The 56,422-nt window shown below is 48.3% G+C and carries 57 protein-coding genes, 1 tRNA gene and 1 CRISPR repeat array (2 of these 59 cut by a window edge); of the genes, 40 read left to right on the forward strand and 18 right to left on the reverse strand.

Translation table 11 applies throughout. The features are described 5' to 3' along the window. Positions 1-806, forward strand: partial view of a GGDEF domain-containing phosphodiesterase gene (locus tag J0X00_RS04105; RefSeq protein WP_282476401.1) — the final stretch only. The gene continues 1,117 nt to the left of window position 1, outside the view; the window shows 806 of its 1,923 coding nt (coding positions 1,118-1,923); its start codon lies off the left edge, out of view; it ends in the stop codon at positions 804-806. 360 nt (positions 807-1,166) lie between these two features. Here J0X00_RS04105 and J0X00_RS04110 read toward each other — a convergent pair whose 3' ends face one another. The 3 genes from J0X00_RS04110 to J0X00_RS04120 form a co-directional block, all read right to left on the reverse strand. Beyond that, the gene (locus J0X00_RS04110; protein WP_136486690.1) at positions 1,167-2,195 is read right to left on the reverse strand and encodes a methionine synthase; all 1,029 of its coding nucleotides are present in this window, start codon (positions 2,193-2,195) and stop codon (positions 1,167-1,169) included. 31 nt (positions 2,196-2,226) lie between these two features. Next, complete coding sequence (locus J0X00_RS04115) at positions 2,227-3,207, reverse strand: DUF1852 domain-containing protein (protein ID WP_136486688.1); 981 nt, start codon at positions 3,205-3,207, stop codon at positions 2,227-2,229. 386 nt (positions 3,208-3,593) lie between these two features. Then, the gene (locus J0X00_RS04120; protein ID WP_218561882.1) at positions 3,594-3,866 is read right to left on the reverse strand and encodes a hypothetical protein; all 273 of its coding nucleotides are present in this window, start codon (positions 3,864-3,866) and stop codon (positions 3,594-3,596) included. A gap of 270 nt (positions 3,867-4,136) precedes the next feature. Here J0X00_RS04120 and J0X00_RS04125 point away from each other — a divergent pair, with 270 nt between their 5' ends. The 4 genes from J0X00_RS04125 (at position 4,137) to J0X00_RS04140 (ending at position 9,088) form a co-directional block, all read left to right on the forward strand. Next, on the forward strand, positions 4,137-4,475 hold the full coding sequence (locus tag J0X00_RS04125; protein ID WP_218561883.1) for a cytosolic protein: 339 nt from the start codon (positions 4,137-4,139) through the stop codon (positions 4,473-4,475). Positions 4,476-4,608: 133 nt separating this feature from the next. Then, positions 4,609-6,138 carry a nitric oxide reductase transcriptional regulator NorR gene (norR, locus tag J0X00_RS04130; RefSeq protein ID WP_282476402.1) on the forward strand — a complete coding sequence of 510 codons (1,530 nt, stop codon included), beginning with the start codon at positions 4,609-4,611 and terminating at the stop codon, positions 6,136-6,138. Between the two features lie 174 nt (positions 6,139-6,312). Next, positions 6,313-7,974: a hydroxylamine reductase gene (hcp, locus tag J0X00_RS04135; protein ID WP_282477001.1), complete on the forward strand. Its 1,662-nt coding sequence runs from the start codon at positions 6,313-6,315 to the stop codon at positions 7,972-7,974. Positions 7,975-8,041: 67 nt separating this feature from the next. After that, positions 8,042-9,088 (forward strand): hybrid-cluster NAD(P)-dependent oxidoreductase, encoded by a 1,047-nt coding sequence (locus tag J0X00_RS04140; protein ID WP_282476403.1) that lies wholly within the window; start codon positions 8,042-8,044, stop codon positions 9,086-9,088. A gap of 25 nt (positions 9,089-9,113) precedes the next feature. Here the strand turns inward: J0X00_RS04140 and J0X00_RS04145 are convergent, their stop codons facing one another. Further along, positions 9,114-9,446: a YnfA family protein gene (locus J0X00_RS04145; protein WP_282476404.1), complete on the reverse strand. Its 333-nt coding sequence runs from the start codon at positions 9,444-9,446 to the stop codon at positions 9,114-9,116. Between the two features lie 269 nt (positions 9,447-9,715). On the opposite strand from J0X00_RS04145, the gene cas1f reads away from it, so the two are divergent. The 6 genes from cas1f (at position 9,716) to cas6f (ending at position 18,451) form a co-directional block, all read left to right on the forward strand. Beyond that, complete coding sequence (cas1f, locus tag J0X00_RS04150; protein WP_282476405.1) at positions 9,716-10,702, forward strand: type I-F CRISPR-associated endonuclease Cas1f; 987 nt, start codon at positions 9,716-9,718, stop codon at positions 10,700-10,702. Positions 10,703-11,025: 323 nt separating this feature from the next. Beyond that, a complete protein-coding gene (gene cas3f, locus J0X00_RS04155) occupies positions 11,026-14,439 on the forward strand; it encodes a type I-F CRISPR-associated helicase Cas3f (RefSeq protein ID WP_282476406.1) in 3,414 nt (1,137 codons plus the stop codon). A gap of 9 nt (positions 14,440-14,448) precedes the next feature. Then, positions 14,449-15,798 carry a type I-F CRISPR-associated protein Csy1 gene (gene csy1, locus J0X00_RS04160; RefSeq protein ID WP_282476407.1) on the forward strand — a complete coding sequence of 450 codons (1,350 nt, stop codon included), beginning with the start codon at positions 14,449-14,451 and terminating at the stop codon, positions 15,796-15,798. Next, positions 15,795-16,796, forward strand: coding sequence for a type I-F CRISPR-associated protein Csy2 (gene csy2 / locus J0X00_RS04165; protein ID WP_282476408.1), 1,002 nt, complete (start codon positions 15,795-15,797; stop codon positions 16,794-16,796). Before csy1 ends, csy2 begins: the two co-directional genes overlap by 4 nt. 20 nt (positions 16,797-16,816) lie before the next feature. Further along, positions 16,817-17,800: a type I-F CRISPR-associated protein Csy3 gene (gene csy3 / locus J0X00_RS04170; RefSeq protein ID WP_282476409.1), complete on the forward strand. Its 984-nt coding sequence runs from the start codon at positions 16,817-16,819 to the stop codon at positions 17,798-17,800. Between the two features lie 9 nt (positions 17,801-17,809). Continuing rightward, positions 17,810-18,451 carry a type I-F CRISPR-associated endoribonuclease Cas6/Csy4 gene (cas6f, locus tag J0X00_RS04175; protein WP_282476410.1) on the forward strand — a complete coding sequence of 214 codons (642 nt, stop codon included), beginning with the start codon at positions 17,810-17,812 and terminating at the stop codon, positions 18,449-18,451. A gap of 151 nt (positions 18,452-18,602) precedes the next feature. After that, positions 18,603-20,071: direct repeats of the CRISPR family, unit length 28 nt; unit sequence GTTCACTGCCGCACAGGCAGCTTAGAAA. Positions 20,072-20,123: 52 nt separating this feature from the next. Here cas6f and J0X00_RS04180 read toward each other — a convergent pair. Both J0X00_RS04180 and J0X00_RS04185 read right to left on the reverse strand, forming a co-directional pair. Beyond that, positions 20,124-20,214, reverse strand: a tRNA-Ser gene (locus tag J0X00_RS04180). Between the two features lie 218 nt (positions 20,215-20,432). Continuing rightward, positions 20,433-21,689: an adenylosuccinate synthetase gene (locus J0X00_RS04185; RefSeq protein WP_282476411.1), complete on the reverse strand. Its 1,257-nt coding sequence runs from the start codon at positions 21,687-21,689 to the stop codon at positions 20,433-20,435. Between the two features lie 168 nt (positions 21,690-21,857). Here J0X00_RS04185 and J0X00_RS04190 point away from each other — a divergent pair, with 168 nt between their 5' ends. Next, positions 21,858-22,748, forward strand: a complete 891-nt coding sequence (locus J0X00_RS04190; RefSeq protein WP_136485939.1) for a LysR family transcriptional regulator — start codon at positions 21,858-21,860, stop codon at positions 22,746-22,748. Positions 22,749-23,063: 315 nt separating this feature from the next. After that, positions 23,064-23,732 (forward strand): MaoC family dehydratase, encoded by a 669-nt coding sequence (locus tag J0X00_RS04195; RefSeq protein WP_136485937.1) that lies wholly within the window; start codon positions 23,064-23,066, stop codon positions 23,730-23,732. A 49-nt stretch (positions 23,733-23,781) separates the two neighbouring features. On the opposite strand, the gene J0X00_RS04200 is transcribed toward J0X00_RS04195, so the two are convergent. Then, a complete protein-coding gene (locus J0X00_RS04200) occupies positions 23,782-24,600 on the reverse strand; it encodes a phosphate ABC transporter substrate-binding protein (protein ID WP_136485935.1) in 819 nt (272 codons plus the stop codon). 260 nt (positions 24,601-24,860) lie between these two features. On the opposite strand from J0X00_RS04200, the gene J0X00_RS04205 reads away from it, so the two are divergent. Then, the gene (locus J0X00_RS04205; protein WP_136485933.1) at positions 24,861-25,214 is read left to right on the forward strand and encodes a DUF3024 domain-containing protein; all 354 of its coding nucleotides are present in this window, start codon (positions 24,861-24,863) and stop codon (positions 25,212-25,214) included. 81 nt (positions 25,215-25,295) lie between these two features. Here J0X00_RS04205 and rnb read toward each other — a convergent pair whose 3' ends face one another. Next, positions 25,296-27,323, reverse strand: a complete 2,028-nt coding sequence (gene rnb / locus J0X00_RS04210) for an exoribonuclease II (RefSeq protein ID WP_282476412.1) — start codon at positions 27,321-27,323, stop codon at positions 25,296-25,298. Positions 27,324-27,714: 391 nt separating this feature from the next. On the opposite strand from rnb, the gene J0X00_RS04215 reads away from it, so the two are divergent. Then, positions 27,715-29,613: a DEAD/DEAH box helicase gene (locus J0X00_RS04215; protein WP_136485929.1), complete on the forward strand. Its 1,899-nt coding sequence runs from the start codon at positions 27,715-27,717 to the stop codon at positions 29,611-29,613. A gap of 296 nt (positions 29,614-29,909) precedes the next feature. Here J0X00_RS04215 and J0X00_RS04220 read toward each other — a convergent pair whose 3' ends face one another. Next, positions 29,910-32,294, reverse strand: coding sequence for a bifunctional diguanylate cyclase/phosphodiesterase (locus J0X00_RS04220; protein ID WP_282476413.1), 2,385 nt, complete (start codon positions 32,292-32,294; stop codon positions 29,910-29,912). A 459-nt stretch (positions 32,295-32,753) separates the two neighbouring features. On the opposite strand from J0X00_RS04220, the gene thrS reads away from it, so the two are divergent. The 7 genes from thrS (at position 32,754) to J0X00_RS04255 (ending at position 37,716) form a co-directional block, all read left to right on the forward strand. Then, positions 32,754-34,682, forward strand: a complete 1,929-nt coding sequence (gene thrS, locus J0X00_RS04225; protein WP_218561893.1) for a threonine--tRNA ligase — start codon at positions 32,754-32,756, stop codon at positions 34,680-34,682. 3 nt (positions 34,683-34,685) lie between these two features. Next, positions 34,686-35,237 carry a translation initiation factor IF-3 gene (gene infC / locus J0X00_RS04230; RefSeq protein WP_136485922.1) on the forward strand — a complete coding sequence of 184 codons (552 nt, stop codon included), beginning with the start codon at positions 34,686-34,688 and terminating at the stop codon, positions 35,235-35,237. Between the two features lie 114 nt (positions 35,238-35,351). Further along, positions 35,352-35,546, forward strand: a complete 195-nt coding sequence (gene rpmI / locus J0X00_RS04235; RefSeq protein ID WP_005377932.1) for a 50S ribosomal protein L35 — start codon at positions 35,352-35,354, stop codon at positions 35,544-35,546. Positions 35,547-35,587: 41 nt separating this feature from the next. After that, entirely contained in the window at positions 35,588-35,941 is a 354-nt protein-coding gene (gene rplT / locus J0X00_RS04240) for a 50S ribosomal protein L20 (RefSeq protein ID WP_004401084.1), read from the forward strand. Positions 35,942-36,055: 114 nt separating this feature from the next. Then, positions 36,056-36,280: a VF530 family protein gene (locus J0X00_RS04245; RefSeq protein ID WP_136485920.1), complete on the forward strand. Its 225-nt coding sequence runs from the start codon at positions 36,056-36,058 to the stop codon at positions 36,278-36,280. Positions 36,281-36,354: 74 nt separating this feature from the next. Continuing rightward, the gene (locus tag J0X00_RS04250; RefSeq protein ID WP_168797024.1) at positions 36,355-37,074 is read left to right on the forward strand and encodes a 2'-5' RNA ligase family protein; all 720 of its coding nucleotides are present in this window, start codon (positions 36,355-36,357) and stop codon (positions 37,072-37,074) included. Positions 37,075-37,377: 303 nt separating this feature from the next. Next, positions 37,378-37,716: a hypothetical protein gene (locus J0X00_RS04255; RefSeq protein ID WP_282477018.1), complete on the forward strand. Its 339-nt coding sequence runs from the start codon at positions 37,378-37,380 to the stop codon at positions 37,714-37,716. 87 nt (positions 37,717-37,803) lie between these two features. Here J0X00_RS04255 and J0X00_RS04260 read toward each other — a convergent pair whose 3' ends face one another. After that, entirely contained in the window at positions 37,804-37,986 is a 183-nt protein-coding gene (locus tag J0X00_RS04260) for a hypothetical protein (protein ID WP_136485917.1), read from the reverse strand. A 237-nt stretch (positions 37,987-38,223) separates the two neighbouring features. Between J0X00_RS04260 and J0X00_RS04265 the strand changes: the two genes are divergently transcribed. Together J0X00_RS04265 and J0X00_RS04270 are read left to right on the forward strand one after the other, a co-directional pair. Further along, positions 38,224-38,637 carry a GFA family protein gene (locus tag J0X00_RS04265; RefSeq protein WP_218561894.1) on the forward strand — a complete coding sequence of 138 codons (414 nt, stop codon included), beginning with the start codon at positions 38,224-38,226 and terminating at the stop codon, positions 38,635-38,637. 75 nt (positions 38,638-38,712) lie between these two features. Next, positions 38,713-39,108: a GFA family protein gene (locus tag J0X00_RS04270; protein WP_136485913.1), complete on the forward strand. Its 396-nt coding sequence runs from the start codon at positions 38,713-38,715 to the stop codon at positions 39,106-39,108. A 102-nt stretch (positions 39,109-39,210) separates the two neighbouring features. On the opposite strand, the gene J0X00_RS04275 is transcribed toward J0X00_RS04270, so the two are convergent. Next, positions 39,211-39,684, reverse strand: coding sequence for a peroxiredoxin (locus J0X00_RS04275; protein ID WP_282476414.1), 474 nt, complete (start codon positions 39,682-39,684; stop codon positions 39,211-39,213). A gap of 514 nt (positions 39,685-40,198) precedes the next feature. Between J0X00_RS04275 and J0X00_RS04280 the strand changes: the two genes are divergently transcribed. The 5 genes from J0X00_RS04280 (at position 40,199) to J0X00_RS04300 (ending at position 43,073) form a co-directional block, all read left to right on the forward strand. Next, a complete protein-coding gene (locus J0X00_RS04280; protein WP_136485909.1) occupies positions 40,199-40,684 on the forward strand; it encodes a GNAT family protein in 486 nt (161 codons plus the stop codon). Between the two features lie 61 nt (positions 40,685-40,745). Continuing rightward, positions 40,746-41,282: a DUF924 family protein gene (locus J0X00_RS04285; protein WP_136485907.1), complete on the forward strand. Its 537-nt coding sequence runs from the start codon at positions 40,746-40,748 to the stop codon at positions 41,280-41,282. 106 nt (positions 41,283-41,388) lie between these two features. Continuing rightward, the gene (locus tag J0X00_RS04290; RefSeq protein WP_282476415.1) at positions 41,389-41,865 is read left to right on the forward strand and encodes an HAD family hydrolase; all 477 of its coding nucleotides are present in this window, start codon (positions 41,389-41,391) and stop codon (positions 41,863-41,865) included. Positions 41,866-41,918: 53 nt separating this feature from the next. Beyond that, positions 41,919-42,461 carry a hydrolase gene (locus J0X00_RS04295; protein WP_282476416.1) on the forward strand — a complete coding sequence of 181 codons (543 nt, stop codon included), beginning with the start codon at positions 41,919-41,921 and terminating at the stop codon, positions 42,459-42,461. Positions 42,462-42,611: 150 nt separating this feature from the next. Next, positions 42,612-43,073 carry a GNAT family N-acetyltransferase gene (locus J0X00_RS04300; RefSeq protein ID WP_136485901.1) on the forward strand — a complete coding sequence of 154 codons (462 nt, stop codon included), beginning with the start codon at positions 42,612-42,614 and terminating at the stop codon, positions 43,071-43,073. Between the two features lie 30 nt (positions 43,074-43,103). On the opposite strand, the gene J0X00_RS04305 is transcribed toward J0X00_RS04300, so the two are convergent. Next, on the reverse strand, positions 43,104-43,790 hold the full coding sequence (locus tag J0X00_RS04305; RefSeq protein WP_136485899.1) for a tRNA (adenine(22)-N(1))-methyltransferase TrmK: 687 nt from the start codon (positions 43,788-43,790) through the stop codon (positions 43,104-43,106). A 268-nt stretch (positions 43,791-44,058) separates the two neighbouring features. Between J0X00_RS04305 and J0X00_RS04310 the strand changes: the two genes are divergently transcribed. From J0X00_RS04310 to J0X00_RS04350, 9 genes are all read left to right on the forward strand, one after another. Then, positions 44,059-44,466 (forward strand): VOC family protein, encoded by a 408-nt coding sequence (locus tag J0X00_RS04310; RefSeq protein ID WP_136485896.1) that lies wholly within the window; start codon positions 44,059-44,061, stop codon positions 44,464-44,466. A 173-nt stretch (positions 44,467-44,639) separates the two neighbouring features. Next, positions 44,640-45,122, forward strand: coding sequence for a YbaK/EbsC family protein (locus J0X00_RS04315; RefSeq protein WP_136485894.1), 483 nt, complete (start codon positions 44,640-44,642; stop codon positions 45,120-45,122). 29 nt (positions 45,123-45,151) lie between these two features. Continuing rightward, the gene (locus J0X00_RS04320) at positions 45,152-45,529 is read left to right on the forward strand and encodes an STAS/SEC14 domain-containing protein (protein WP_218561899.1); all 378 of its coding nucleotides are present in this window, start codon (positions 45,152-45,154) and stop codon (positions 45,527-45,529) included. A 58-nt stretch (positions 45,530-45,587) separates the two neighbouring features. Beyond that, positions 45,588-45,962: a hypothetical protein gene (locus J0X00_RS04325; protein WP_240798187.1), complete on the forward strand. Its 375-nt coding sequence runs from the start codon at positions 45,588-45,590 to the stop codon at positions 45,960-45,962. A 126-nt stretch (positions 45,963-46,088) separates the two neighbouring features. Next, complete coding sequence (locus J0X00_RS04330; RefSeq protein ID WP_136485890.1) at positions 46,089-46,439, forward strand: GlpM family protein; 351 nt, start codon at positions 46,089-46,091, stop codon at positions 46,437-46,439. Positions 46,440-46,483: 44 nt separating this feature from the next. Beyond that, positions 46,484-46,888, forward strand: coding sequence for an NUDIX domain-containing protein (locus J0X00_RS04335; protein WP_282476417.1), 405 nt, complete (start codon positions 46,484-46,486; stop codon positions 46,886-46,888). Between the two features lie 88 nt (positions 46,889-46,976). Further along, complete coding sequence (locus J0X00_RS04340; RefSeq protein WP_136485886.1) at positions 46,977-47,444, forward strand: OsmC family protein; 468 nt, start codon at positions 46,977-46,979, stop codon at positions 47,442-47,444. A gap of 13 nt (positions 47,445-47,457) precedes the next feature. After that, positions 47,458-48,042, forward strand: a complete 585-nt coding sequence (locus J0X00_RS04345; protein WP_218561902.1) for a DJ-1/PfpI family protein — start codon at positions 47,458-47,460, stop codon at positions 48,040-48,042. Between the two features lie 92 nt (positions 48,043-48,134). Further along, positions 48,135-48,674, forward strand: coding sequence for a cysteine hydrolase family protein (locus J0X00_RS04350; protein ID WP_136485881.1), 540 nt, complete (start codon positions 48,135-48,137; stop codon positions 48,672-48,674). 52 nt (positions 48,675-48,726) lie between these two features. Here the strand turns inward: J0X00_RS04350 and J0X00_RS04355 are convergent, their stop codons facing one another. Then, positions 48,727-49,290, reverse strand: a complete 564-nt coding sequence (locus J0X00_RS04355; protein ID WP_136485879.1) for a TetR/AcrR family transcriptional regulator — start codon at positions 49,288-49,290, stop codon at positions 48,727-48,729. A 127-nt stretch (positions 49,291-49,417) separates the two neighbouring features. Between J0X00_RS04355 and J0X00_RS04360 the strand changes: the two genes are divergently transcribed. After that, complete coding sequence (locus J0X00_RS04360; protein WP_136485877.1) at positions 49,418-49,879, forward strand: HPP family protein; 462 nt, start codon at positions 49,418-49,420, stop codon at positions 49,877-49,879. Between the two features lie 195 nt (positions 49,880-50,074). Here the strand turns inward: J0X00_RS04360 and glpD are convergent, their stop codons facing one another. Together glpD and J0X00_RS04370 are read right to left on the reverse strand one after the other, a co-directional pair. Continuing rightward, complete coding sequence (glpD, locus tag J0X00_RS04365; RefSeq protein WP_282477002.1) at positions 50,075-51,622, reverse strand: glycerol-3-phosphate dehydrogenase; 1,548 nt, start codon at positions 51,620-51,622, stop codon at positions 50,075-50,077. A gap of 272 nt (positions 51,623-51,894) precedes the next feature. Next, the gene (locus J0X00_RS04370; RefSeq protein ID WP_136485875.1) at positions 51,895-52,332 is read right to left on the reverse strand and encodes a DUF3069 domain-containing protein; all 438 of its coding nucleotides are present in this window, start codon (positions 52,330-52,332) and stop codon (positions 51,895-51,897) included. A 138-nt stretch (positions 52,333-52,470) separates the two neighbouring features. On the opposite strand from J0X00_RS04370, the gene J0X00_RS04375 reads away from it, so the two are divergent. Then, a complete protein-coding gene (locus tag J0X00_RS04375; RefSeq protein ID WP_282476418.1) occupies positions 52,471-53,439 on the forward strand; it encodes a diguanylate cyclase in 969 nt (322 codons plus the stop codon). Positions 53,440-53,681: 242 nt separating this feature from the next. Here J0X00_RS04375 and J0X00_RS04380 read toward each other — a convergent pair whose 3' ends face one another. From J0X00_RS04380 to J0X00_RS04390, 3 genes are all read right to left on the reverse strand, one after another. Beyond that, positions 53,682-53,870, reverse strand: coding sequence for a hypothetical protein (locus J0X00_RS04380; RefSeq protein ID WP_136485871.1), 189 nt, complete (start codon positions 53,868-53,870; stop codon positions 53,682-53,684). Positions 53,871-53,908: 38 nt separating this feature from the next. Next, positions 53,909-56,272 (reverse strand): fatty acid cis/trans isomerase, encoded by a 2,364-nt coding sequence (locus tag J0X00_RS04385; RefSeq protein ID WP_282476419.1) that lies wholly within the window; start codon positions 56,270-56,272, stop codon positions 53,909-53,911. Positions 56,273-56,344: 72 nt separating this feature from the next. Next, positions 56,345-56,422, reverse strand: the final stretch of a protein-coding gene (locus tag J0X00_RS04390) for a VRR-NUC domain-containing protein (RefSeq protein WP_282476420.1). Its footprint extends 1,533 nt past the window's final position; only the last 78 of its 1,611 coding nucleotides appear in the window; its start codon lies off the right edge, out of view; the stop codon is at positions 56,345-56,347.

Consider the following 56,422-nt stretch of genomic DNA (forward strand, 5'->3'; position numbering starts at 1 on the left):
AACTCCAGTGGCAGGAAGAGCTGCATGCAAAAATGACCACCGCCATCAATACGGACGACTTCTACATGGTCTATCAACCGATTGTCGATTTGACCACCAACAACGTTTCTGGCTTTGAGGCCTTGATTCGATGGGAACTGGATGGCAAGTTTGTGTCGCCTGACGATTTCATTCCTATCGCAGAACAACATGGTTTGATTTTTAGTATCGGTAAGTTGGTGCTGCGCTCATCGCTGCAAACCTTGCATGAGATCAACCAGCATCTGCCCCATATTTCTATGTCTATCAACGTCTCGGTGATACAGTTCGAGAATGAGCATTTCCTCGATCATCTGCGCAAACTGCTCAGCGAGTTTGATGTCCGGGTTGAAAACATCCATCTGGAAGTGACTGAAACGGCCATGATCCGCGATCTCGAGAAACTGTCCTATGTCATGTCTGAAATCAAAAAGATGGGCGTGAAAATTGCCATTGACGATTTCGGCACCGGCTTCTCTTCGATTGCAGTCTTGAAAAGTCTTAACGTTGATTACATCAAAATTGATAAGACCTATATCGATGATATTTGTCACGACGAAAAAGATCGCAGTATCGTTTCGGCATTGACGAAGATGAGCCATGCGATCGATGTCAAAGTGATTGCCGAAGGGGTAGAAGAACAGTCGCAAAAAGCATTGCTCAGTGGCTATGACGTTGATTTCTATCAGGGGTACCTGTTCAGCAAGCCCGTACAAAAAGACGATGCTTTTACTTTACTGGGTATTAAACCAGATGATGCCAGCGCTGTTGTGAACAGCGGATGGTAATGCATGGACTTACGCGCTGTTTTTAATAGAGTTTCACCCGCGATTGCGGCGTTATTGAGCGTCACTGCGTTTTTCACCGCCATGGTTACCTTTGCTGATCATGATGAGCATCGCCGGAGCGAACGGAACCTGGGTGGGTCTTAAATTGGTTAAACGGATGAGCGACGATGATAAGGTCGCCTGAGTCGGTCACTTTACCTTTGGCTTTATCGCCTCGTTTAATAATAAATCGTGTGGTAATCAGGTGGGGAGGTGATGGCTAAACAGAAGCCGTGACGAAAAGTTGCCCGTTCGCTTTGCATTGGTTAATGCGTTGCAGCGAACAGGCAATTCAGAGAATCTATCTCAACAGATTAAGCATCAGGCCGACAGCTCTTTACGGATAATTTCCGCACCGGCATGCAGCGCATCCAGTTTTGCTCGTGCCACGCCACGCGGCAGAGGTGCCATGCCACAGTTGGTGCATGGGTACAGTTTGTCTGCATCAACAAACTGCAGCGCTTTACGCAATGTCTCTGCCACTTCTTCCGGCGTTTCAATCTCGTTGGTCGCCACGTCAATTGCGCCAACCATAACCTTTTTACCGCGGATCAGTTCAAGCAATTCGATAGGCACACGGGAGTTGTGGCACTCAAGTGAGATAATATCGATATTAGACTTTTGCAATTTCGGGAAAATCTCTTCGTACTGACGCCATTCAGAGCCCAGTGTCTTTTTCCAGTCAGTATTGGCTTTGATGCCGTAGCCATAACAAATATGGACTGCGGTTTCACACTTCAGGCCTTCAATCGCGCGCTCCAGAGCGGCGATACCCCAATCGTTCACGTCGTCAAAAAACACGTTAAACGCAGGTTCATCAAACTGGATAATATCCACACCAGCGGCTTCGAGCTCTTTCGCTTCCTGGTTAAGAATCTTGGCAAATTCCCACGCCAGTTTCTCGCGGCTGTGGTAATGATCATCGTAAAGGGTATCGATCATGGTCATAGGACCCGGCAGAGCCCATTTGATCGGTTGCTTGGTTTGCTGACGCAGAAACTTCGCATCTTCCACAAACACCGGCTTTTGACGACTCACTTCGCCGACCACTACCGGCACGCTTGCTTCATAACGATTACGAATGGTAACGGTTTTACGGTTTTCGAAATCAACGCCGTTCAGGTGTTCAATAAAAGTGGTGACGAAATGCTGACGTGTCTGCTCACCATCGCTGACAATATCAATGCCTGCTTGTTGCTGATCTTGCAGCGCTAAACGCAGTGCATCTTGTTTGCCGGTAATCAGTTCTGCATCCTGCAGTTTCCACGGTGACCACAGAGTCTCTGGCTGAGCAAGCCAGGATGGTTTAGGTAAACTGCCTGAAGATGAAGTCGGTAATAGTTTTTTCATAATAAATTCTGTCTTGTGTTGTCGTTAATTATCAAGCGTAAGCAGCAGACCATTGCTCAAGCAGCGTCTGGTATGGTTTGATGAAGGTTTCTTCAGTGAACTTGCCTTGTTCAATCGCTAATTTGCTGCGTTCTTCGCGGTCATAAACAATATGCGTGATTGAATGGTCCGGATTTTTCAGATTAGGCTGGTAACATTTTCCAGCGGCTGAGTTCGCGTTATAAATTTCAGGACGGTAAATTTTCTGGAATGTTTCCATGGTGCTGATGGTGCTGATCAGTTCCAGATTGGTGTAATCATTAAGCAGATCGCCAAAGAAGTAGAAGGCGAAAGGAGCCGCACTGCCTTTCGGCATGAAATAACGCACTTGCAGACCCATTTTTTTGAAGTATTGCTCGGTCAGCGATGACTCATTCGGTTCGTATTCGTAGCCCAGAACCGGGTGCTGGTTACCTGTACGATGATAGACTTTAGCATCCGACACACTCAGACAGATCACCGGTTTTTTGGCAAAGTTATTTTGGTATACCTCTGAATTTACGAAACATTTGAAGATGTTGCCATGCAGGTCACCAAAGTTTTGCGGAATGCTGAACTTTGGTTGATCCCTGTTGTGGTCAAGCAGCAATACGCTGAAGTCGTAGTCGCGAACGTAAGAGGAGAAGTTGTTGCCGACAATGCCTTCGATGCGCTGATTGGTTTTATGGTCAACAATGTTGGTTTTCAGCACTTCGATAGTGGGAAAAGTTTCTTCACTGGTCGCGTTGCCAATATTCAGATCAACCGAGATGATCTCCAGCTCTACCGAATAACGATCGCCGTTCGGGTTATCCCAGGTCGCTAACGTGTTAAAGCGATTATTAATCATCTGTAACGTATTGCGCAGGTTTGACTGACGACTCTCGCCGCGGGCCAGATTGGCAAAGTTCGTTGTGAGACGAGTATTGTTTGATGGTTGGTAATTTTCATCAAAACACAGGCTTTTAATCGTAAATGTAAAATCGTTATTCATGTTCTGGTATCCCGTTGCTGCGATAAATCGAAAACTCGTTCCTTGCTTGGTGTGGTATTTCTGACTATTCCGGTCTTTACTTCCACAGCCTTGAGTAATTGGTGCCAAGTGACGTAATGAAAACTCAACTGTTTTCGCTTTGAGTGAATGGCTTGGGTATGTTGTACCCTTGAATGGGCATAGGAATACAATGGTATTATTTAATGTGCTACATGAGATTTCTTCATGTTTTGTTTTACTAATAGAGTTTTATTAATGAAGATCATGAAAAAGTTTCATGTTAAGCGCTGATATGCACCTGAGTGTGAATGACGATTTCTGATTTTTATCTGATGAGCAAGAGCAGAGCGGGGCATTGAGCCCCGCTTTTTTATAACTAAATAGGCTTATTTAGCTTTAACTCGTTCTTCTTTTTGGCCTCCGGAGTAAATACAAAATGCCGAGTTATAATCGTTGTAAGCGACGGCGTAATTAAAGTCGCAGAAATAAGCCGGATGTTTAGTGGCGATCGCATCACCTGCCTGACACTGGTCACCGAGTGACTCAACTAAGGAATCATTATTCGCCCCTAAACACGCTTGACCGGTTTGTTTATCTTCTGACATGCAGCCAGACAATGCCAAAGCGGAAAGGACAACTAACCCAATGGATTTTTTCATTCTGAATCTCGATTTTATTGTGATAATACGATTGGAATGATATGCGTGAGTTGCATATCTGGCTGAATGCTAGCACTGATTTATCATTTGGGGCAATGAGTTAGGGGCTATGGTTTAGATTCTGATCTGCTGTTAGACGAATCCGTATTTCAGCTTGGCCTGGTGTATGCCCGGCCACGGTAGCGTATTCGCGTCGCTGGCAGCTAAATCTCTACTGCGTTCTGCCCTGATAGTGATAAAATCGCGGTATCAGAATTACCGAGAATTGTTATGTTTATCCATCATGTTAACGGCATCGACTGGCTGGTGATTACCGCTTTTGAAGAGCTGAAACCTCTATTTATCGAAGACGCCGGTGCGATCCCAAGTTACTTCTCTGCCACCAGCGAATTGAACCTGATTGATCAAGCCAGGCGTGCTTATGGATATTTGCCAGCACTCAGCGGTGTAATCACCGATACCGGCACCTTTCAGAGCCAAGATAACCAAGAAGATTTGAATCCACAACTTGCCTGCTTAGTTGAGGGGCGTGGCCGGGTGTTTATCTACCACGGCGGCGTTGTGGCTTTTGTCAATGACGATCAAACCTTTATTACCCGGATGGGCTGAATATTATTCAGTTATCTGAAAACGGCTTGTCAGTTGATCGTGGTCAATGGAACATCAATCTCCTGACATTGCTGATGTTCAAATGACATCAACTTGCCTAGCATGAGCGTTTTGTGGCTATTTCTGGTGTGTTATGTCTCCGACCGTCGATCATGTTCTGCTGAATCTCGCGCTCAATCTCAGTTCCAACCGCTCTCATACTCAGCAGTACCAAAGCTTGATCGATGGTGTTGCGCAGGTGTTCCCGTGCGATGCGAGTTGTCTGTTTATTCTGGATGAGGAGCGGTTTCTTACTCCGGTTGCGGTGCGCGGGTTGCAGACTTCGGTGCTTGGTCGTCGTTATTTTCCCAAGGCGCATCCGCGCCTGGAGGCGATCATCGAAAGTCGTGAAGCGGTGCGTTTTGACGCCGACTGCCTGCTGCCTGATCCGTTTGACGGTGCTTTGCTGAGCGACGATCTGTGTATTGATGTTCATGACTGCATGGGGTTTAGCTTGTATGTGGAAGGGCAGTTGGTCGGCGCGCTGACCATGGACGCAATGGCGGTGGGGGCGTTTGACGATATCGACCCGGTGACGATCGAAACCTTTGCGGCTTTAGCCGCGGCAACACTGCGTAACATTGGCCAGATTAAAGCGCTCAAAGCGCAGAACCAAAAACAGAAAAGCGTTACCCAGACACTGATCCAACAGGCGCGATCCCAGCATGGGGAAATGGTCGGGTTAAGCCCGCAGATAGCCCAACTGAGAAACAATATCGAGACGGTGGCGAAATCGGATTACGCGGTTCTGATTAGCGGTGAGACCGGCACCGGCAAAGAACTGGTGGCGCACTCCGTACACGCGCAATCCCTGCGCAGCGACAAGCCGATGATTTACGTTAACTGCGCTGCACTGCCGGAAGGGCTGGCGGAAAGTGAGCTGTTTGGTCATGTCAAAGGCGCATTTACCGGCGCCAGCAGTCAACGGGCCGGAAAATTTGAACTGGCTGACGGCGGCACGTTATTCCTTGATGAAGTGGGAGAGCTGCCCTTGGTACTGCAGGCCAAATTGCTGCGGGTTATTCAGCAGGGCGAGCTGCAACGTGTTGGTAGCGATCAACATCTGCTGGTTAATGTACGCATCGTTGCGGCGACCAACCGACAATTGGAGAAGGAAGTCGAGGCCGGCACGTTCCGTGCGGACTTATTCCACCGTCTTAACGTGTTTCCTATCCAAGTACCGCCGCTGCGCTCCCGCGAGGGCGATATTCCTGTACTGGCCGGTTACTTGCTGGAAAAAGTGCGCCAACAGTTTAACGCGCCAAACTTGCACGCTCACCCTAAAGTACTGACGCAGATGGAAAAGCGCCCCTGGTACGGTAATGTGCGCGAACTGGAGCACACCTTGACCCGCGCCGCGCTGCATGCGATTCAGCAGGGTGCGGTGACGATTCTCTCCACTCACTTCGATGCTTCTCTCAATCTGGATGATGTAAAAAACACATCGCAGTTTTTACCTCAGCAAAGTCAGCCGATGCGAGACCTGGTCGAGCGCTATCAGCATGAGCTGATTGAACATGCTCTGCGCCTGAATGACGGGGTGTGGGCAAAAGCCGCGCAATTTCTGCACATGGATCGTGGCAACCTGTACCGCATGGGCAAAAAGTTCGGGATTAATAAATAAGCATGTTCGCGGTTGTGATGTCATTTCAACACCGCCAGTGTTGTTGAAATGACATCAATCAATTGATGGAATACGACTTAATTCATTAAAATTCAATAAGATAAGGTTTGGCACGCATTCTGCTCTTCAGTGGTGACTATCACAACGATGACAACAATCACTGGAGAACTCAATATGTTCTGTATTCAATGCGAACAGACAATTCAAACCCCTGCTGCTAAAGGTTGTTCTTACGCACAAGGCATGTGCGGCAAAACCTCTGAGGTTTCTGATCTGCAGGACGCGCTGGTTTATACCTTGCAGGGCGTGTCATTCTGGGCGGCCAAAGCACGCGAATTTGGCATCATCAGCGATGAGATCAACCAGTGGGCGCCAAAAGCTTTCTTTGCAACCCTGACTAACGTTAACTTCGATCCTGAGCGTATTGTGGCACTTGCTTCTCAGGCGGCGGTCTACAAAGCGTGCCTCAAAGAGCAGGTTTTGGCTGCGGCGACTCTGGCTGATCAGGCGGTGCAGGATGTTCCGACAGTGGCACAATTCGAACTGCCCGACAACGCACAAGATATTCTCGCGCTGGCACCACAGGTGGCGGTCAACCGCGGAAAAGATCAGCTGCACGAGGACGTAATTGGCCTGCGTTTGCTGTGTCTTTATGGCCTGAAAGGGGCCGCCGCTTACATGGAGCACGCCCGCGTACTGGGGCAGACTGACAACGAGATCTATGCCACTTATCATGACATCATGGCGTGGCTGGGCACGGATCCGCAAGACTTAGCCGCGTTGCTGGATTGTTCGATGCAGATTGGCCTGATGAACTACACAGTGATGGAGATGCTGGATCGCGGTGAGACCGAAACCTTTGGTCACCCTGAGCCGACCACTGTCAACGTTAAGCCGGTTAAAGGTAAATGCATTCTGGTTTCCGGCCATGATCTGCACGACCTGGAAAAAATCCTGCAGCAGACGCAAGGCAAGGGCATTAATGTCTATACCAATGGTGAAATGCTGCCTGCGCATGGTTATCCTGAACTGAGAAAATATCCGCATCTGGCCGGTAACTACGGCAGCGCCTGGCAAAACCAACAGAAAGAGTTCGCTAATTTTCCCGGCGCGATTGTGATGACATCGAACTGCCTGCTGAACCCGAATGTGGGCCAGTACGCCGATCGCCTGTTTACCCGCAGCATAGTGGGCTGGCCGGGTGTGGCTCACCTTGAGGGGGACGACTTCAGCGCCGTGATTGAGTGCGCACTGGCGCAGCCGGGTTTTCAGCATAATGAAATTGAACACCACATTACGGTCGGATTTGGCCGTAATGCATTGATGAATGCCGCGCCTGCGGTGATCGAGCAGGTCAAACAGGGCAACATCAAACACTTCTTCCTGGTTGGCGGTTGTGACGGCGATAAATCCGAGCGCAGCTACTATACCGATTTTACCGCTGCTGCGCCGGAGGATACGCTCATCCTGACCCTGGCCTGCGGTAAATTCCGCTTCAACAAAAACACCTTTGGTGACATTAACGGTATTCCGCGTCTGCTGGACGTGGGGCAGTGTAACGATGCCTATTCTGCTATTCAGCTTGCTTTGGCGCTGGCAAACGAATTTGAGTGCGATATTAATGAACTGCCACTGACGCTGGTGCTGTCATGGTTTGAGCAGAAGGCGATCGTCATCCTGCTGACCTTGTTCGCTCTGGGTGTGAAAGGCATCTACACCGGGCCGACGGCGCCAGCGTTCCTGACTCCGAACCTTATCGCCATCATTCAGGACAAATTCGACATGCGCAGCATCGGCAACGTGCAGGACGACCTGAACGCGATTCTGGCGGCATAACTGCTATACGTTTTTCTTTGCCCCGCCGTGGCGCGGGGCTTTCTCGCAATGCATCAAAGAGAAGATTATGTTTTTTGAATGGCAAGGTCAGCAGCCCGTCACCCTGCGCTGTATTGATAAGATGACTGAAACCCGGGACAGCGTCAGCATCAAACTGGCGGCGCTCAACCCAGCGTTACTGTTCCGCTTCAAGCCCGGCCAGTTTATTAATCTCGGGGTAGAGATTGACGGCCGGAGTGAATTTCGCGCCTACTCCATCAGCTCAATGAACGACGAAGATTATCTTCAACTGACGATTAAGCGCGTCGATGGCGGCAAGGTCTCTAACTTTATCCTTGATTCCTTATTACCCGGCGATACGGTACAAGCACTACCGCCAGCGGGAGATTTTAACTGCATTGATCGCCCGCCTGCCCAATCACACCAGGGCGCTAAAACGCTGCTGATCAGTGCCGGATGCGGTATAACGCCGGTCTTTGCCATGGCAAAATACTGGCTACAGAGCGCGAAAAGCGATGTCCATATTACGTTTCTGCACGTCGCACGCAGCGCAGCTGACACCATTTATTACCACCAGATGGAAACGCTGCACGCCATCTATCCCAACTTTGATTTAAAGCTGCTGCTGAAAAACAGTGCCGGTACCCGCTATCCACAAGGTCGTCTCAATCTCGACTGGTTGCTCGAACTGGTGCCGGATGTCGAGCAGCGCACGGTTTACCTGTGCGGCCCAAGTCAGTTTATGCAGGATGTGCAGGGTTACTTAGCCGCCGTTAACTTTGATATGGCCAACTTTTATCAGGAAAGTTTTACCCCGGTAATTGGTCAAAACTCTGACCTCGCTGATGAACCGGTTAATGTGCTTGTACCTGATTTTGAACTGAGTATAGAAGCGCAAAAAGGACAGCCGCTGGTAGAGGTACTGGAAAATGCAGGGCTACCGATCATCGCCGCGTGCCGCAGCGGGATCTGTGGATCGTGTAAATGCAAAGTCGAAACGGGCAGTGTCACCTCGAGCAGTCAGCAGACGCTGACACCGCAAGAGATTGAGCAGGGCTATGTTCTGGCGTGCTCTTCGTTAGTCGAATCGGATCTGCAAGTGCAGTTAGGTTAGGTAAGCCATGTCGCTCAAATGGTCATTAGCTGCTTCTTGGCGCGAACATGATAATGGCCATTCCTATCAACGCGACCGATACACCCACGATATCCCATAGTGTTGGACGAATACCATCAACCAACCACAACCAAAGTATCGCTACGAAGATATACACGCCGCCATAAGCCGCATATACCCGGCCAGTTGCCGTGGGGTGCAGAGACAGCAACCAGGCAAACAAAGTCAGAGAGATAGCCGCTGGCACGAGCAGCCATATAGATTTGTCTTCTTTCAACCACAGGTAAGGCAGGTAACAACCCAGGATCTCCGCTAAGGCTGTTATCAGGAACAGGCCCAGGGTTTTTAATTCTGGCAATTCAAATACCTCTTTTGATGACAGCAAGAGCATTCACAATTCAATTCGCGGGCATAACCCGCCAGATTTCTGATAATGCCGTGTTTCTTTATCTTGTTCAACGAAGATTCAGTCTGTTAGCAGTGAGCCGAGCAGTAATAAATAGATATCTCTGCGAAGTGGATTTTTTCCTTGGTTCGATCAATGTTGCAACACTCGAATTTCCCTTTTTATGCGTTAAATTGCTTAACCTGTGTGTTAAAGTGAGAATAAATACTTGAGGTAAGTACATGGACGACTTTTCTCCTTCAGATTTAAAAACCATTCTGCACTCCAAACGTGCCAACATGTATTACTTAGAATACTGCCGGGTAATGCAAAAAGATGGTCGAGTGTTGTATCTGACCGAATCAAAAAAAGAAAATCTCTACTACAACATCCCCATAGCGAACACGACTGTACTATTGCTGGGTAACGGTACTTCGATTACTCAAGCGGCAATGAGAATGCTCTCTCAAGCCGGCGTACTCGTCGGGTTTTGTGGCGGTGGCGGAACACCACTGCATATGGCAACCGAAGTGGAGTGGTTTACTCCGCAAAGCGAGTATCGTCCGACAGAATATCTGCAAGGATGGTTGTCATTGTGGTTTGACGATAAAAAGCGCTTTGATGTGGCGAGACAGTTTCAAAAGGCCAGGATTGACTACTTACAATCGGTATGGTCGAAGGATCGCGAATTAAAGAACCAAGGTTTTATCTTTAAAGATGACGTGATTCAGCAAGCGCTGACTACCTTCCATGAACGTACTGGTAACGTCTCTAAAACCACAGAACTGCTTCTTACCGAAGCCCAACTGACCAAAGTGCTCTACAAATACGCTGCCAACAATACTGGTTTAGATCACTTTACTCGTCAGCACGATTCTACCACCTTAGCCAATGATTTTCTTAATCATGGTAACTATTTAGCATACGGATTAGCCGCAAGTTGTTTATGGGTGCTGGGTATTCCGCATGGGTTTGCGGTCATGCATGGCAAAACCCGCCGGGGTGCATTGGTGTTTGATGTGGCTGATTTGATCAAAGATGCTGTCGTGCTGCCATGGGCATTTGTGTGTGCCAAAGAAAATGCCACCGAACAAGAGTTCCGCCAACAAGTATTGCAAGCGTTTATCGAACATAAGTCGATGGAGTTCATGTTTAACACAATTAAACAGATAACAACGTGTGAAGTTGATTCCACACGTTGTTATCAAAAGCTGCCTATGCGGCAGTGAACGTTAAAAATTAAAAGCAAATATTTCTAAGCTGCCAAAGTGACAGTACGGGAAGTTTACCTTATGAAGAAAAATACACAATGGTTATTTAAAAAATAAAAATTAAAAGTAAATAGGTTGATGGTTTATTCTGGTGGTCATATAATATGCAGAATTTCAGTGGTTGAGGTGAGGTTTTGTATATGTTGCGATTGATTAAGCTATGTATCAATAGATTAGTTAACTTCTTTATTACATTGTCACCAAAGGAAAAGTTGGCAATTTGTAAGTTGATTTACGATTTTATGATTTTTATCCTAAGGAAATAAGTTAGGGCCTCCACAATGATGGTTACGTTTGTCTCTGAGTGTGAGAAAAATGCGTTAAAGAAAACGCGCCGAGTCTTAGATGCGTTTGCTGACCGCATTGGCAATAACACCTGGCAGACCTTGATCACTGAAGACGGCTTGCAAACTGTGAAAAAAATGCTGAAGCAGACCGCCAGCCGCAGCACAGCAGTGAGCTGTCACTGGATTCGCAGTCGATCGCGCAGCCAGTTGTTGTGGGTGGTTGGGAGTCGGTCCAAGTTCAATTTAGAAGGTGTGGTTCCTGTGAACCGGACTTCATTGAATTTAGAACATCGAGAATGGGAATCAGGGTGGCATTTAAACGAAATGGTGGTGCTTGCCAGTTCAGTGGCTGGGTTATTCCATGATTTTGGTAAAGCGAATGCTTTGTTTCAGAAAAAACTCCAAGGAAAATCAGGCACCAGAGGGGAACCGTATCGCCATGAATGGATCTCGTTACGCCTCTTTGAAGCCTTTGTGCAAAATAAAAGTGACCAAGAATGGATTGCCGAGTTAGCCCAACTTTCCGATCCTCAAGTCGCAGTAGAGTGGAACAAAAAACTGATTGAGTCGGTATTTAAAGACGCGCCTAACACTTGGCAGAATCCCTTTACTGAGGGAAAACTTGCTCCATTCGCTAAGTTGATTGCCTGGCTGGTGGTTTCACACCATCGGTTACCCCAAAATAACGATCGCCAAAATCCAGTCAATATCCAAGAGATGGAGCAATGGCTTGCCAAATGTTTTAGTTGCCACTGGAATTCACCCAATGCATTGGATCTTAACCAATACACGGCTCAAGCCATTAAAGACAATTGGTCGTTTCCAAACGGCACGCCCTTATTGAGCAGAACTTGGCAGCATAAAGCCTATAAGCTCGGCCAACGCATGAAAAACACGCCGTTATTAGCCAATAATTCCATCGTTTGGTTTGAACAGCGCTTTGTGGCCCATATGGCTCGTTTGTCTTTGATGCTGGCGGATCACTATTATTCTTCTCTTGGCTTGCAAGAAGGGAAAGCAGCATGGCAAGACCCCAGTTATCAAGCGATTGCGAATACCGACCGCCAATCAGCGCACGATAACAGCACCACTCCGAAGCAAAAATTGGACGAACACAATATTGGTGTGTCGGTCAATGCTCAGCGGTTTGCCCACAATTTGCCTGGCTTAAAAACCACGTTACCCGCCATCGCTCAGCACCGATTGTTTGCCAAAAGCTCAGGTATTGAAAAATACAAATGGCAAGATAAAGCCTTTGCCAAAGCCAAACAAATCGCGAAACAAACAGAGCGGCAAGGCTTCTTCGGTGTGAATATGGCATCAACAGGGTGTGGTAAAACCATTGCCAATGCTCGTTTTATGTATGGATTAGCCGATGAGCGGGAAGGCTGCCGATTTTCCGTGGCATTAGGATTACGCACTCTGACACTGCAAACCGGAGATGCCTATCGAGATCTATTGAAATTAGGCGACGATGAGTTGGCGGTATTGATTGGCTCCCAAGCCGTTCAAGCGTTGCATGAATTGAATAGTCCACACGCGCAACAAGGCAGTGAATCGGCAGAAGATTGGTTTGAACAGCTGTTTATTAGCTACGAAGGGCAAATCTACGATGGGCGTCTTAAGCATTGGTTAAGTGCCAGCCCAAAGCTGGAACAATTAGTCAGTGCCCCCATTTTAGTCAGCACGATTGACCACTTAATGCCTGCAACAGAAAGCCGACGTGGCGGCAAGCAAATTGCGCCCATGTTGCGTTTGCTGACATCCGATTTGGTGTTGGATGAACCTGATGATTTTGGTTTAGAAGACATGCCGGCCTTGTGCCGGCTGGTCAATTGGGCCGGCATGTTAGGCTCTCGGGTATTGCTCTCTTCGGCGACCTTGCCGCCATCACTGATTAAAACCTTGTTCGATGCCTATAAAGCAGGGCGGGAGCAGTTTAATCAAGCGCAATTTGCTGAGCAAAAACAGCCGCCAATTTGGTGTGGTTGGATAGATGAATTCACTACACAAACGGAGCCATTCTCTACCGTTTCCGACTTTGCCGCAGCTCATCGGAAATTCGTTGATAAGCGCGTTGCCCAATTAAACAAAATCGATCAGCCCATTCGTAAAGGGGCCATTGTCGAGGTTGCAGAATTTGTCGATGCGACCAATCGCAACCAAATGGCGCGAGAAAATGCCGTGTATCAAGCGGCAGCGCAAACCATATATGATCAGATACACCAATTGCATCAAGCGCATGCAGTGGAGGCACCGAATGGGAAAAAAGTGTCTCTGGGAGTGGTTCGTATGGCCAATATCAACCCGATGGTCGCCGTCACACAAGCGTTGACTCAGTTAACGGCTCATGAAGATTTTCGGATTTGTTATTGCGTCTATCACTCACAATTTCCGCTGGCATTGCGTTCTTATAAAGAGCACAAGCTTGACCGCATACTCGACAGACACGATCCCGAAAAACTGTGGCAGCAGCCAGAAATTAAAGCGGTCTTGGATACAGCAACCGAAGCAAACTTGGTGTTTGTGGTGCTGGGCACATCGGTTGTGGAAGTCGGGCGAGATCATGATTACGACTGGGCGATTGCCGAACCCAGTTCAATGCGTGCGTTAATTCAGTTAGCTGGGCGCATTCAACGCCATCGCCAACATGTGCCTAAGCTAGCGAATTTGGTTGTGCTGAACAAAAATATCAAAGCGATGAAAGGGGAGCCGGTTGCGTATTGTCACCCTGGTTTTGAGAGCAAAAAGTTGCCGTTAAGCAGCCATGATATGAATGAGTTACTCGGTGATGAATTAAAGAATATTTCTGCCATTACTCGCGTGAAAGAGCCTATCGAACAATACAGAAAAGGGGGGCGGGACTTTCTTGTCGACCCGACATCAATCAATGGCAATGCTTTTCCAGTGCAGTCTTTTCTGGTGCAAGAACATCGTGCATTACGCTTTGCGCTAGATGCCATGGCGCAACCTCAGTTTTATCACAGTGGTCGAGAGGCGAATCGCTGGTGGTCGGATGAATATGGGAAATTTGCCACATGGAATGCGGAATTCATTCAGCAGACCGAGTTTCGTCACTCGGAGCCGCAAGAGCCGTTTGTCTTGCGTTGTGATGAAGATGAACAACTGCAGTGGAGTCAATTAGATACAACCAGTAAGCCATATCAATATGTGTCTAAATCGACTCGGTTTCATCCTGTGGAAGCGATGCTTGCACGCGGCTGTCAGTGGTGGTTTGCCCAAAATCCGGTAGACATTTATCAGCATTTTGCTGAGCAGTTTGGCCAAACAGTGAGTAGGACGAGCGGAAGATTAGGGGAAATACAGCTTCGGGCAGAAAAACAAGATCAAACCATCGAGTGGGCTTGGCATGAGCAACTGGGTGTGTTTCAACAAAATAACCAATAAGGAAGGCGAATGGACGGAACATTAAGTGCCGCAATCGCGGAGTATATCAACCAGCGTAAGCAAGCAAAGCTCGAACCTTTGCAAAAAGCGCTCAATAAAGTGCTAGAGAAAAGCGGCGATCCGGTGACGATAGCGACCGCTAAAGCCGAATACCATGAACAAGCCGATCCGATAGAAACGGCTTATGATCCCGTGGTGTGGTTAACCGATGCGGCCAAACGCGCAAAACAGATCAGCTTGGCAACACATGCCGCCAAGTTTACTCATAGTGACGCGAAAGCCAGCAGTATGCTGCTTAACTACTATCAAATGAGTGACCCAAGTTATTTGGTCACTCAGCATCTTCCCAATCCTACGATTGATGCTGTAGGAAATGCCGCGGCTCTAGATGTAGCAAGATTGCTGAAATTGGCGGTGAACGGTGAAACACTGGTTGATCAATTACAAAAGAAAAGTGTGGCAGCATTAAGTGCATTTACTGAAGATCAAGCATTATTGGAAGAGTGGTGTGTGGGGTTTAGTCAGGCATTAGGTGATGAAAAATTATCGGCTCACACCTTAACTAAGCAGCTCTATTTCCCTATCTTTAATGGTGAAGACGAATATCATTTACTGTGTCCACTTTACTCATCCTCTCTAGCTAATGAACTGTACTGTAAAGTGCGAGAATATCGTTATGGCGAATCAAAAGAGGTTCGCGATGCGCATAAAAAAGGGATTTACGACGAGCGGTTAGATGTACGCTTTCCTGCGACGGCTGTACAAATGTTTGGAGGGTCGAAACCACAAAATATTTCCCAATTAAATAGTGAGCGTCACGGGCAAGGTTTCCTTCTAAATTGCTCTCCTCCAGCTTATCAAGCTCAGACCAAACCGCCATTGAACAGGCAAACATTGTATAACCGCGAATTTGGTTGGCGAACCAACCGGTTAGTGCAGGAGTTTAAGGTATTTTTAGCAGGTTTAACCGAAAAAGACCGTAATTTTAAAACTCGTTACCAACGTGACTATGGCTATACCAAGCCAATCATTGACGCGTTACTTAACTTTGCCGCTGAAATTCAAACCATTCCAAATAGTGCCGGATGGACAAGTTCGCCTGAGTGCAATATGAAACGCGCTCATCAGCTGTTTTTAGATATAGATAATCCCGATGTGGCGTTTCAACGTGAACGTGAACAAGGGGATTGGCTTGATGTGGTTGCCAGTGATTTTGCTAACTGGTTACTGCGCAAACTGGAAAACAAATCCTGCTACGTGCTGGGTGATGTAGAGCAACGCTACTTCAAAAAGCTCTGTTTAAATGAACTGCGAGCGTTTGAGCGAATGGGAGTGGTACAAGAGGAGAATCAAGCATGAAGCATTACCTCTTATTAAAGAAAATCGAGGTGCAAAACGCTAATGCGATTGCGGGCTTGACGTACGGCTTCCCGGCGATCACCAACTTCCTAGGCTTTGCTCATGCGTTGTCACGTAAGTTAGCACCGAAATTATCGGTAACGCTGGGCGGTGTGGCCGTGGTCAGTCATAAAAATGCCGTGCATGCTCGTCAGCCCAGTGGCTGGGGAGATTATGTATTTGCTTTAACCCGTAACCCACTGACTCAACAAGGTAATACTGCTCCTATCAATGAAGAGGGGCGCATGTCACTGCAAGTCTCGTTATTGATTGAGCTCGAAGGGATTGCTGCTGGGGATAGTCAAACCGCACAGCAACTGATGACTGAGCTGCGTCGTCTTGTGCCTGCGATGCGCTTAGCGGGAGGCCAAATTGTTCAGGTGCAAGCGTATGATTTACTCACCAGTGAGCAGCAACAAACTCAGGCACTACGCCGTTTAATGCCCGGCTTTGTGTTGATCGACCGTCGCAATTATTTGGCTGAGCATTTTGCCGCACTACAGCAAACTCAACCCGAAGCCACCTTAATGGATGCCTGGTGTGATTTCGCCACGCTAAGTTACAAAGCTACCCCGTTGGATGGCGAAGAGGTGAGTGAAGAGGGTGAAAGCAAAATAAAAGCGAACTGGGAATACCAACCCAAGCCTAACGCTGGGTATTTAGTGCCTATCGCGAGTGGCTACTGCGCGATTTCGGAATGTTATTCGGCAGGAGAAGTCGCCAATGTGCGTGATACGACAGTGCCTGTGGCTTTTGCTGAAACGGCCTACACCGTGGGGGAATGGCTCAGTGTGCATCGTCTAGAGAATATTCAACGAGGGATTTGGCATTACCACCATGATTACCCTTGGTACCTAGCGCAAGGCTATGTCCTCGAAATCAATACGATACAACAAGAGATACCTCAACCCGATTTGATGGATGAGACCGAAGAATACGGTTTTGACCCCGACAACTGATAATTTAAAGGATTGAAATAATGGCTGATAAAAAATTAACAACCCCTTCTGTACTGGCTTTTGAAGCCAAACTGATCCCATCCGATGCCTTGATGTTTGCAGGTAATTGGGGCACCAATGAGTGGACTCCGATTCTGGTGGGCGAAAAATCAGTACGCGGCACCATCTCAAACCGTTTAAAAAATGCGATTGCGAGCGATCCTGCCAAATTGGATGCGGAAGTATCCAAAGCGAACCTACAAACGGTGGATACCGCTGCGCTCACTCACAGTACGGATACACTAAGAGTCGATTTTTCACTGCGAGTCCTCGGTGGTTTGGATGTGCCATCCACCTGTAACAAACCAGATTACCAACAAGCTTTGGCTGACAAAGTAAAAGCCTATCAGGCCGAAACCCAGTTTGAAGAACTGGCACAACGCTACGCACAAAATATTGCGAATGGCCGTTTCTTATGGCGTAACCGTGTGGGCGCAGAAAGTGTACGCGTGGAAGTGCAAGCAGCAGGTGAACGCTTCACGTTCGACAGCTATGAGTTTGATTTACGTTCTTTTGATCAAAAAGAACAAGTGGCCGAGCTGGCCGCAGTCATTCAACACGGTTTACAAGGTGACGCAGTCTTCTTAAAAGTCAGTGCCTTTGCCAAACTGGGTGAAGGGCAAGCGGTGTTCCCCTCTCAAGAGTTAGTGATGGGTGGCGGTAAAGGCGATAAAAGCAAATTCCTGTACCAGCTTGATGGTCAAGCGGCGATGCACTCGCAAAAAATCGGTAATGCGCTGCGCACCATTGACACCTGGCATCCAGCAGTAGAAGAAGTGGGCCCAATCGCTGTTGAACCTTATGGCTCGGTAACCAACCGTGGGGCAGCTTATCGCCAACCGAAGGACAAAACCGACTTTTACAAATTACTTGATAGCTGGATGTTAAAAGATCAACCCCCAGCGTTAGAGCAACAGCATTACATTATGGCGATGCTAATCCGTGGTGGAGTCTTCGGCGAATAAGGACAGGATATGAAATATTATCAAGACATTACCTTGTTGCCTGATGCGGAAGTGTCCCTCGGGTTTATTTGGGAAAAAGTCTACCAGCAAATCCATTTGATGCTGGTGGAGTACAAAGTCGCTGATAATGAATCGGCGATGGGTTTAAGTTTTCCTGCTTATGGTGATAAAGCGTTTCCATTAGGTCATCAACTGCGGTTGCTGGCAGACAGTGAAGCGATGTTGCAGCAAGCGAACGTCAATAAGTGGTTACAACGTTTAAGTGATTATGTGCATGTGAAGCCAGTCAAAGCGGTTCCGAATGACGTCCGTGAATATGCCTCTTTTCATCGCGTAAATCCCAAATCGCAGCAACGGCGGTTAAAACAGCTCGACCGTCGAGTCGCGCATTTATCGCAAAAGCATGGGGTAGCCGAAAAGGAGATGCGTGCACAGTTGTTGGCGTCTATCGAAAAACAGTCCGGTAACAGCAAGTTACCTTATATCAATGTGCAAAGTTTATCGTGTTCTCATGGTGAGCAGCGACATAAGTTTATGCTGTTTATTGACTGCGAAAAAGCAGAGGCGACGACTCAAAGTGGCAACGTATTTACCTGTTATGGGTTAAGTCCGTCGGAGAAAGGTCAGCCAACCTTTGTACCTTGGTTCTAACCCCAATAAAGGGTCAATTGACCCTTTATTTTTTGTTCTTTAAAAAGTCATTTAAAATCAACACGATAAAAACAGGTGTGTTTAACAAGGTAAAAAAGGGGTTTTCTCGTTAACGTCTTGCTATGACTTATTTTTCTGTGATAGTTTCATTGTTCACTGCCGCACAGGCAGCTTAGAAAGGAGTTATTCTGGTGGGCAGTACGAAACGAGGGTTCACTGCCGCACAGGCAGCTTAGAAAAGTATTAGATAAAGCTTGTCTAACAAAATAGTGTTCACTGCCGCACAGGCAGCTTAGAAATTTGAAGTTGCACGTGTCAACGTAGAGCATCCGTTCACTGCCGCACAGGCAGCTTAGAAAAACAACAAGCTCGCAAATCATTTCGACTCCGGGTTCACTGCCGCACAGGCAGCTTAGAAAGTTGTGGTAGGCAATAAGGATTGCTTGTCCGTGTTCACTGCCGCACAGGCAGCTTAGAAATTTTCGCTGACTTCCGACAAAAACACCCTGCCGTTCACTGCCGCACAGGCAGCTTAGAAAGTTGTGGTAGGCAATAAGGATTGCTTGTCCGTGTTCACTGCCGCACAGGCAGCTTAGAAAAGCCGGGCGGGTTTATGGGTTTCTGGCTTTCCGTTCACTGCCGCACAGGCAGCTTAGAAACTAACGTCGCGATGTTTGATGAAGTGTTCAGCGTTCACTGCCGCACAGGCAGCTTAGAAAAGGAAAACGTTCTAGCTGTTACCGATGGAATGTGTTCACTGCCGCACAGGCAGCTTAGAAATTTTGATAAAGTGGGCGACCCAGGCGTCACGCGTTCACTGCCGCACAGGCAGCTTAGAAAAGAATAGCGGGAACTCATCATTTACACTCATAGTTCACTGCCGCACAGGCAGCTTAGAAATTCTCCAGGTCTTCGCGTTTAGCGTATGTTTTGTTCACTGCCGCACAGGCAGCTTAGAAAAGGTTAATCCTGATACTCGCGCTTTCGATGAGGTTCACTGCCGCACAGGCAGCTTAGAAATTAGATAAAGCCACGACGTTTTCCATGTTTATGTTCACTGCCGCACAGGCAGCTTAGAAAGTACTTCATTAAAACTACCCGAGCGTGACGCGGTTCACTGCCGCACAGGCAGCTTAGAAAGGCAAGGTTCCTGGCCTAAAGACAGTCAGAGAGTTCACTGCCGCACAGGCAGCTTAGAAATCATCGTCGCCGTATTCACTGATCGATAACGAGTTCACTGCCGCACAGGCAGCTTAGAAAAGTCGCCGTATCATCACCGTTATCGGTAAATGGTTCACTGCCGCACAGGCAGCTTAGAAATAATGGACGATGAAGAGAAAGAGAAGCTAACTGTTCACTGCCGCACAGGCAGCTTAGAAATTACCCGTGTATTAGCAATAGAATAAGCCATAGTTCACTGCCGCACAGGCAGCTTAGAAAGAAGAAGAAATGAAACGTCACAGCGACGATTTGTTCACTGCCGCACAGGCAGCTTAGAAATCCAATGCCTTTCTGATGTTGTCGAAATGATCGTTCACTGCCGCACAGGCAGCTTAGAAAGAGGAAGCTTACGTTTTAATCCTTGCTGCAAAGTTCACTGCCGCACAGGCAGCCTATAAAACAAAATCAGAAATACAAAAAAGCCGCTGAACAATCAGCGGCTTTTCGAATGTGGCGGAGAGATAGGGATTTGAACCCTAGGTACGCTATTAACGTACGCCGGTTTTCAAGACCGGTGCTTTCAACCACTCAGCCATCTCTCCGTAAGTGCGGTGAATCATACGCGTGGCGGTTGGTCTTGTAAATACACTTTTGTGCTAAGTGGGCAATATACAACCGTTTTTTGACGTTTTTATCCCAGCCGGAGCGTTTACGCCGCTTTGGACCGCACTGAATGGCTGACAGGCCCAAATTGCCATAGACAAAAAAGCTGACTCACGGAGCCAGCTTTCTATTTTTATCTTGGGTGAAGACTTCGCGATTAACGCAGAATCATCTGGGCGCGTTCAGGGCCGACAGAGATCATCTTCACTGGCACACCCATCAGCTCTTCGACACGCAGTACGTATTGCTGCGCCGCTTTTGGCAGGCTTTCGAAGGTGCGACAGCCGGTGATGTCTTCATTCCAGCCTTCCATTTGCTCGTAAACCGGAGCCAGAGAAGAGGTTTGTGGCCAGATTGGGTTTTCGCTGTGCTCGCCGTCGTAGCTGACACAGATCTTCAGATCCTGCATACCAGACAGGCAGTCCAGCTTGGTCAGCGCGACTTCAGTGGCCGCTTGCAGCTCAACACCGTTGCGGGTTGCTACTGCGTCAAAGTAACCCATATCACGTGGACGACCCGTTACTGCGCCGTATTCGTTGGCCGCTTCACGGAAGTTGTCCTGCTCTTCCATCGCAGTGATCAGAGTGCCGGTGCCTACTGATGAACTGAATGATTTCGCGACTGCGATCACGCGCTCCGGACGCAGAGCCGGCAGGCCGCTACCCAGACCAGCGTACGCTGCGGTGACGTTTGATGATGTTGTCCACGGGTATTCACCGTACACCAGGTCACGACCGGCACCCAGCTGCGCTTCAAACAGCAGGTTTTGATCTTTGGCTTGCAGTACTTTCAGCGGTTCACTGACATTGCAGATCGCGTCACGCCATGGCGCAGACACTTCCAGCAGCCAGTCTGTCATCTCTTGAGCGGTCTGAGAAAATTCAAACGTCGGGTACAGGGCTTTTAGCTGTGGCAGTTTCCAGTCCAGCATGAACTGGATGCGTTCGCGCAGGACTTCCGGCTGTTTCAGCCAGCCGACCAGGATACCTTTTTTCATCACGCGGTCGCCGTAAGCCGGCGCAATACCCTGACGGGTTGAGCCGTAAGCGCCGTCGCCCAGACGAACTTCTTCCAGTGTATCTTCCAGTGCGTGGATAGGCAGACACAAGGTGGCTCGGTCTGAAATACATAGGTTCACGTCAACGCCAGCTGCTTTTACTTCTTCGATTTCCTGAGAAAGCGGAGCAGGGCTGATGACCATGCCAGGGCCAAGAACCGCCAGACAGCCTGGGTTAAACACGCCGCTTGGCAACTGGTGCAGTTTGAATGTACCCAGATCATTCACTACAGTGTGACCGGCGTTATTACCGCCTTGGAAACGGATGCTCGCTGCGGCGCTATCGGCTAAATAGTCCACGATACGGCCTTTACCTTCATCACCCCAGTTTGCACCGACAACAACGATAGACGACATGTTTTTATCTCCTCAAAAGTTACGCACTGATCCTAGTGGGACGGCAAGAATAAGAAAAATTAATTATTATTATTAACTTGATAAGGATTCCATATCGGGATATTTTGCCCGCGATTGACCGTGAGGTGAAAGGCGGTCTGCAATCAAATTGATTTAAGAGGATTTGCGATGCTTGATCTGCACTGGCTCAATACCTTTGTCACCCTGGCCAGGCTGGAACATTTTGGTAAAACGGCCAATGAACTGCATATGACCCAACCCAATGTCAGCCTGCACATCAAACAACTCGAGCAAACCACCCGGGTGAAGCTGATTGAACGTAATCCGTTTCGGTTGACTCAGGCCGGTGAGCGCTTGCTCAAGAGCGCGCAAAACACCTTGATGGAGCTGCAAAGTTGTCAGGCTGATTTGAATGCGATCAATGACTTGTGTCAGGGGACGATGACGATAGCGGCCAGTGATATTATCTCGCGCTGGTTGCTGATCAGCCCGTTTCAGTCGTTCAAATCCGAGTTTCCCGGCATCGATCTGACCCTGCTCAATACCACTTCTTCTCAGGCGGCAGATCTGGTCAAAAATGCCAAAGCCGATTTGGGTTTTGTGATGGCGCAGAAGGAGAGTCAGCCGCTGCATTTTGTCGAGCTGAAGCAGGTGAAATGGTGTGCGTTGGGTAACAATCTCGATAAATGGCAACGTGGGGAAACGGTGGGTAATCTTGAAGCGCCGACTCTGATTTTGCTTGGTCATGATACCCGGACCCGGGATCTGATTGATCCGGCGTTAAGTAAACTGGGCCTGATGAACTACCGAATCATGGAAGTCGGTAGTGTGGACGCGCAAATCGATTGGGCTGAAGCGGGTTTTGGTATTGCGATAGTGCCGGACTTTGCTCTGCATCCTAAGCTAAACCTGCAGTCGGATATCACACCTTTACCTTCATTTCCCTCGGCGAGCCTGGGTTATATCGTACGCCAAAATCAGGTGCTGTCGAAAGCGATCAAAAAGCTATTACACTGGGTTGATGAAGAGATTGTTCGCTCACCGCATGTCAATGGCTGAGCAGGGCAGTTGTGAGCGATAACAGCGTTGATTATCGTTAAGTAGACGATAACAGGTGTAAATGAGTAACGATTGTCTACAGTTATGGAAGCGGTCTGAATTAAAATTGGCGGTTAAACATTGTCCACATAAACGGTGTTTTCACTCTACTTGCTGAGATGCTAATAAAATAATGTTTTATTAATAAATTGTTGAATTTGATAGGGAAATAGTGGTTGAGTAAACGCTTGTACGCCCGAAAGTATTTGCAGGTTACTGTGAAGTACTTCAAAATTAGCGGGTTAGCAATTCTTCTTAGTTAAGAATGAGGTTTTGATGAAAGTCGCGGATTTATTTAAGCATCGTGCGGAAAATTTAGTAAAGCATGCTGAATCTAAGCAGTGGGTCACTCCCGCTATGCGCGAATATTGGGACGAGTTCTTAGGCAAAGCCAACAATCGCCAGCTGTTTTCTTGGTTGAAAGAGTTTCATCCGGCGAATGAAGATGTACAAATGCCTGAGCCCATCGTGCTGAAGCCCGAAGCTCAGGAAGTGTACGATGAACTGATGCCCCAAATTGGCGAAGTCATCCATGTGGGTGACTGGATGCTCGTGGATCAAGAGCGTATTAATCAATTTGGAGCTGTCACGGAAGATATGCAATGGATTCACACGGATCCACAGCGTGCTGAAGCGGAATCTCCGTTTAAGACGACCATTGCCCATGGTTTTCTGACCCTGTCATTGTTGCCAAAGCTAACTGACAGCGTCGATGAAGCGAATGCCCTGTTCCCAACCGCTAAAATGGTGGTGAACATTGGCCTTAATTCTGTGCGTTTTCCGTACCCGGTCAAGTCTGACAGTCGAGTGCGTGCCGTGAGCACGTTGTCGAAAGTGACGCCTATTAAAAAAGGGTTGGAAATCGAACGTGAAATCAAGGTTGAGATCGAAGGTATTCGCCGCCCTGGTTGTGTAGTGGTTTCAGTTATTCAGTTGCATTTTTGATCCCTGTGATAGACAAAAGGAGAGCATCAGCTCTCCTTTTTTGTGCCTGTTATTTGGCCACTGGAATATAACCATACTCAACGATACGCTCTACGGCGCGCGGTGAATGGAGAAAATCCAGAAACGCTTTCACTTCTTTATTCTCTTTGTTGGAATAGTGCAGAATCAGAAACGGGCGCGACAACTCATATTTGTTTTCAGCAATCGCGCCAGCGCTTGGTGTAACACCTTCGAAGCTGATGGCCTTAACTGATTTATCGACCGAACCGGTAGAGATGAAACCAATCGCCTGAGTGTTATGGTTGACCAGGGTTTTGACCATGCTGTTGCTGTTGACCACCAGGTTATTTGGGTTGATGTCAGATACCAGACGATCGTTAACGATGGTAGTCAGGCCAAGCAAGCTTTCAAAGCTGTAACGGGTGCCGGAAGAGGCTTCACGTGTCACAACTGCGATTTTTTGATCGTGGCCGCCAACCTGTTTCCAGTTGGTAATATTACCTTTATAGATGTCGTACAGTTGCTGACGAGTCAGGTTGGTGACCGGGTTTACTCGGTTGATGACCACAGCCAGGCCGTCAAACGCGATGGTAAAAGTAGCGAGGTTTTCTTCTTCTTCACTCTCAGTCAGATAACGCGAGCTCATCGCGATATCACTGACGCCTTTTTTCAGCAACGTAATTCCCGCCGTAGAGCCGACACCTTGAACCGCGATGTAAGTATCGGGATGTGAGGTGTTGTATTCTTCTGCCAGCACGTCCATTAGGCGTGCGACGGATGTAGAACCAGAGACGTTGATTTCACTGGCTTGCGCAAAAGAAGTAAATAAACAAAGGGAGTAAACAGCGGCAAGCACTACCCGTAACATAAAATAAACTCCAAAATCGATGAGTGACGAAGCGCTATGGTATGTCGCTGATGTGACATTTTTGTGAATGCCGACGTAAAAGCAGAGATAATCTGAGGCGTTACGGATCCAAGTGGCTTTTTATGTCGTTACTTGAACGGCGATGAAAACATCAATAATCTTTGCACAGGTTATACTCAAAACACTTTGAGATCATAGTAATAGTTGTAAGTTTGCGCGATACTAAAGGCCGGTTTGCTTATCTGGGCGTTGAGGAAGTCATGACAGTTATTAATTTACTGCAGCGTCAAATTGAACGACGGGCGGAGGTCGTATGCGCCAACCGTAACCAGAGTTTGCCTGCAGAACTGGGCAAATCGGGGTTTGAGCCAATAGAAAATGGCGTGCACTTTATTCAAAGCCACTTCAAACTCGATTCAAGTCATTGCGATTACACCAGCCTGGTGGCAAAAGTGATTTGGGAAGAAAGCCACAGCTTATGGGGGCTGTATGTGCCTTCCAATGAGAATGAAGTTCCTGAGTGGGTGCCGTATCCGTATCTGTCCAAAAGCGGCGATCTGACGGCACTGATCCGTGAAATAGAAAAAGATCCGAAATCGTATTTCTGGAGCTGAACAGGCCGCAATCAAAAAGCAAGCAATAAAAAGGGCATTCAATCAGAATGCCCTTAACTCTCTTAACCCTTAATTGCGGGCTTAGGCCTCGGTGCTCTGTTCCTGAGCAGCAGGTTCCTGATGAGCGGCTGGCTCTGCTTGTGGCAGATCTGCAAACACCTGAGTTGGTTTTGCAATCAGGCTGCGGTTCTCCTGGTTGACTTCATTCAGGACAACTTCCAGGGTATCACCCAGCTTGAACACCACTTCTTTATCGACCGATACGGTGCCTTGCTCGCCGTTGCATTCCAGACGCTGCTTGTTGTCCAGAATCAGGCCGCCAGGAATAAAGGCAGCGGCGCCATTTTCCAGCAGACGGACACGCATGCCTGCGCGGTTGATGTCAAAGATCTCGGCGTTAAAGCGCGTGCCTTTGGCCGGCTCTTCAGCCAGAGTGCGAGCGTACAGCCAGTCTGCGACATTGCGTTCGGCAATTTTGTGGTGTTTACGATGCAGCGCCAGCTCTTCACCAACGGTTTCGTCAGGCTTTTGTACCGACTCTTTACCGAGGATGTGAGCTTTCAGCATGCGATGGTTGATCATATCGCCGTACTTACGGATCGGTGATGTCCAGGTCGCGTACACGTCCAGACCCATGGCGAAATGCGGCAGCGGCTCGTTGCCGATTTCACTGTAGCTCTGACTCTTACGGATACGGTTATCCAGGTAAGCGGTTTCCTGAGCAGACAACCAACGGCGCAGCGCGGCAAAGCCTTCTACAGTTGCTACATTTTCGGCATCGATTTCCGCGCCGTGCTCGTTCATCAGTTCCACAACATCGGCCAGTTTCTCTGGTTTGAAGCCAGCGTGAGTGTTGAACACGCCGGTACCAAAGGAAGCCTGCAACGTTTTACCGGCACAGATGTTGGCGGTGATCATGGATTCTTCAACCAGACGGTTAGCAGTGCGACGAGAGTCAGCGTGAATCGCGATCACATCGTTGTCTTCGCTCAGCTCAAAGCGGTAGTCCGGACGATCCGGGAAGACCACGGCATGAGTTTCACGCCAGTTCGCGCGTGCCTTGGCAAAAGCGTGCAGATCGCGCACGACGGCAGCGATGGTTTCATCAGGCTGCCACGCATCGCTGCTGCCATTTTCCAGCCAGTCTGATACGTGATCGTAAACCAGACGCGCGTGCGATTTGATGTTAGCAGCAAAGAAACGAATATCATCACCAATCACGCCGTCTTTATCGACAGTCACGCTACAGCAAAGGGCAGGGCGCACCTGATTTTCGATCAGAGAACACAGCTCGTCAGCCAGATCGCGCGGTAGCATCGGGATGTTGCGGCCTGGCAGATAAATAGTAAAGCCACGCTCACGCGCTACTTTGTCCATGTTATCTTCCGGCGTGATATAGGCTGTCGGATCGGCAATCGCAATGGTCAGCTCAAAGCTACCGTTATCCAGTTGCTTGGCGTACAGCGCGTCATCCATATCTTTGGTTGACTCGCCATCGATAGTAACGAATGGCATATCAGTCAGATCGATACGCTCAAGATCGGCGTCATCTTTCAGTTGCCATTCGTCAATCCCGGCAGGTTCGCTGTTTGGCAGGTCATTTTCTGCCAGCGTTACCCACCAAGGTGCGATTTTGTCATCCGCGTCCGTAATTTTTTCTGAGATTTCAACGAAGAAACCGTTGTCATCTTTAAGTGGGTGACGAGTCAGATGCGCGACAACCCAGTCACCTTCTTTAAACTGCTCCGGGTTGAGGCCTTTTTTCGTTTTGGCTTTCAGCGGTGTTTTCTTTAGTTGCGGGTGATCCGGCGCAACGTTCAGTTTGCCTTTGTGCAGTTGTACCCGACCAATAAATCGCGTTAGAGAAGGTTCAACCAGCTCTTGCGGCTCTGCGACTTCACGCTCTTTTTCAGTGCGAATGATAGCCACGACTTTATCGCCATGCATACATTTTTTCATGTACGGAGGCGGGATAAAGAAACTGGTTTTGCTGTCGACTTCAAGGAAACCAAAACCTTTATCAGTGGCTTTGATCTGACCTTCTTTCTTCGGCAGGTTTTCTTGGATTTGTTGTTTGAGTTGGGCTAGTAGCGGATTATCTTGAAACATCTTATTTCTATCTGACTCGGTTGATAGGGCACACTATAAATCATTGCTATGGCTGATTACTACCGAAAACGTGCCTTTCGTGCCGATTTACATGGTCTGTGGCGATGTAAAAACAAACGAATTGGTTACAAATGAGACGATTAGCGCGCGAGTTGTCGAGAGTTTTATCACTACAGAGAAATTTATGTGATGAATTTCAATTTTTTGTAGATTTTTTTATGCATTTAGGGAATAATCCGCCTCCCTTAGATGTCCCTAGTGGCTTGTTGCTTTTTAATACTTGTCCTCATCTGAATGGAATCAGCAACTGAACGGAATCAGCAACTTCTTGGATTGGTTGGAATGGTAAAGCACGTGGGACCTAGTTATTCATTATTTTAGTGGGATCCCCATGCAAGAAAACGTCATTCAATTTAGTGACTTAGCACTTAACAGTGCCATCCTTTCCGCCCTGAACGAAATGGGCTTCGTTTCTCCGACTCCAATTCAGGCTGCTGCAATTCCTTTGCTTCTGGAAGGCCGTGATGCTCTGGGTAAAGCGCAAACCGGTACTGGTAAAACAGCGGCATTCTCTCTGCCTCTGCTGAACAAACTGGATCTGTCACAACATAAGCCACAGGCTATTGTGATGGCACCAACTCGTGAACTGGCTATCCAGGTTGCAGCAGAAGTGAAAAACCTTGGCCAAAACATCAAAGGCCTGAAAGTTCTTGAGATCTACGGTGGCGCCTCTATCGTTGATCAAATGCGCGCTCTTAAATCAGGCGCTCACATTGTTGTGGGTACTCCTGGCCGCGTTAAAGACCTGATTACTCGTGAACGCCTGCACCTGGACGAATGTCATACTTTCGTTCTGGATGAAGCGGACGAAATGCTGAAAATGGGCTTCGTTGACGATGTAACCTGGATCATGGAACAAGCTCCTGCGACAGCACAACGCGTTCTGTTCTCTGCCACTATGCCTCCAATGGTTAAAGACATCGTTGATCGCTTCCTGCGTGAACCAGCGCGTGTTGACGTTGCCGGTTCTAACCAGACTGTTGCTAAAGTAGAGCAGCAATTCTGGGTAGTGAAGGGCGTAGAGAAAGACGAAGCGATGGCTCGTCTGCTTGAAACCGAAGAAACTGACGCATCTATCGTATTCGTGCGTACTCGTCAGGATACCGAACGTCTGGCTGATTGGCTGTGTGCACGTGGCTTTAAAGCGGCTGCACTGCACGGCGATATCCCTCAGTCACTGCGTGAGCGTACGGTTGACCATATCAAACAAGGTGTGATTGATATTCTGGTTGCCACTGACGTTGTTGCTCGTGGTCTGGACGTGCCGCGTATCACGCACGTATTCAACTATGACATCCCGTTCGATGTAGAATCTTACATTCACCGTATCGGTCGTACTGGCCGTGCTGGTCGTAAAGGTAAAGCGATCCTACTGGTTCGTACTAACCAGATCCGTATGCTGCGTACTATCGAGCGCGTGACTCGTTCTTCAATGGAAGAAATCCAGCTGCCACACCGTGACAAGGTTGCTGAAGCACGCCTGAGCATGCTGGCAGTCGAACTGGAAGCAGAGAAAGCACACTCTTCTCTGGAGAAATTCGCTGAGCTGGTTGAAAAACTGCAAGCTTCTCTGGAAATTGATGCAACGACTCTGGCGGCTATCCTGCTGAAACGTCAGCAAGGTAAGCGTCCGCTGTTCTACGTTGGTGAAGACCCAATGCTGGAAGCGCTTGAGCGTGACAAGCTGCGTCGTCGTGAGCGTCGTGAGAATGGCGATCGTGGTGACCGCGGTGAGCGTGGTGGCCGTCGTGAATTCGCTAACACTGAATGGGATACTTACCAGCTGCAAGTGGGTCGTGACCAAGGCGTTCAGGTTAAAGATATCGTTGGCGCACTTGCAAACGAACTGGGTCTGACCAAAGGTTCTATCGGTGCGATCAAACTGGCTCAGGGCCACACATTCGTTCAGCTGCCTAAGAGCATGACCAGCGAAGTGAGTTCAAAACTGCGTAAACTGCGTATCCGTCAGAAAGAAGTGGGTGCGGTAGTTTGTGATTTTGATGACTTCCGTGAGTCTCGTGGCCGTCGTGAAGGCGGTAACGGTGGTGGTCGTCGTGACGGTGGTTTCCGTGGTAACCGTGAAGGCGGTAACGGTGCTCGTCGTGAAGGTGGTGGTTACCGTGGTAACCGTGAAGGTGGCGAGCGTCGCTTTGATCGCAACCGTGGTGGCGATGACCGTGGTAACTACCGTGGTGAACGTGGTCACAGCCGTCGTCGTAACGACGCATAATCTGCGCTTATCATCTGTTAAGTTTGTATAGAAAGTCCGGGGCCTTGCTCCGGACTTTTTTTTGCCTGTACAAAACGGTTCAGGAGAATCGCAGCTACGATGGCTATTGCAGATAGAACAGGGCAGATAGGATCCAGTAGGCAGGGCAGCGCGAATTTGCTGGCGCCAACTTGTTAAGGCCGGCGCGGCAATTCAGATCCTCTTGATCTTTTCAGTACGTCTCGATCTGTGGAGTACTAAACCGAGTTGCTAAGTAAAAATTAGCCGGTTTAGTGTGCGTGACTTTGCCCTGAGTTTTAATAAGATGCGACGTTCAGTTTACTGAGCAGAGCACTGAAATTGTCTTTCGCGACCGGCGGTGAATAGTAGTACCCCTGGATAAGCTGGCACCCTTGCCGGGCAAAAAATTGCAGTTGTTCCGCAGTCTCGACGCCTTCGACCACTATGACCAGTGACAGGTCATGTGCCATTTTGATAATGGTGGAAGTCAGATTCGCCTGCTCCTCATCATCGGTCACATGAATAACAAAGCTGCGGTCGATCTTCAATGTGTCGCAAGGCATCTTTGACAGGTAAGAGAGCGATGAGTAGCCAGTACCAAAATCATCGATGGCCAGTCTGACACCGAGTGCCTTAATTTGAGTCAGCAGATGAAGCGCATCGTTTTTACGTTCAATGTAGGCTGATTCAGTCAGTTCCAGCTCAAGTTTAGCGGCCGGAAAGCCAGTGCTGTTCAACACCCGCTGCAGGGTAGCGGCAAAATGACCAAAGCGTAATTGGTGGGCTGAGACATTCACCGACATCTTATCCAGCCGATATCCCTGCGCCTGCCATTGCGCAGCGTCCAGGCAGGCTCGTTCTAATACATAATCGCCCAGCGTTTCAATCAGTCCGGTTTCTTCTGCAACTGGCACAAACTCCGTAGGGGAAACCCAGCCTAGCTCTTCATCATGCCAGCGTGCTAAAGCCTCTGCGCCAATCAACTGTTGGTGGGTGGTGTTATATTGCGGCTGATAATAAACCTGAACCAGGTGCTGCTCTAATGCGGCTTTAAGCTTGGTACTCAGCAGTAACTTGCGTTGGCTCTGCTGAGTCAGTCTGTCTTCATAGATGGCGTAAGTACCGCGCTGGTTACGCTTCGCTTCATACATGGCTGCATCGGCTTCCTGGAACATATCGCGATGTTCGCCGCTGTTCTGAAAGCTGACACCTAAGGTGGCTGATATGAACACGGAGGTATTATTGCCAATCAAGATGGCCTGAGTCAGCTGCTTCTGAATTGCAGCAATGATGGCCTGAATATGATTGATGTCGTTGTCTTGCACTAATAGCGCGAATTCATCGCCGCCGGTACGGTACAGGATCGATTCAAGCTGCGCTTCTGTGCCGAGCGAGGCGAGCAGGCGATGTGCGACCTGCACCAGTACTTTGTCACCGGCAGTATGGCCGTAACTGTCGTTGACATCCTTGAAATGGTCCAGGTCGATGACGACCAGGGTTGCCGGACTGCCTTCAACCCCGGCCAACTGTGTGTCCAGCACGCGGCGGTTGGGCAACTGAGTCAACGGGTCATGGGTCGCCAGGTGATTCAACTGATTCTGGATGCGCTTCTGTTCGTCGATGTTAACCAGCGAAAAAACATAGGTGGCCATCGTTGCCTGGTTTGAATGCACCTTAGTGATCGACAGCAGGCCCTGATTCTGACTTTCCGGCCCGAAGATAACTTCACCCCGCCAGTCGTCCCGTAACAGCTCGTTTAATGCCAGAGGTTGCCCGTCCGTGTAAAACAGGCTGGCGGCGGAAATTTTATCCAGTTCTGCTCCGGGATTCTGTATGCTAACCATATGGCAGAACGCTTCATTCGCTTGCAGCAGATGACCGTTATCACTGACGATCGCTAAGCCTTCGTTCGAATTATGGAATACGGTTGCTGCCTGTTTCAGTTCATGTTCTTTCTCCGACATTTCTTCCATTAACTGAGTACTGGTTTTGAACATCAAATTCCAGCGAAAGCTATCAGACTCGAGGTAATGAATAAAAGACTGACGTTTAAACAGCGCAAACAGCAGGATGGGAAGGCTGAATGCAATGGCGGTCAGCAGCTTTCCGGCCAGGTTGCCCACGATGACGGCGACAACGTGGTCGTTGTAGCCAAATGCGATCAGCGGAAACACTACTCCGTCTGCCGCTAACACCAGAATAAACAGTGCGATGTAGAGCAGAGTCGTGGTCAGATGATTGAAGTTGAGGCGCTTGAGCTGCTCAAACGCAAACAGCAGCACAAACAGCTCACTGATGATCAGGATGCCACCCAAAATAATAAAAGGCGTCGAGACAGCAAACAGGTCCGCAGAGACGTTGTGCGGGTTAATGATGCCATCACTGAGCAGGCTTCTTTCAGCCAGCATCGAAAACGACACTTTAAACAGATCAACGATGATCACCAGGCGGATGAGATGGCGCAGGATCAGTAAATCTTTCTCTATCAGTACAAACAGCACTGATGTCATCATCAGTGCACCGTAGCACAAGCTGCCACCGGAGACTTCAATCCCCGGGTACACCGACAGCGAATAAACATTACCGAGGAAGCCGCCTATCAGCAGTATCAGTGAAATGTAGACGTAAAAAGAGACCCGGCGCAGGGGACCTTCCTGAGTCAGGAAGTAGAGTGGAAACAATGAAAAAAGTGTCACCTGGAGTGCGAAGAGTCCGAGCATGGATGTTGGGTCTGCCTGTCGTATTTTGAAGGGTCGAACTTTAGTGTAGTTTCTTTCAAAGTCAACACTGTGAAAGTTCTATCAGGAACGGGTATAACATTTGATACGTTTTGCATAGAACAATTGAATTAATGAGTCTTCAGCTCAGAGTAAAGAGCCTGGCAGGCAGAGGTATAACCAGGCATCATTGACCAGATGACAATAGGATGAAATTGACGCTTAAGCGCAGAATATCATTGAGATTTCATCTGTATTAGTTAGAATGCTTTTTTCGTGCTCAGGCTGGTGCATCCGTATTTGTGCCAAAATGGGGACTCAAAGTTTTAAAATTCGCGTGCTTGGATTTATTATTTATTGATTTTAAAGCACAAAATTCAAACAAGTGTTGCTTGGTATGCAACACCACTGTAGGGATATATCATGCCTATTATTACTCTTCCTGACGGCAGTCAGCGTCAATTTGACAACCCGGTTTCTACTTTTGAAGTTGCTCAATCTATCGGTCCTGGTCTGGCGAAAGCGACCATTGCCGGCCGTGTAGATGGCGTACGCGTTGATGCGTGCGATCTGATCGAAAACGATGCAAGCCTTGAAATCATCACCACGAAAGATGAAGTAGACGGTCTGGAAATTGTTCGTCACTCTTGTGCTCACCTGCTTGGCCATGCACTGAAGCAGCTGTACCCACAAGCAAAAATGGCGATTGGTCCAACGATCGACAGTGGTTTTTACTACGATATTGATCTGGAAGAATCTCTGTCTCAGGAAGACCTGGAAAAGATCGAAGCTCGCATGCTGGAACTGGCAAAGACCAAATACCAGGTTGTGAAAAAGAAAGTCAGCTGGCAGGAAGCGCGTGATACGTTTGAAGCGCGTCAGGAACCATACAAAATGGAAATCCTGGACCAAAACGTAGCTCGTGATGACCGTCCTGGTCTTTACCACCATGAAGAATACATCGACATGTGTCGCGGTCCTCACGTACCAAACATGGGTTTCTGTCAGAACTTCAAGCTGCTGAACATCGCAGGTGCTTATTGGCGCGGCGACAGCAACAACAAGATGCTGCAACGTATCTACGGTACTGCTTTCCATGACAAGAAGGCGCTGAAAGCGCACCTTACACGTCTGGAAGAAGCTGCTAAGCGTGACCACCGTAAGATCGGTAAGCAACTTGACCTGTTCCACATGCAGCAAGAAGCACCGGGTATGGTGTTCTGGCACCACAATGGCTGGTCGATTTTCCGTGACCTGGAAGTCTTCGTTCGTCAAAAACTGACTGAGTACGATTACCAGGAAGTGAAAGGCCCGCTGATGATGGACCGCGTTCTGTGGGAACGTTCAGGTCACTGGGATAAATACGCTGATGCGATGTTTACTACCCATTCAGAGAACCGTGATTACGCCATCAAGCCAATGAACTGCCCTGGCCACGTACAGATCTTTAACCAAGGTCTGAAATCGTACCGTGACCTGCCGCTGCGTATGGCGGAATTCGGTTCATGTCACCGTAACGAGCCATCGGGTTCACTGCACGGCATTATGCGTGTGCGTGGCTTTACCCAGGATGACGCACACATTTTCTGTACTGAAGATCAGATTCAGCAGGAAGTGACGTCTTGCATCAAGATGGTTTACGACACATACACCACTTTTGGTTTTGAAAACATCGCAGTAAAACTGTCTACTCGCCCTGAAAAACGCGTGGGTAGCGATGAAATCTGGGATAAATCTGAAGAAGCACTGAAACATTCTCTGGAAGCAATGGACATTGCTTACGAAATTCAAGAGGGTGAAGGCGCGTTCTACGGACCTAAGATTGAATTTACTTTGTATGATTGTCTTGACCGTGCGTGGCAATGTGGTACTGTGCAGCTCGATTTCAACCTGCCAACTCGATTGGGCGCGACTTACGTCGGCGAAAACAATGAGCGTTTGGTTCCGGTTATGATTCACCGAGCTATTTTGGGCTCTTTGGAACGCTTCATTGGTATTCTTATCGAAGAATATGCAGGTTTCTTCCCGACCTGGCTGGCACCAGAACAGGCTGTTGTTGTGAATATTACCGACAAACAATCTGATTACGCTCAAGAAGTGGCCCAAAAGCTACAAAAATGTGGCATTCGCGCAAAAGCGGACTTGAGAAATGAGAAGATTGGCTTTAAAATTCGCGAACACACTCTGAAGCGTGTACCGTACATGTTAGTTTGTGGTGACCAAGAAATGGAAGCCGGTGAAATTGCAGTACGTACTCGTAAAGGTAAAGATCTTGGTAAATTTAAACTGGATGACTTCGTATCTTATATCCAGACCGAGATTGCTAGCCGTAAGTTAAATCTGGAGGAATAAACTATTAAAGGCGGAAGACGTGGCCAAGTACCGGCCAAACAAAACCAGCACCGTTTAAACGGTGAAATTCGTGGCGTTCGTGAAGTTCGTTTAACAGGCGCTGACGGTGAATCTGTTGGTATCGTTTCGATCCAAGAAGCACTAGCAGCGGCCGAAGAAGCTGGTATGGATCTTGTAGAGATCAGCCCTAACGCCGAGCCACCAGTCTGTCGTGTGATGGACTATGGCAAGTTCCTCTTCGAAAAGAGTAAAGCTCAGAAAGAGCAGAAGAAGAAGCAAAAGCAGATCCAGATTAAGGAAGTTAAATTCCGTCCTGGGACTGATATTGGAGACTATCAGGTAAAACTACGCAACCTGACTGGTTTCCTTGAAGAAGGCAACAAAGTGAAAGTAACGATTCGCTTCCGTGGCCGAGAGATGGCACACCAAGACATCGGTGTTGACGTTCTGAACCGACTAAAAGAAGACACGGCAGAAATTGCTGTTGTGGAATCTTTCCCGTCGCGTATTGAAGGTCGCCAGATGATCATGGTGCTAGCCCCTAAGAAGAAGTAATTAACGGCTTACAAGTAATTGACTCAGCCGTCCCCTGAGAAGGGTAAGACGGTTGGGTTTTATTCGCCCTGATTACGTTGTTTATTAAACTACTACAATGCGGAGTTATTCATCATGCCTAAGATGAAAACCAACAAAGGTGCTGCTAAGCGTTTCAAGAAAACTGCTGGTGGTATTAAGTACAAGCACGCTACTAAACGTCACATCCTGACTAAGCGTACTACTAAGAACAAGCGTCAGCTACGTCCTAATGCAATCCTTCCTAAATGTGAAGTGGCTGCAGTAATCCGTATGCTGCCATACGCTTAATTCTTTTTAGTTTATTTATCGTTTAGTTTAGGAGAGACATAATGCCTCGCGTAAAACGTGGTGTACAAGCTCGTGCACGTCATAAGAAAGTTCTGAAACAAGCTAAAGGTTACTACGGTGCACGTTCACGTGTTTACCGCGTAGCTTTCCAAGCAGTTACTAAAGCTGGTCAATACGCTTACCGTGACCGTCGCAACAAGAAACGTCAATTCCGTCAACTGTGGATTGCACGTATCAACGCGGCTTCTCGTCAAAATGGTCTATCTTACAGCCGTTTCATCAACGGTCTTAAGAAAGCATCTATCGAGATCGACCGTAAGATTCTTGCTGACATCGCAGTATTCGACAAAGCAGCATTTGCTGTTCTTGTAGAAAAAGCGAAAGCTGCTCTGTAATTAGCAGTTCAGGTTTAAGAGAAGGAGAGCTTATGCTCTCCTTTTTTATATCTGCTGATTGCCGATTCGTCGTCAATAGTGTACCAATCCCTGCCTTTAGCCGGAAAATATCTCATGAGTGAAGCTCAACCTAATAACCCTTTACACGGGGTAACTCTGGAAAAAATTTTAGTACAGCTGGTCGAACATTACGGTTGGCCGGAGCTGTATGAACAAGTCAATATCAACTGTTTTTACAACTCACCCTCCATCAAGTCATCACTGAAGTTTTTGCGCAAAACCCAGTGGGCACGTGATAAAGTTGAAGCGTTATATATCGATACCTTTTATCGCTCTTAACGGTGAGCTGCTTAAAGTAAGCTGGTAAAGGCAAGCAGGTAAAAGTAAGTAGGCCGTGAGCTAAGGAGAACAGGGTGGTTAATGACATATACGAACAGATGTGGCAGCAGTTTACTGACGCTGTGAGCAGCAATTCGTATCAATGCGACCCTTATCTGAATGGCCAGCCGGACACGCGTCGTGGTATTACCGCTCTGGCTTATTTAGCGGACAACAGCCCGGATGTTGCGGCTCGGATTGGTCAGTTTCTTGATCACCTTAGTCAACACGAGCCACAACAATACTATTATCCGAACGATGAACTGCATGTTACCTTGCTGTCGGTCATCTCTTGCCTGCAAGGTTTTCAGCTCAGCGATATTGACCCGCAAGCCTATGTTGACGTGTTTCATCGGGCTTTGCGCGGCCTGGATCCGATTCAGCTAGAACTGCGCGGCGTGACTGCATCGCCTTCATGCATTGTTATCCAAGGTTACCCGGTCGGTAATGAGTTAGACATTCTGCGCCAAAGATTAAGGGATGGTCTGCAGGCTTCCGGCCTTCAAACCAGCATCGATGCCCGCTATAAGCTAATTACTGCTCATCTGACGGCGATGCGATTTCGTCAGCCTTTACAGAATCCGCAGCAGTTGCAGGCGCTGTGTGCTGAGTATCGCCACTACCCGTTTGGCTCAGTGATTTTGAATCAGTGCGATTTAGTGTTTAACAACTGGTACCAGACTCTTGCAGAGACCCATCATTTGGCTAGGTATTGTCTGGGTGGTCAGCCTTCGTATTCTAGAGCAGATTATTAGTCTAGGCAGGATGATTAATCGTTGCAGCGTGCTGCCCGATGGTGTTGCCTGATGAGCGATTGTGACCACAAACCCTGCTTAGTTATTGTTTTCATAATTAACACCATTTTTTTTCATAAAAAGAACAATTCTACTCACTGTTGCGTATACAGTACTAAGATTCGTATTAAACCCCATAACAATAAATAGAGTTTGAAATGAGAAACTATCTACTGATCGCAATGGTATCTTTTACACTGTTTGGTTGTCAGCTGACTCGAGTTGAAGGCCGGGTAGACGATGTCGACGTCAGAGTCGGCTCAGATGGCAGACATCATGATGGTCACGGCCAATTTTGTCCTCCGGGTCAAGCCAAAAAAGGTAACTGTTAATCCGGACTGCCGAAACGACACGCCAGATGCCAGTCATTTTCTGGCTTCTGAAAGCAGCCTTTTAAAGCAAATACCTGTCACGCACTGCCATCATGGTGGTGCGTTTTACTATCTGTCGTTTGGGATCGTATCGATGTGGAATAATATCAGTAAGGTAAGCAAGGCAATATCAGCTGCTGAGCGATATTTTTACACGCTGATATTGCCTGGAAGTCTTTATTATCTGAGGTCTCAATCGAACCCCAGTGCTTTGTCGATATCGGCAGGCTAATTGGAATGCAGCGTTAAACGGTTGAGCGTCGTTGCTACACTGAGCCGATGCAGATGCCGGGGAGGGTCGGTCGGGCACTATTCTGTACTATGCGCTAATCACCACGTTTTTGTTTTCATCGGTAAACAGGCTTGCTTGGTTACGTTTAATTAACTGTGCGGCGTATGAAGGAGAAACCGCATGCAGCTGGCCTTTAAGATGTAACGCTGGTGTTTCCCATGCATCGTCTTTGTACATACCAGTCTGTGTATATTGAATCAATATTTTCATAAAACTTCCTCTGAATCGTTATTTTTATGCTTAGCCTCACACTTTGCGGGCTTGCTTTTACAATATTGCGTTTTTGCCGGTTGTGCATCTGTTAAAAATGAAACATTATTTTTACCGATTAGCCGTCGTTGGATTGGAACTTTTGCGCCATGATAACGTGCTTCAATTTTACGTTACCCGTCACTCAGGCATCACATGACGTGCTTCGCCAGGTGCATCTCAAAGGAATAGAAGATTATGCAGTTTCCGATTCACGCCTCCTGCCAATGTGGTCAGGTGACTTATCAGTTACACGCAGCACCGATGAAAGTCATGGCTTGTCACTGTAAAGAATGCCAGAAACTATCGACCGCACCGTACAGCATTACGGCCATTGTGGCGGCAAAAGATATTGAATTTAATGGTGAAATGACAAAATGGGGCCGAGTTGCCGAAAGTGGTAATCATAATTTAGGTTTCTCCTGCGTTCGCTGCAGCAATCGCATTTATCACCTCAATCCGGCGCAGCCGGAGGTCATCAAACTCAAGTTACGACCGGTTGATCTCGATGATGATCGTTTATTCGAGCCGACTGCGCATGTGTGGGTCAGTGAGAAAATGAGTTGGCTGACTTTGCCACCAGGCGTAGCGGTTTTTGATAAGCAGTCTTGAGTTTCTGATAATACAGCCTTGAGCTGCTGGATAATACAGCCTTGAACTGTTGGATGATGGAGCCTGAAATTTCAGATGATTAAGCAAGTTGGCGAAACGCAGATCCGGGAGAAACACACGGCAAGCTGCCATTGCGGCACGGTGGAGCTGGAGTTGACCTTACCCCGCGGCATAGAGGAGCCACGTCGCTGTGATTGTTCAATGTGTCGGCGTCGTGGTGCGATTGTCGCGTCGGTCTCGTTGGAGAACCTGCGCATCGTAAAGGGTCAGGAAGCGTTACGTCTGTATCAGTTTGGTACGCGAACTGCTCAGCACTTCTTCTGTTCTGTGTGTGGTATTTATACGCATCACCAGCGCCGCTCAAATCCGACTCAGTATGGCTATAATGTGGCGTGTCTGGAAGGCGTTAACCCGTTTGAACTGGGCAATGTAAAGACATATGACGGGGTTCATCATCCTGCAGATCAATAAAGGATCTTTGGTTGGTGATGCAGGTTGTCATAGCTCATAACCATTGAAAGCAATAAAAAACACCAGGTCAGTGACCTGGTGTTTTGTCATCACTGAGCGTCATTACAGCGCGGCAAGAATCGTTTCTGCTTTGCTGACTTCAAACGACTTAGGTGGCTCAACATTCAGAGTCGTGACCACACCGTTTTCCACAATCATCGCGTAACGCTGTGAACGAACACCGCCGAACGCGCCAGTATCCATTTCCAGACCCAGAGCTTTAGTAAAGCTTGCATCGCCATCAGCCAGCATCAGTAGCTCAGATGCATTTTGCGCCTCGCCCCATGCATTCATAACGAACGCATCGTTAACGGCAACACAAGCGATCAGATCAACGCCTTTTTCTTTCAGTTTGTCAGCCAGTACGACGTAACCAGGCAGGTGAGATTCAGAGCAGGTCGGAGTGAAGGCACCTGGTACTGCAAACAGCACAACTTTTTTGCCGGCAAACAGTTCTGTGACGTCGTGATTCACCATTCCGTCTTTAGTCAGCTCGCTCAGAGTGGCTTGAGGAAGGTTTTGTCCTTGTTCAATCATGATGATTCCTTAGTTTATTGGACATTATAAAAGCGGTTGAATTTTCGGGATAATTATTCGGACTCTGTACAAGCCCGAAAGTTCAACCGCCTCTAAGACCCGCTTGGTCGGGCATAACCACAGTCTAGCCCTAATTCAATGAACTAAAAACAGAGAATCTCTATGGGTATTAGTTTACTCATAGGGAAGCGTTTACTTTAAGAATCAGAACAGCTCCAATCAACTGAGGTTAATGTCTGGTCGGTGAGTGAGTACATTGGCTTTGATAGCTGGCGTGGCTTTGATACTCGTTATGTTATCAAGCACTTTCAGCGCCTTAGCACGGCACGCTTTTGCCCGCGCGGTAATGAACTCGGGTGCGGTTTTGGCGGCCGTCAACCGGATTGGAAAAGAATGTTATTTATGTGAAGTGACCCCGCAGCTCAACGCATTGATGGGATAGTGGGGTTATGTTAACTGATTGTTTAGGCTACAGTGTTTATATAAACATACGTTAAGTAGGCGGTAATCAGACGTGTTAAACCTTCATCCGATGCAACCGAAACACCTCGCTGAGGTGGCCGAATTGCAGGTGGCGCCCGAGCAGATCAAGTTTGTGGGGTGTATCGAAGATATCATGGTGAATATTGATAACTTCATTCATCCTCATGTCATGTTGTTCAATGACACTGTGGTGGGTTTCTTCCTGATTGATACCACCTACAGTGCCCAGTATCAGTTTGCCGCACCAGGCAGTCTGGGATTACGCGCATTCTTTGTGTCGGAACTGTTTCAGGGCCAGGGGTTTGGCAAACAGGCCGTCCAACTACTCTCGGTTTATTTACCGGCGCATTATCCACAGTACGATACCATCTATCTCACGGTGAACTGCAAAAATCCGGCGGCGAAAAGATGTTACGAGCTGGGTGGATTTCGTGACACAGGTGAACTTTATCTGGGTGGTGATGCAGGACCACAGCAGATTATGATTCTTAATTTTTCTCTTAACAGACGTGATTAGCATGTGAATGCGAACAGTTGTACACGTTCTATACTTTCAGTTGTGACTAAAGGAGTTCGATATGTATCAAAGTGTTCTGACATTCTGGTTTCATGAAATCACGCCGGAAATGTGGTGGCAGAAAGATACAGCACTGGATGATCAAATCCGAGACCGCTTTTTACCGCTTCATGAGCAGGCTGTGAAAGGTGAGTTATTCCATTGGCGCCAGTGCCCGCAGGGCGCGCTGGCTGAAGTGATCGTACTGGATCAGTTTTCTCGAAATATCTTCCGGGGAAGGCGAGAAGCTTTTGTTAACGATCCGCTGGCTCTGGCATTGTCTCAATTTGCGATAGAAAAAGGCTACAATAAGCAGCTCACCAGGGATGAGCAGGTTTTTCTCTATATGCCGTTTATGCATAGTGAATCGCGCCTGATACATGCTGCTGCGGTCGATCTGTACTCTGAACTCGGTCAGCAAGGCAATCTGGACTTTGAAGTGAGACATAAAGTTGTGATTGACCGCTTCGGTCGCTATCCACACCGTAACTCTATTCTTGGCCGGATTTCGACCACGGAAGAGATTGAGTATCTTGAACAGGGCGGTGAAGTCTTTTAGCCGGGCTGCCGTTAGCTAACCGTTTTAGGTGTCCAGAGGGCAGGCTTGCAAGATGAAGGGAAAAGAGTAAAAAGAGCACAGAGTAAGCAGCGACAAGGGTAAAGTGATGAGTAGAATTTATCTGTTTGACTGGGGGGATACTCTGATGATTGATAACCCCTCACTGCCGGGAAAAATGTGTGACTGGCCACAAGTAGAAGCAACGCCGCATGCGTTGGAAATGTTGCGCCGTCTGAGTCAGCGCGCGGAGATCTATATTGCCACCAACGCAGAGAACTCGGTTGAAGCAGATGTTCGAAATGCATTTTTACGTGTTGGTCTGGATGATTATATCCAGGGCTATTTCTGTAAACAGACTCTCGGCGTTTCGAAAGGAACGCCGCTGTTCTACCACATGATTATCGAGCGTTTGAACGCGGTTCCCGCTGCTGTCACCATGGTCGGTGATACGCTGGAAAATGATATTTTACCCGCCGCTGAAGCTGGTTTGCAGACCATCTGGTACAACCCGGGTCATCAGCCATTTACCAGCACTTATGCCGGACCGGTGGTGCATTGTCTTACGGATATCCTGGACTTGTGACCCAGCCATAAGGGAATCAGTGTTGGATGAATGTTTCAGTAGGTAGTTAAATCATGCTAGTCAAAGAAAATACCGGTTTGATCGTGGTTGATGTTCAAGGCAGGCTGGCGCGACTGGTTCACGATAGCCAAGCGGTACTGGACGCAACAGCCAAATTGATTAAAGGGGCGCAAATTCTGGGGCTGCCCGTGATATGGCTGGAGCAGAACCCCGATAAACTCGGCGAAACCGTTGCGGAAATTCGTGAGTTATTGGCGCCGGGTCAGCATCCGATTCAAAAATTCCATTTTTGTGCAGGCACTGAAGCTCCGTTTGCAGAAGCGATTATGCACGCGGGGGTATCATACTGGCTGGTGTGTGGCATCGAGAGTCATATCTGTGTGTATCAGACAGTGGCCGGTTTACTGCAAAGCGGTTATCAGGTAGAAGTAGTGCAAGACTGTATCTCTTCACGCAGTCAGGCTAACCGTCAGTTAGGTATCGAAAAGATGTGCGCGCTTGGTGCGCATAAAACGTCTGTGGAAATGTGTTTGTACGAGCTGGTGAAAGATTGTCGCAACGATAGTTTTAAGCCCATTTTACAACTGATCAAATAACAGGTTCTGGTGCAGCATGTTTCGATATATAGCGCATATAGGAACATGCGTTAATATCAGGCACAGGCATCTGAATAGACCAAACGTTGTGAGTCACCGATAACCGGGCAAGTAATCCGATCCGAAGCCCAGAGTTGTAAGGAAGTGATAGTGGAAATAAAAATCGATGATTTACAAGGCTCAGGCATCATTCGTTTGCTGGAAGAGCATTTAGCCGATATGCATGCCACCTCACCGGCGGAAAGTGTCCATGCACTCGATGTCAAAGCGTTACAACACCCTTCCATTACTTTCTGGTCAGCAGCGGAAGGCAATAGTGTACTTGGTTGTGTGGCACTCAAATCATTAAGTTGTGATCATGGCGAAATTAAATCGATGCGTACTTCCGGTGCTGCGCGCAACAAAGGGGTAGCGACGAAGCTCCTCAATCATCTTATAGCCGATGCGAAATCCAGAGGCTTTAAACAGCTCAGCCTGGAAACCGGCACTCAAGCATTTTTTAGCGCAGCGCATGGTTTGTACGCCAAACATGGCTTTGTTGATTGTGAGCCTTTCGGCGATTACCAACCGGATCCCAACAGCAAATTTATGACCCTTGTGCTAGAGCAATGAGCCAAATACAGGCAAGTCGGTTGAGTTCGCTCATGCAATTTCAACCGATTGATAGGCGGTTAAAATAGGCGCGACTTTTTGCGGATTACTTTGTTGCATGCGCCCGTAATGGGTCAGTAATTTTTGTTGATAACGGTGGGCAAGCTGTCGGCTGGATTCACACTCAGTGCGCCATAAGCTGTCTCCGGTCAGACTGACCAGCGGTTGATTGCCGTGCTGATGGTGCGTCGTTAGGTGCAATATTTCGTAAAAGCGTTGGTTGTCCTCAACCAGAGTTTCTTTAATGACATGACATTTAAGATGGCGTAGCTGTTCTCTGAGCGTGTACGTGTGGTGAACCGGACACAACAGAAACTCAAGCGGCGTGTTTGGATTGGCACTGCAGATGGCTGCAATCAAATCTGACATCAGGTCACCGCCGACACCGGCAATGATGACCAGGTGTGAGCCGGGCATGTCGGCTACCGGAATCCGCGCAACGTCCATACAGTAGGTCTGCCATTGACAAGGCCACTCTTGACCAAAATAAGTAGTCAGGCGCTGCTGTAATGACGTCATCAAGTCCGGCACGATATCAACAAAGTGTATTTGTCCGCCAGCCTGGCGCTCAAGCAGCGCGGCACCGAGTAGACCATGGTCGCAGCAGCAATCCCAGATGTGGTCGTAGTGATGGTGTACCTGGCTTTCCAGTCGTTTGAGGCGTTTACTTAATTTCATCGTAAGTGAATTATTTGTTTCATCGTAAGTGACTAATGAGTCTTACCAGCCGTGAATAAATGCTCGATAGGCGGAGCTTGTTTCGGTGAGCTGATATTGTAGTGATTTCGGCCAGTTTGGCGAATGAATTTTCTCTGCTTTACTTAATCTGTTGCTTGTTTTTTTGAACGATTGCTTGTTCACTTTGACCTAATACTTGATTGCAATACAGCTAGGTGTGCCGCAGGTATACGTACAATAACACTGAGAACGGAACGGAGAATTGACCATGATAGAGATACAAGGGCTTGATCATGTCGTGCTACGAACCACACAGCTGGAGCAGATGCTGAATTTTTATCGTGATGTGCTTGGTTGTCCGGTTGAGCGTGAGTTGCCTGAGGGGCTGACTCAACTGCGCGCCGGAAACGCGTTAATTGACATTGTGACGGTCGACAGTCCATTAGGAAAAGAAGGCGGTAAACCACCGCAACAAGACGGACGCAATATGGACCATTTTTGTCTGCAGATTACGCCGCGTAATGAAAAAGAGCTGGTGGCGTATTTAGACAACCATGGTGTGCAGCATTCTGATTTTGCCAAGCGCTATGGCGCTCAGGGTTACGGGCGCTCGATCTATCTGCACGATCCTGAGGGCAATGTGGTGGAACTCAAGCCCTGGGTTCCTGTACCTTAGCACAATGGCGGTCATGCTTTGTCCGTCATAGACTGAAACGATCTGTTGGCCAAGTTCCTGATATCAGGAACAAAGCATTGTATCGTTTGACGAAAAACTAACATGGCTCACGGCTTGCCCGCGACTTATTCCCGCGTTATGTTGTGTAGGTTCATATCAACAAGGAAAGGGTTATGAGTCTCGAGTTAAAGGCCTCGTCACAGCGAGTACAGGATTTTCTGTCTCAGCACGGGCAGCAGTTTGTAGTGAAACAGATGCCGGCTTCCACGCGTACCGCTGCCGAGGCTGCAGAAGCGGTTGGTTGCTCAATTGGGCAGATCGCCAAATCTCTTATTTTTAAAGACAAGCAAACCGGAGATCCGGTTCTGATTGTTGCTTCAGGCGCCAATATGGTGTGCACCAAGAAAGTAGAACAGGCGACCGGCATCAAACTGGGAAAAGCGGATGCCGATTTTGTACGCGAAAAGGTCGGCTATGCCATCGGCGGTGTACCGCCTGTTGCCCACCACGCTAAAGTGACCACGATTCTGGATCCTTCCCTGCAATGTTACGAAGCCATCTGGGCCGCAGCGGGCACGCCTAATTCATTGTTTGAACTACACTCTAAAGACTTGGAGCTGTTAACTCAGGGAACCTGGGTGGAGCTGGCCAAATAATGCTGATTTTTTCACGGCGGGAGGGCGTTATGAATGTTCAAAGACACGGTATTTCAATTGGGTTGGATCGCGTGGATGACGAATTTTTTGTCACCATCAAAGCGTTTGGCACATTAACACACCGTGATTACCAGGCAATGACCCCGATGTTAGAAGCCGCGCTGATTAAGGTCAATGAACCGAAAGTCAGAGTATTGCTCGATGCCACTGAGTTGGATGGTTGGGAGCTGAGAGCCGCCTGGGATGATTTTAAGCTGGGCCTCAACCATGGCGCTGATTTTGATAAGATCGCGCTGTACGGCAGGCCTGGCTGGCAGGAAAAAGCTGCCAAACTGGCGGGCTGGTTTATGTCCGGTGAAGTGAAATTTTTTGAAGATTACCAACAGGCGTTGGATTGGCTGAAATAACCACCGGCCAGAGTGGTATTGCTCCGGTGGCAAATTAAGTGAGAATTAGGTGGCGGATATGGCGCGAAAAGCCCGTTTAGGTAAGTGTGCCGGCATGGTGGGAGCGCTGTTGCTTTCAATCTCATTGCCGTCTTTGGCCGGTACTTTGACCACGACAAATTACGTCGTGACGATTACTTCCCATTGTGGAGAAGGACAAGTGACCTGTGACAATGTCACTTATCATGGCCGTTCTAAACGCAGCGCTGAAGAAATTGAGCTTACGGGAGAGACGATGCATCTGCTGTGTGGTGACAAGAAAACACCGTGCCGTTTCCTGGGCTATCATTTTCAGAATAAAGGGTACGAATACCAGGTTTTTGATTCTGGAGTTCTGCGAGTGAAGCACAAGGGCAAACTCGTGGTTGATGAGCGCGGACAGTGGAAGTACTGACGTTTTGACGTATCTTCGCCGGTTCCGGATTTAGGCAATATTTTCTCACCTGATGAGAATTGGGGATGATGATTGTGTCAGCACCTTTTATATTGATGGTAACTCAGTTGGGTAAAAGGATGTAGGATGTTGGCGTTGTTCGTTAAGTGCTTATTGGGAGCATTTGCTGTTTTGTTGATTGCTCTGTTGTCGAAAAGTAAAAGTTTTTTTATTTCCGGCCTGGTACCGCTGTTTCCGACCTTTGCTTTGATTGCCCATTATATTGTTGGCACAGAGCGCAGTATGGATGATCTGCGCGTTACTATACTGTTTGGATTATATTCTCTCATCCCTTACGCCGCATACTTGTTGTCGGCTTATTACTTCAGTTATCGTTACAACCTGTTTTGGACGCTCAGTCTGGCGACATTCGTCTGGGCGTCATTTGCTGGCATGCTCCTGTTTGGATGGACTCGTTTTCAACCCGGGATGGCGTGAGCCAGATCTGTATATTCTCTATTGATTATGGGACGGACAAAGTCATGGAAGTGTTTCAATGCGTCTCTTTTCTGGTCGTGAAAGACAATCAGGTACTGCTGGAAAAACGTTCGGCAGAAAAAACCTGTGACCCTAACCTGGTGGCAATACCTGGCGGACACATTGAGGCGGGGGAAAGCCAGCAAGAGGCGCTGGCCCGAGAGTTGCTGGAGGAGTTGGCGATAACGCCAACGGAGTCTGTCTATCTCTGTTCCCTGTACCATCCAACCAACGAACTGCAATTACTGCACTACTATGTCATTCCTGCCTGGCAGGGCGAAATAGGTTGTCATGAAGCGGATGAGGTATTCTGGCGCCCGATCAATCCGGATTGGGTCGATACCCGCGCAGACAAGCTGGCTCTGGCAGAATATCTGCGTCTCTTTCAAACCGGTATTTTATCGGCCTGAATTTATTTAACATTTCACCGGAATGGGTATATGGTGAACACAGTGCGACGATGGAAAGGTTGCATATCATCATTATTTTGGAGTATTCATGTCTCAACACACCGCTACGGTTACGTGGCAGCGTCAAGCTGATGAAATTTTTAGTGATAATAAATACAGTCGCGGCCATGAATGGCAGTTTGACGGGGGAGCCAAGGTCGCCGCTTCCGCGTCACCGGATGTGGTGCCGCTGCCTTATTCGGTTGCCGCCAACGTTGACCCGGAAGAAGCGATGATTGCGGCGTTATCCAGTTGTCATATGCTGGTCTTTTTGTCGATTGCGGCAAAAAAGCGCTTTGTGGTCGAGTCGTATCAGGATAATGCAGTCGGGACACTGGAAAAAAACGAGCAGGGTCGGGAAGCTCTGACCAAAGTGGTGCTGAGGCCCAAAATTGTCTTTTCCGGTCAATCACAACCCAGTATCGAGATGCTGGAAAAAATGCATCATCAATCTCACGAGAACTGTTTCATTGCCAACTCGGTCAAAACGCAAGTGACCACCGAAATTCTCCTTTAAGCAGGCTGTCAGAATGAATATTGGTATCTACATCTATGATGAGGCCGAAGTATTGGACTTCTCCGGCCCGTTTGAAGTTTTCAGCACGGCTAAACGCTTGGCCGGGAATGACTGGAATATTTTTTTTGTGGCTCAGAATGATGCGCTAGTGAATGCGCGCGGCAACTTTCTGGTTAACCCTCATTACAGTTTTGCGGATCATCCGCCGATTGATTTATTGATCGTGGTCGGTGGGGTGCACACTTTTGAACTGGAAAAGCCGGCAGTGATCGACTGGATTCGACGCGTCTCTGCACAGGCCAGCCAGGTGGCCTCAGTGTGTACCGGCGCATTTCTGCTCGCTCAGGCGGGAGTTCTGACTGACCATCCGGTCACCACCCATTGGGAAGACATCGCTGATCTTAAAGCGAGGTTTCCGCAACTGGATGTCAAACAAAAGTGCCGCTGGGTTGTTGCTGATGAGCGGATTACCACGTCGGGGGGCATATCTGCTGGCATTGATATGAGTTTGTATCTGGTATCGAAACTGGCATCGCTGGCACTGGCAGAGCAAACGGCGCACCAGATGGAGTATGACTGGAATAAAACTCAGCCGTGAAGAAATCCTCTGCGTAGCGTATGCTTGAGATGGAAGTTTGTATTACTTGCCAACATGAAGGCGAGGGGAATGCCCGTGACAGGGGGTGGAAAATGAAAAACAAAGCGCTATTGATTATTGATGTTCAGGAGTCTCTGTTTGAGCAGGAGCCCAAGCCGTATGCCGCGAAAGAGGTGGTGCGTAATATTAATACTTTGAGTTCCTGGGCCAGAACGAAAGGTTACCCGGTTATCTTTGTTCAGCACGAAGAGCCGGAGTATGCCCAGTTGAAGTATGACAGTGAAGGCTGGCAACTCCAGCATGATATCCAGACCGAAGACGGCGATCTGTTTGTGCGTAAAACCACGCCAGATTCATTTCACCATACCGATCTGCGGGTTCTGCTCGAAGAGCAGGATGTGGATGAGTTGATTGTGTGCGGCTACGCTTCTGATTTTTGTGTCGATACCAGTGCCAGACGTGCGGCAGCTTTGGGTTACTCGATCATTGTGGCCACCGATGCCCATACCACGCACGATAAACCGCATGCTTCGGCAGAGCTGATTCGCCATCACCACTCTTATGTTTTGTCGCACATCTCCAGCTTTCGGGTCCCGATCAAAGCGATGACCACCTACGAAATCTGTCACTGAGGCCGGGCTTAACCGCCTGCTGGAAGGCGGATCTTTACTGCTTGTTCAAGATTCAGGCTTCACTCAGCAGACTTTCTAATAACGGCAGGCAGGCACGGGCGGCGTTGCTGTCGTTATTGACCTGAGCAGTCACTATCGCGCCTTCTTTCAACAGACACAGAGTATCGAGCAGACCTGGCTGCGCTTGCTGTTGTTGTGTAAGGCAGGATTGAATCAGGGTGCGAACCTTCTGTTTATGCTGCTGGCAAGTTTCTCTGAGCCCTTCAGCTTCCTGCCCATACTCCACTACGGTATTGATAAAAAAGCAGCCACGGAAGGGACTCAGCTGCTCAACCTCGCCATGTAACCAGCGATCCAAGGCAGTGAATAACCCTCTGATGGCAGGTAGCCCCGGTGAGTACTGTGCCATTTCTGCGCTTAACCAGTCAAAAAATAACGTGTCACGATGCTCCAGTGCGGCTGCGATCAGTTCTTCTTTACCAGCGAAATGGTGATAAAGCGTTTTTTTGGCGATACCGGACTGTTTGAGCACTTCATTGATGCCTACCGCGCGGATCCCGTGGCGGTAAAACAGGGTCAGAGCGGTTTCAATTAACAACTCTCGTTTATCATTCATCGGAGATTTCCTTTTAATGTCCTGATTAATCAGCACCAAATTTGTGGATAAAAGTATCTTGACACAGGTAGACCACTTTGTCTACTCTTGCTGGCAGACAGAGTGGTCTACCTAAAGGAAGCAAAAAATGAATCATATAAAATCAGCGTTATTGGCTGGTATCGCGGCGACATTCGCGATTGGAGTCTTATCCTATGCAGATGCATGGAGTGGTCATGGTCTGTGGCTAATGGCACCATTTGGTGCAACGGCAGTGTTGGTATTTGGGGTACCGGACAGTCCGTTAGCGCAACCAAAAAACGTCATTATCGGCCACCTGATCACGGCAACGATTGGCTTAGTGTTTGTGCATTTTGTACCGGTTGAGCCCTGGAGCTTGGCGTGTGCAACCGGGCTGGCCATCTCTGCGATGCTGGTGACCAAAACCACGCATCCGCCTGCTGGAGCGAATCCGCTGTTGATCATGCTGACAGGTCAAAGTTGGTCATTCCTGATTACACCTGTGCTGCTGGGCGCTGTGATTATTGTGTTGTGCGGCAAGTTGGCCAAACTGTGCCAAAACCGCACTCTGGCGGCGAGTAAAGCCTGATATATGGCCAGCTGCCGTGTCGCGAAAGTAATACGATAGCGGTGCAGGCCTGGAGGGCTGAATTTGTATCGCCCTAAAAAGCGAAAGACTTCACTGCTTGTTTATTTCAACAGTGACTGTTTGCTTCAACAGTGAGGTCTTTTGTTTCTGAAGCCTGGTGGAAAGGCTTAAAGGTGGGACACTTTAGAGCCAGATTTAACTGACGGCCTTGAGATTGGTTCTTAACCGATGACGGCGCTTTTTCAGGTAACGTTCAACCAGCTCAATGGTTTGTTCATCATGATCCAACCCGAGCTTGGTGCGACGCCAGAAAAGGTCTTCTGCACTGAACACCCATTCATGTTCCGCCAGATAATCGACTTCTATCTGATACAGGGACGGGCTGAAAGCCTGGCCCAGATCTTCTGGCTGACAGACTCCGGCCAGTAAACTACGGATACGGCTGCCGTAAGCGTTGAGCCAACGTTCCAGTAAACTTTCACCGATAAACGGATAGCGTTGTTTGCATTCTCTCAGCAGGCGATGGAAATTAAACTCTTCTCCACCAGGCAGTGGCGCCTGACTGGTCCAATCCGGTTTCATGTGTGGGAAACAGGGTTGAAGTTGATGCATCGCGATTTCGGCCAGTTGACGGTAAGTGGTTAGCTTGCCACCAAAAACAGATAGGAGCGGGGCCTGGTTGTCCTTGTTATCAAATGCCAGAGTGTAGTCACGGGTGATGCGTTGTGGTGTAACAGCCTCATCATCCAGCAGGGGACGCACACCGCTAAATTCATGAATGATATCGTTTTTGCAGATGCTTTTAACAAAGTGCTGGTTCACGACGTCGATGAGGTACTGCTTCTCATCGTCGGAAATCCTGACCTGACGCGGATCGCCCTGGTATTCCACGTCGGTCGTGCCAATCATCGAATATTTGTCGAGATAAGGGACCACCACAACCAGTCGCTTGTCGAGGTTTTGCAGCACGTAGGCGTAGGGTTCGGAGTGAATCTTGGGGACAATAATATGCGACCCTTTCACCAGTCGGATACCGTAAGGGGAGCTGAGGTGCAGGTGATCATGAAAAAAGCTGCGTACCCAAGGGCCGGTTGCATTCACCAATACCCGGCACTCGCGGTTAAATGAACGCTGATGACGTTCATCGAACAGTTCAACTTCCCATATGGAGCCGTTACGTTTCGCACCGACGACCCGGCAATAGTTGATCACTTCACTGCCCATTTCTTTGGCTTGCATGACATTGGCCAGTACCAGGCGCGCATCGTCCGCCCAGCAGTCGGAATATTCAAATCCGGTTGTGAGTTCCGGTTTGGTGACGGACCCGGCCGGTAAACGCACTTTGTGGCTACCTGGCAAAGAACTGCGGCGGCTGAGGCTGTCATACAAAAACAGCCCGGCACGCAGCAACCAGGAAGGCCGAAGAGACGGACGCAGGGGTAAGCGCAAGCGCATCGACTTAATGAGGTGCGGCGCTTTTTTTAAAAGAATTTCACGCTCGCTAAGGGCCTCACTCACTAAGCGAAACTCATAATGTTCAAGATAACGCAGACCGCCGTGAATCAGCTTCGAACTGGCTGATGAGGTTGCGCCGGCAAAATCCTGTGCATCGTAAAGACCCACTTTCAGCCCGCGCCCCGCAGCATCGGCAGCGATACCTGCACCATTAATACCGCCTCCGACTACGATGAGATCGAGGACCTTATTATGGGATTGAGGAGCTGAGCCCGGGATAGGTTCCATCAATGTGCTCTCCATGTACGTTGCGACTTTTTCACCTTTATCGCTAGCAAAGCATGCTCTGTCGTGAATGCTAGCCTGAGAATAAAGAGTTTTGATCTGGATCGAACAAACAGATCTGCTTTTGAGAGCTGACAATCTAAATCTCGCTGGCCTGCCAGACACCGTTTTGCAGGGCGAGCGCTAAATAGTGTTGCAATGAAAAAGAGAGCGATGCAATGAAAAAGCCCGCTCAGTGGCGGGCTTGGAACGATTTACATCTGAAAACGCTGAATTTACTTGTCGAATACTTCTTTGAAGTCGCGTTTCAGGATTGGATCGCGGCGTGCTTTTTTGATCTGTTTAACCATATCTTTCACACAGTTATGCAGCACCTGGTCAAGCAACTGGGCACGGTACTCTTCCTTGTCCTGCTCGGTCATATCTTTAGGCAGGTTCAGAGTCGGGAACTCTTCCATTACGTTGATGCCGGCAAATGCCTGGCTTACAGAGATAAGCGCGTGGAACTGTTCAAAGTTATCGAGAATATTCTGCGCGCTGCCTGGCAGACTATCCCAAGCTTCACGCACCGCTTCTTCGGAAACTTCGTGAATAGAAGTCACCATGTGGAACATACCTTCTGGTACCTGATCAAATTCCAGTACCTGGCGCAATTCTGGAGAAATGGAATCCAGATCCACTTGTGGGGCTTCTGTTTGTGTAGTGTCTGACATGAAAAAGTTCTCATTGATGAAAACCGCAATGCTAAAAACTTATGGCGAAATGTCAATACAAGTCTCTAAATAAAGCAGTGAAAGCGTGACAAAGTTATGTTATAGCTAAGCATTGAATGGTATTGCACAGAGGTTAATATGGTGAGCACGGGTTCATCGATGAGAATTCTACTGGTAGATGATGTGCAGTTAGAACGCATGCAGCTCGCGATTCGCCTCAAGCAACTGGGCCACTCTGTCGAAGTTGCATCCAGCGGCCGTGAAGCGATGGAGGTTTTTGCGCGTTTTGATCCCGAGCTGGTCTTACTCGATGTCACTATGCCGGACATTGATGGATTTGAAGTGGCTCAGGAGCTGCGGAAACGCTATCAACAGGATTGGGTACCGATTATTTTCCTCAGTAGTCATGACGAACCCTCCATGATCGCTAAAGGAATCGACTCCGGTGGCGATGACTATCTTATCAAACCCGTTGATAAATTGGTGTTAAGCTCCAAACTACTGGCGATGCAGCGCATTGCCAGTATGCGCCGGGAATTAAAACGAACGTCAGCCAAGCTCGAAGAGCTGAACCTGCAATTACAGCATCAGGCCAACGAAGATGGCCTGACCAAAGTGTTTAACCGCCGTTTTATGGACGAAAAACTGGGTGAAATGCTGACCTGGCACGGGCGTCATAATATGCCAATGTCGTTGATTTTGTTTGATGTCGATCACTTCAAATTGTTTAATGACAACTACGGTCACATTGAAGGCGACCGCTGTTTACACACGTTGGCTCAGGCAGCCAACAAGCTGTTCTGTCGCAGCGGTGAATTCGTTGGCCGTTATGGCGGGGAAGAGTTTGTGATCATGTTGAGCAACACCGACCAGGAAAGCGCACGCGTTGCGGCGGAAAGGGTGCAGGACGCGATTGAACATATCCACTATCCACATAATTTCAGCCCGGTGGCCAGCCATGTCACCTTATCTCAGGGCGTAGTGACTGTGACGCCTAATGGCAGTGAAACCCTGACCGAAGTCTATCAAGGAGCGGATCAGGCGCTGTATCAGGCCAAAAGCCAGGGCCGTAACCGTTACGTTCAGACTGTGCTGGGAGCGGGTTAACGCAGGGTTATACTGCGAATAACTCTAATCATCCCAAAGCCGCCAATAGCCGACAGCCGTTAAACATAAGTTAGCCGACAGCCGTTAAACATAAGTTCCGGTCTATCCAAACCATGGATGCACAGTTCAGGCGCATAAAAAAATCCAGGTGTATCGCTACACCTGGATTTTTACTCTGCATGCTTACCAGACAGGCTGGTGAGCTGAATATCCGCTAATTGAGATAATAAGCCCCAGCAAAGTTAACGCCAGTCATCATCCATAAAGGTGCGGCCTTCAAGCGAATAGGGATCTTCGTCAAATGGATGCTCTACTTTGCCACGCAGGCGTTCGAGCTTTTGTTCCAGCATATTGACGGTATCAAAATCCCCTTCAGAGCATGCCACGTAGATTTGCTGCTCCAGCGCATCAATACTGTCTCGAATGTTCATCTCGCACCTCCTGTTAGTTAAACGTGAGTTGAGATTCATCATCGGTTCTCAAATCTATTGTAGTCCAGCAGGCCGAATTCGATAGGCTGGTGTTGTTTGTACCAGGCATGAACTCTATCGCTGAACGGCCAGAAGCGTGGCGAACTACGACGAACTGCAAACCGATCCAGAAGCTTGATGTAGTCGTCTTCACTATTTAGTGTCTGTAAGCGCTGCACAAGTTCCGGAATCTCGCTTTCTTTGAGACTTAGGTACGCAGCCGGATAGCTTCCGATCACACCGCGTACGATCGTGAGATCATCATTTTTGTAGTCCCGATTGTTCTCTTCGTCAAATAAACTAGAGATATTGCTGTGCGCGTTTTTGTGCAGAATCGTGAAAAGTTGCGACGGGCCGTTGTCAGTATCAATCATCGCCATGATGATTTGCGGCATCGAACGCAGACCTTCTCCCTTGATATGACTGATGCTGGCCAGCGCTTTTTCATGCGCAGATGTAAATCCGGTATCAACAATATCGTAACGATGGCTCAGTACCGGCTGCACTTTGTCAATTAGCTTGTCATACAGCTCTGATTTGTAGTCAGTGGTCTTGTACTGTACCTGAGTCGGCTGGTCGAACGGTTTCACGTTACGCAGCAGGAAGTTTGAGAATTGTTTGCTCTGGTCCGCATACCAGCTCGACATCTCTTTGTGACGCATGCTGCGCGGTAGCAGGGCGACAAAGTTACTTTCGCCTTCCATACGCAGGAAGTCCATAAACATACGGGTCATCAACTGATGTCCGAAGTTACCGTAAACGTCAAACCCTGCCACCAGCAGGTAGTGGATACGTTCCAGCAGAGCGTAGTCAATCACCCAGGCTGTTTTGGGTTTTTCGCCAACCAGGCCCTGTACAACCGACGCACTGTCAAAATGACGCATAATGGTCAGTGCAGCGTTCGGGTTCGTGCCGTTACCATCCCAGATCACATCGGTCGTCAGGTGTTTACCGTCTTTAAACCAGCGGTTGGTAAACTCGGATTTGGCTTCCAGATAATGGGCTTGCTGGTTAGAGAAACGGATCCAGTTACTGAGCGGCAGAGTATTACTTTCCAGCTCTGCCGGCAGCTTGAGGTTTTCAGCCTGATCGCGGTAAAACTCATTGACCTCCGGCATGTCTGCTTTGTCCGGGTCAAGGAAGAAGACCCAGAAACGATCATTAATCACGTTAAGCGCCAACTGACCACGACACACCGGGCCTTTGATGAAGGACATAATGGTGTTCTGTGCATTATCGAGCATGAACTTAAAGCGTGCTTTTACCGGCAGTTCGATAAATGAAGTCATCGGGTTGGCAGCCACAGAAGCATCGTAGCTTGGCAACGCGGTGACTTTATAATCCGCATCGATAAACCATTCACGCCAGTGTTTCATGCGTTCCATGTTCAGTGCGTACGGCATGTGGGTTTTATCCACCGTGGTGCCTTGCTCTGGGATCAGGCGGTAGTAAACACGGTCAACTCCCGGATCGTCATATGGGCGCCGCGTACTGATACGTTTAACCGGTTGTCCGGGTGGTGTTGCAGAGCGGACCAGATTAAAGAAGCGAGGGGTTTCGCCTGGTTTGGTGATGTCGGAAAAATAAAGGTGTGACAGGAACAGGTGTTCGTAAATGTAACGACCGACAACACGGTTCTTAAGCAAATCTTGATTAAACAGACTTTCGTAATGATTGACCAATGCCTGTTGTTCCATCGTCAGCGGGATATGTTCATTCATCACGCCGCCATTTTTCAGCCAGGTCATCAGAGTATTGTATTCCGAGGACTCCAGGTTTGGCATACCAAACGGCATTCCCCAGTTCGGATAATCTTTCTGGTAAGCCTCGTGCTCTTCAAGTGTGACACATTGTTGCTCACGATCAATTGAGAAATCGAAGCCTTCCAATTGATCCTGCTGAGGCAACGGATGCAGCTCTTTTTGCTTGAGCATACGAGCCATCAGACCGGCCTGAATGTTGGCCTCAGGTGACTGGATGCGCTCATTAAGCACCGGATGAAAGTTAAAGTCGCGCCATTCTTCGGTCAGTTGGGCATCCTCAAACAAACGGGTCGGTGTTGCTGCCGTCAGACGGGTACCATGGTAAACCATGTCTTTACTGCCACCACGGTCGATACCTTCGACAGAAGACATTTTAAGCTGACAGGGAGCATCGTAACAGGCATGACAAACCACACAGCGTTTATCAATGATCGGTTTGACCTGATCGAGAAAAAAATGCGCCTGGGCTGATTCAATCGGCGCTTGTCGAGCGCGGACTTCTTCATCACCAAACATCTGATCGAAGTTAAAACCGGCCAACACTGCACAGCCGTAGAACAAAGGCACCAACGCAACGACGAATAATTTTCTTAATTTCATTCGGCTAACTTATTGATTAATCGTGCAGTAATTAAAGCAAAAAGCGACAAAGATCACCATTTTTTTCTGCATTTAGTGATTTACGTAGCAGACAGAAAACGGCACTTTGAGTTGCTCAAACCGGGCCATCCAGCGCCATTGATTGTCCTG

Origin of the sequence: Vibrio sp. ABG19 (genome assembly GCF_029962385.1) — a bacterium.
Taxonomy (GTDB): domain Bacteria; phylum Pseudomonadota; class Gammaproteobacteria; order Enterobacterales; family Vibrionaceae; genus Vibrio; species Vibrio ostreae.

What these genes read in the sequence shown, in the direction of transcription:
- J0X00_RS04110 (WP_136486690.1), bottom strand. Translation starts at nt 2,195, where the DNA reads ATGAAAAAACTATTACCGACTTCATCTTCAGGCAGTTTACCTAAACCA.
- J0X00_RS04115 (WP_136486688.1), bottom strand. Translation starts at nt 3,207, where the DNA reads ATGAATAACGATTTTACATTTACGATTAAAAGCCTGTGTTTTGATGAA.
- J0X00_RS04120 (WP_218561882.1), bottom strand. Translation starts at nt 3,866, where the DNA reads ATGAAAAAATCCATTGGGTTAGTTGTCCTTTCCGCTTTGGCATTGTCT.
- J0X00_RS04125 (WP_218561883.1), top strand. Translation starts at nt 4,137, where the DNA reads ATGTTTATCCATCATGTTAACGGCATCGACTGGCTGGTGATTACCGCT.
- norR (WP_282476402.1), top strand. Translation starts at nt 4,609, where the DNA reads ATGTCTCCGACCGTCGATCATGTTCTGCTGAATCTCGCGCTCAATCTC.
- hcp (WP_282477001.1), top strand. Translation starts at nt 6,313, where the DNA reads ATGTTCTGTATTCAATGCGAACAGACAATTCAAACCCCTGCTGCTAAA.
- J0X00_RS04140 (WP_282476403.1), top strand. Translation starts at nt 8,042, where the DNA reads ATGTTTTTTGAATGGCAAGGTCAGCAGCCCGTCACCCTGCGCTGTATT.
- cas1f (WP_282476405.1), top strand. Translation starts at nt 9,716, where the DNA reads ATGGACGACTTTTCTCCTTCAGATTTAAAAACCATTCTGCACTCCAAA.
- cas3f (WP_282476406.1), top strand. Translation starts at nt 11,026, where the DNA reads ATGATGGTTACGTTTGTCTCTGAGTGTGAGAAAAATGCGTTAAAGAAA.
- csy1 (WP_282476407.1), top strand. Translation starts at nt 14,449, where the DNA reads ATGGACGGAACATTAAGTGCCGCAATCGCGGAGTATATCAACCAGCGT.
- csy2 (WP_282476408.1), top strand. Translation starts at nt 15,795, where the DNA reads ATGAAGCATTACCTCTTATTAAAGAAAATCGAGGTGCAAAACGCTAAT.
- csy3 (WP_282476409.1), top strand. Translation starts at nt 16,817, where the DNA reads ATGGCTGATAAAAAATTAACAACCCCTTCTGTACTGGCTTTTGAAGCC.
- cas6f (WP_282476410.1), top strand. Translation starts at nt 17,810, where the DNA reads ATGAAATATTATCAAGACATTACCTTGTTGCCTGATGCGGAAGTGTCC.
- J0X00_RS04185 (WP_282476411.1), bottom strand. Translation starts at nt 21,689, where the DNA reads ATGTCGTCTATCGTTGTTGTCGGTGCAAACTGGGGTGATGAAGGTAAA.
- J0X00_RS04190 (WP_136485939.1), top strand. Translation starts at nt 21,858, where the DNA reads ATGCTTGATCTGCACTGGCTCAATACCTTTGTCACCCTGGCCAGGCTG.
- J0X00_RS04195 (WP_136485937.1), top strand. Translation starts at nt 23,064, where the DNA reads ATGAAAGTCGCGGATTTATTTAAGCATCGTGCGGAAAATTTAGTAAAG.
- J0X00_RS04200 (WP_136485935.1), bottom strand. Translation starts at nt 24,600, where the DNA reads ATGTTACGGGTAGTGCTTGCCGCTGTTTACTCCCTTTGTTTATTTACT.
- J0X00_RS04205 (WP_136485933.1), top strand. Translation starts at nt 24,861, where the DNA reads ATGACAGTTATTAATTTACTGCAGCGTCAAATTGAACGACGGGCGGAG.
- rnb (WP_282476412.1), bottom strand. Translation starts at nt 27,323, where the DNA reads ATGTTTCAAGATAATCCGCTACTAGCCCAACTCAAACAACAAATCCAA.
- J0X00_RS04215 (WP_136485929.1), top strand. Translation starts at nt 27,715, where the DNA reads ATGCAAGAAAACGTCATTCAATTTAGTGACTTAGCACTTAACAGTGCC.
- thrS (WP_218561893.1), top strand. Translation starts at nt 32,754, where the DNA reads ATGCCTATTATTACTCTTCCTGACGGCAGTCAGCGTCAATTTGACAAC.
- rpmI (WP_005377932.1), top strand. Translation starts at nt 35,352, where the DNA reads ATGCCTAAGATGAAAACCAACAAAGGTGCTGCTAAGCGTTTCAAGAAA.
- rplT (WP_004401084.1), top strand. Translation starts at nt 35,588, where the DNA reads ATGCCTCGCGTAAAACGTGGTGTACAAGCTCGTGCACGTCATAAGAAA.
- J0X00_RS04245 (WP_136485920.1), top strand. Translation starts at nt 36,056, where the DNA reads ATGAGTGAAGCTCAACCTAATAACCCTTTACACGGGGTAACTCTGGAA.
- J0X00_RS04255 (WP_282477018.1), top strand. Translation starts at nt 37,378, where the DNA reads ATGGCAGACATCATGATGGTCACGGCCAATTTTGTCCTCCGGGTCAAG.
- J0X00_RS04260 (WP_136485917.1), bottom strand. Translation starts at nt 37,986, where the DNA reads ATGAAAATATTGATTCAATATACACAGACTGGTATGTACAAAGACGAT.
- J0X00_RS04265 (WP_218561894.1), top strand. Translation starts at nt 38,224, where the DNA reads ATGCAGTTTCCGATTCACGCCTCCTGCCAATGTGGTCAGGTGACTTAT.
- J0X00_RS04270 (WP_136485913.1), top strand. Translation starts at nt 38,713, where the DNA reads ATGATTAAGCAAGTTGGCGAAACGCAGATCCGGGAGAAACACACGGCA.
- J0X00_RS04275 (WP_282476414.1), bottom strand. Translation starts at nt 39,684, where the DNA reads ATGATTGAACAAGGACAAAACCTTCCTCAAGCCACTCTGAGCGAGCTG.
- J0X00_RS04285 (WP_136485907.1), top strand. Translation starts at nt 40,746, where the DNA reads ATGTATCAAAGTGTTCTGACATTCTGGTTTCATGAAATCACGCCGGAA.
- J0X00_RS04290 (WP_282476415.1), top strand. Translation starts at nt 41,389, where the DNA reads ATGAGTAGAATTTATCTGTTTGACTGGGGGGATACTCTGATGATTGAT.
- J0X00_RS04295 (WP_282476416.1), top strand. Translation starts at nt 41,919, where the DNA reads ATGCTAGTCAAAGAAAATACCGGTTTGATCGTGGTTGATGTTCAAGGC.
- J0X00_RS04305 (WP_136485899.1), bottom strand. Translation starts at nt 43,790, where the DNA reads ATGAAATTAAGTAAACGCCTCAAACGACTGGAAAGCCAGGTACACCAT.
- J0X00_RS04310 (WP_136485896.1), top strand. Translation starts at nt 44,059, where the DNA reads ATGATAGAGATACAAGGGCTTGATCATGTCGTGCTACGAACCACACAG.
- J0X00_RS04315 (WP_136485894.1), top strand. Translation starts at nt 44,640, where the DNA reads ATGAGTCTCGAGTTAAAGGCCTCGTCACAGCGAGTACAGGATTTTCTG.
- J0X00_RS04320 (WP_218561899.1), top strand. Translation starts at nt 45,152, where the DNA reads ATGAATGTTCAAAGACACGGTATTTCAATTGGGTTGGATCGCGTGGAT.
- J0X00_RS04325 (WP_240798187.1), top strand. Translation starts at nt 45,588, where the DNA reads ATGGCGCGAAAAGCCCGTTTAGGTAAGTGTGCCGGCATGGTGGGAGCG.
- J0X00_RS04330 (WP_136485890.1), top strand. Translation starts at nt 46,089, where the DNA reads ATGTTGGCGTTGTTCGTTAAGTGCTTATTGGGAGCATTTGCTGTTTTG.
- J0X00_RS04335 (WP_282476417.1), top strand. Translation starts at nt 46,484, where the DNA reads ATGGAAGTGTTTCAATGCGTCTCTTTTCTGGTCGTGAAAGACAATCAG.
- J0X00_RS04340 (WP_136485886.1), top strand. Translation starts at nt 46,977, where the DNA reads ATGTCTCAACACACCGCTACGGTTACGTGGCAGCGTCAAGCTGATGAA.
- J0X00_RS04345 (WP_218561902.1), top strand. Translation starts at nt 47,458, where the DNA reads ATGAATATTGGTATCTACATCTATGATGAGGCCGAAGTATTGGACTTC.
- J0X00_RS04350 (WP_136485881.1), top strand. Translation starts at nt 48,135, where the DNA reads ATGAAAAACAAAGCGCTATTGATTATTGATGTTCAGGAGTCTCTGTTT.
- J0X00_RS04355 (WP_136485879.1), bottom strand. Translation starts at nt 49,290, where the DNA reads ATGAATGATAAACGAGAGTTGTTAATTGAAACCGCTCTGACCCTGTTT.
- J0X00_RS04360 (WP_136485877.1), top strand. Translation starts at nt 49,418, where the DNA reads ATGAATCATATAAAATCAGCGTTATTGGCTGGTATCGCGGCGACATTC.
- glpD (WP_282477002.1), bottom strand. Translation starts at nt 51,622, where the DNA reads ATGGAACCTATCCCGGGCTCAGCTCCTCAATCCCATAATAAGGTCCTC.
- J0X00_RS04370 (WP_136485875.1), bottom strand. Translation starts at nt 52,332, where the DNA reads ATGTCAGACACTACACAAACAGAAGCCCCACAAGTGGATCTGGATTCC.
- J0X00_RS04375 (WP_282476418.1), top strand. Translation starts at nt 52,471, where the DNA reads ATGGTGAGCACGGGTTCATCGATGAGAATTCTACTGGTAGATGATGTG.
- J0X00_RS04380 (WP_136485871.1), bottom strand. Translation starts at nt 53,870, where the DNA reads ATGAACATTCGAGACAGTATTGATGCGCTGGAGCAGCAAATCTACGTG.
- J0X00_RS04385 (WP_282476419.1), bottom strand. Translation starts at nt 56,272, where the DNA reads ATGAAATTAAGAAAATTATTCGTCGTTGCGTTGGTGCCTTTGTTCTAC.